General features: G+C 72.3%; 51 protein-coding genes and 1 tRNA gene (1 of these 52 cut by a window edge). 17 read left to right on the top strand and 35 right to left on the bottom strand.

Annotated elements, in window-relative coordinates; genetic code table 11:
• Window positions 1-825, bottom strand: the 5' portion of a protein-coding gene (locus AB0I52_RS01760; RefSeq protein ID WP_363067926.1) for an RNA polymerase sigma-70 factor. The gene continues 123 nt to the left of window position 1, outside the view; the window shows 825 of its 948 coding nt (coding positions 1-825); its start codon is at window positions 823-825; its stop codon lies beyond the left edge, outside the window.
• An 81-nt stretch (window positions 826-906) separates the two neighbouring features.
• On the opposite strand from AB0I52_RS01760, the gene AB0I52_RS01755 reads away from it, so the two are divergent.
• The 6 genes from AB0I52_RS01755 to AB0I52_RS01730 all read left to right on the top strand — a co-directional run bounded on the left by AB0I52_RS01755 (window position 907) and on the right by AB0I52_RS01730 (window position 8,810).
• Window positions 907-1,851: a DUF2797 domain-containing protein gene (locus AB0I52_RS01755; protein WP_363067925.1), complete on the top strand. Its 945-nt coding sequence runs from the start codon at window positions 907-909 to the stop codon at window positions 1,849-1,851.
• A gap of 81 nt (window positions 1,852-1,932) precedes the next feature.
• Window positions 1,933-2,817, top strand: coding sequence for an amidohydrolase family protein (locus tag AB0I52_RS01750; protein WP_363067923.1), 885 nt, complete (start codon window positions 1,933-1,935; stop codon window positions 2,815-2,817).
• A gap of 99 nt (window positions 2,818-2,916) precedes the next feature.
• Window positions 2,917-3,657 carry a response regulator transcription factor gene (locus tag AB0I52_RS01745; RefSeq protein WP_363067922.1) on the top strand — a complete coding sequence of 247 codons (741 nt, stop codon included), beginning with the start codon at window positions 2,917-2,919 and terminating at the stop codon, window positions 3,655-3,657.
• A 4-nt stretch (window positions 3,658-3,661) separates the two neighbouring features.
• A complete protein-coding gene (locus tag AB0I52_RS01740) occupies window positions 3,662-5,239 on the top strand; it encodes a HAMP domain-containing sensor histidine kinase (protein ID WP_363067920.1) in 1,578 nt (525 codons plus the stop codon).
• Between the two features lie 26 nt (window positions 5,240-5,265).
• Window positions 5,266-6,621, top strand: a complete 1,356-nt coding sequence (locus AB0I52_RS01735; protein ID WP_363067918.1) for a bifunctional glycosyltransferase family 2/GtrA family protein — start codon at window positions 5,266-5,268, stop codon at window positions 6,619-6,621.
• Window positions 6,618-8,810 (top strand): glycosyltransferase family 39 protein, encoded by a 2,193-nt coding sequence (locus AB0I52_RS01730; protein WP_363067916.1) that lies wholly within the window; start codon window positions 6,618-6,620, stop codon window positions 8,808-8,810. Before AB0I52_RS01735 ends, AB0I52_RS01730 begins: the two co-directional genes overlap by 4 nt.
• 16 nt (window positions 8,811-8,826) lie before the next feature.
• Here AB0I52_RS01730 and AB0I52_RS01725 read toward each other — a convergent pair whose 3' ends face one another.
• Window positions 8,827-9,696 (bottom strand): endonuclease/exonuclease/phosphatase family protein, encoded by an 870-nt coding sequence (locus AB0I52_RS01725; RefSeq protein WP_363067914.1) that lies wholly within the window; start codon window positions 9,694-9,696, stop codon window positions 8,827-8,829.
• Window positions 9,697-9,837: 141 nt separating this feature from the next.
• Between AB0I52_RS01725 and AB0I52_RS01720 the strand changes: the two genes are divergently transcribed.
• Window positions 9,838-11,361: an MFS transporter gene (locus AB0I52_RS01720; RefSeq protein ID WP_363068301.1), complete on the top strand. Its 1,524-nt coding sequence runs from the start codon at window positions 9,838-9,840 to the stop codon at window positions 11,359-11,361.
• A gap of 92 nt (window positions 11,362-11,453) precedes the next feature.
• Window positions 11,454-12,215: a TetR/AcrR family transcriptional regulator gene (locus AB0I52_RS01715; protein ID WP_363067912.1), complete on the top strand. Its 762-nt coding sequence runs from the start codon at window positions 11,454-11,456 to the stop codon at window positions 12,213-12,215.
• 37 nt (window positions 12,216-12,252) lie between these two features.
• Here AB0I52_RS01715 and AB0I52_RS01710 read toward each other — a convergent pair whose 3' ends face one another.
• The 5 genes from AB0I52_RS01710 to AB0I52_RS01690 all read right to left on the bottom strand — a co-directional run bounded on the left by AB0I52_RS01710 (window position 12,253) and on the right by AB0I52_RS01690 (window position 17,761).
• A complete protein-coding gene (locus tag AB0I52_RS01710) occupies window positions 12,253-13,194 on the bottom strand; it encodes an NAD(P)-dependent oxidoreductase (RefSeq protein WP_363068299.1) in 942 nt (313 codons plus the stop codon).
• Window positions 13,195-13,222: 28 nt separating this feature from the next.
• Window positions 13,223-13,693, bottom strand: a complete 471-nt coding sequence (locus tag AB0I52_RS01705; RefSeq protein WP_363067910.1) for a PPOX class F420-dependent oxidoreductase — start codon at window positions 13,691-13,693, stop codon at window positions 13,223-13,225.
• Window positions 13,694-13,719: 26 nt separating this feature from the next.
• Window positions 13,720-14,538: a YceI family protein gene (locus AB0I52_RS01700; RefSeq protein WP_363067908.1), complete on the bottom strand. Its 819-nt coding sequence runs from the start codon at window positions 14,536-14,538 to the stop codon at window positions 13,720-13,722.
• 176 nt (window positions 14,539-14,714) lie between these two features.
• On the bottom strand, window positions 14,715-17,216 hold the full coding sequence (locus AB0I52_RS01695) for an MFS transporter (protein WP_363067906.1): 2,502 nt from the start codon (window positions 17,214-17,216) through the stop codon (window positions 14,715-14,717).
• Window positions 17,217-17,239: 23 nt separating this feature from the next.
• The gene (locus tag AB0I52_RS01690) at window positions 17,240-17,761 is read right to left on the bottom strand and encodes a MarR family winged helix-turn-helix transcriptional regulator (RefSeq protein ID WP_363067904.1); all 522 of its coding nucleotides are present in this window, start codon (window positions 17,759-17,761) and stop codon (window positions 17,240-17,242) included.
• 575 nt (window positions 17,762-18,336) lie between these two features.
• Here AB0I52_RS01690 and AB0I52_RS01685 point away from each other — a divergent pair.
• Window positions 18,337-18,549, top strand: a complete 213-nt coding sequence (locus tag AB0I52_RS01685) for a hypothetical protein (protein WP_362961489.1) — start codon at window positions 18,337-18,339, stop codon at window positions 18,547-18,549.
• A 30-nt stretch (window positions 18,550-18,579) separates the two neighbouring features.
• Here AB0I52_RS01685 and AB0I52_RS01680 read toward each other — a convergent pair whose 3' ends face one another.
• The 9 genes from AB0I52_RS01680 to AB0I52_RS01640 form a co-directional block, all read right to left on the bottom strand.
• Window positions 18,580-19,440, bottom strand: coding sequence for a hypothetical protein (locus tag AB0I52_RS01680; RefSeq protein ID WP_363067902.1), 861 nt, complete (start codon window positions 19,438-19,440; stop codon window positions 18,580-18,582).
• A 57-nt stretch (window positions 19,441-19,497) separates the two neighbouring features.
• Window positions 19,498-20,364, bottom strand: coding sequence for an RNA polymerase sigma factor SigF (locus AB0I52_RS01675; protein WP_123460544.1), 867 nt, complete (start codon window positions 20,362-20,364; stop codon window positions 19,498-19,500).
• 234 nt (window positions 20,365-20,598) lie between these two features.
• Complete coding sequence (locus AB0I52_RS01670) at window positions 20,599-21,414, bottom strand: RNA polymerase sigma factor SigF (protein ID WP_363068297.1); 816 nt, start codon at window positions 21,412-21,414, stop codon at window positions 20,599-20,601.
• A gap of 377 nt (window positions 21,415-21,791) precedes the next feature.
• Window positions 21,792-22,085: a Dabb family protein gene (locus AB0I52_RS01665; protein WP_363067900.1), complete on the bottom strand. Its 294-nt coding sequence runs from the start codon at window positions 22,083-22,085 to the stop codon at window positions 21,792-21,794.
• Between the two features lie 10 nt (window positions 22,086-22,095).
• On the bottom strand, window positions 22,096-22,260 hold the full coding sequence (locus tag AB0I52_RS01660; protein ID WP_363067898.1) for a hypothetical protein: 165 nt from the start codon (window positions 22,258-22,260) through the stop codon (window positions 22,096-22,098).
• Window positions 22,261-22,709: 449 nt separating this feature from the next.
• Window positions 22,710-22,794, bottom strand: a tRNA-Ser gene (locus tag AB0I52_RS01655).
• Window positions 22,795-22,872: 78 nt separating this feature from the next.
• On the bottom strand, window positions 22,873-23,373 hold the full coding sequence (gene tadA, locus AB0I52_RS01650; protein ID WP_363067896.1) for a tRNA adenosine(34) deaminase TadA: 501 nt from the start codon (window positions 23,371-23,373) through the stop codon (window positions 22,873-22,875).
• A 9-nt stretch (window positions 23,374-23,382) separates the two neighbouring features.
• Window positions 23,383-23,949 carry a hypothetical protein gene (locus AB0I52_RS01645; RefSeq protein WP_363067894.1) on the bottom strand — a complete coding sequence of 189 codons (567 nt, stop codon included), beginning with the start codon at window positions 23,947-23,949 and terminating at the stop codon, window positions 23,383-23,385.
• A gap of 292 nt (window positions 23,950-24,241) precedes the next feature.
• Window positions 24,242-24,541, bottom strand: a complete 300-nt coding sequence (locus AB0I52_RS01640) for a hypothetical protein (protein WP_363067892.1) — start codon at window positions 24,539-24,541, stop codon at window positions 24,242-24,244.
• A 102-nt stretch (window positions 24,542-24,643) separates the two neighbouring features.
• Here AB0I52_RS01640 and upp point away from each other — a divergent pair, with 102 nt between their 5' ends.
• Entirely contained in the window at window positions 24,644-25,279 is a 636-nt protein-coding gene (gene upp, locus AB0I52_RS01635; RefSeq protein ID WP_311304301.1) for a uracil phosphoribosyltransferase, read from the top strand.
• Between the two features lie 31 nt (window positions 25,280-25,310).
• On the opposite strand, the gene AB0I52_RS01630 is transcribed toward upp, so the two are convergent.
• From AB0I52_RS01630 to AB0I52_RS01555, 16 genes are all read right to left on the bottom strand, one after another.
• On the bottom strand, window positions 25,311-25,907 hold the full coding sequence (locus AB0I52_RS01630) for a LytR C-terminal domain-containing protein (RefSeq protein ID WP_363068295.1): 597 nt from the start codon (window positions 25,905-25,907) through the stop codon (window positions 25,311-25,313).
• A 143-nt stretch (window positions 25,908-26,050) separates the two neighbouring features.
• Complete coding sequence (locus AB0I52_RS01625) at window positions 26,051-26,347, bottom strand: type II toxin-antitoxin system VapB family antitoxin (RefSeq protein WP_018101777.1); 297 nt, start codon at window positions 26,345-26,347, stop codon at window positions 26,051-26,053.
• 116 nt (window positions 26,348-26,463) lie between these two features.
• Entirely contained in the window at window positions 26,464-27,096 is a 633-nt protein-coding gene (locus AB0I52_RS01620) for an HhH-GPD-type base excision DNA repair protein (protein ID WP_363067889.1), read from the bottom strand.
• A gap of 161 nt (window positions 27,097-27,257) precedes the next feature.
• Window positions 27,258-28,499: a DUF6596 domain-containing protein gene (locus AB0I52_RS01615; protein ID WP_363067887.1), complete on the bottom strand. Its 1,242-nt coding sequence runs from the start codon at window positions 28,497-28,499 to the stop codon at window positions 27,258-27,260.
• Window positions 28,496-28,909: a YciI family protein gene (locus AB0I52_RS01610; RefSeq protein WP_363067885.1), complete on the bottom strand. Its 414-nt coding sequence runs from the start codon at window positions 28,907-28,909 to the stop codon at window positions 28,496-28,498. The genes AB0I52_RS01615 and AB0I52_RS01610 overlap by 4 nt, the downstream gene beginning before the upstream one ends.
• 289 nt (window positions 28,910-29,198) lie before the next feature.
• Entirely contained in the window at window positions 29,199-31,259 is a 2,061-nt protein-coding gene (locus tag AB0I52_RS01605; RefSeq protein ID WP_363067883.1) for a hypothetical protein, read from the bottom strand.
• Window positions 31,256-33,361 carry a hypothetical protein gene (locus tag AB0I52_RS01600; RefSeq protein WP_363067881.1) on the bottom strand — a complete coding sequence of 702 codons (2,106 nt, stop codon included), beginning with the start codon at window positions 33,359-33,361 and terminating at the stop codon, window positions 31,256-31,258. The genes AB0I52_RS01605 and AB0I52_RS01600 overlap by 4 nt, the downstream gene beginning before the upstream one ends.
• Window positions 33,358-35,949, bottom strand: a complete 2,592-nt coding sequence (locus tag AB0I52_RS01595) for a hypothetical protein (RefSeq protein ID WP_363067879.1) — start codon at window positions 35,947-35,949, stop codon at window positions 33,358-33,360. Before AB0I52_RS01595 ends, AB0I52_RS01600 begins: the two co-directional genes overlap by 4 nt.
• On the bottom strand, window positions 35,946-39,620 hold the full coding sequence (locus tag AB0I52_RS01590) for a tubulin-like doman-containing protein (protein WP_363067877.1): 3,675 nt from the start codon (window positions 39,618-39,620) through the stop codon (window positions 35,946-35,948). The genes AB0I52_RS01595 and AB0I52_RS01590 overlap by 4 nt, the downstream gene beginning before the upstream one ends.
• Window positions 39,621-39,750: 130 nt before the next feature.
• Window positions 39,751-41,997: a VWA domain-containing protein gene (locus AB0I52_RS01585; RefSeq protein ID WP_363067875.1), complete on the bottom strand. Its 2,247-nt coding sequence runs from the start codon at window positions 41,995-41,997 to the stop codon at window positions 39,751-39,753.
• A 107-nt stretch (window positions 41,998-42,104) separates the two neighbouring features.
• Complete coding sequence (locus AB0I52_RS01580; protein WP_363067873.1) at window positions 42,105-42,656, bottom strand: Pycsar system effector family protein; 552 nt, start codon at window positions 42,654-42,656, stop codon at window positions 42,105-42,107.
• Window positions 42,656-43,702, bottom strand: a complete 1,047-nt coding sequence (locus AB0I52_RS01575; protein ID WP_363067871.1) for a hypothetical protein — start codon at window positions 43,700-43,702, stop codon at window positions 42,656-42,658. Before AB0I52_RS01575 ends, AB0I52_RS01580 begins: the two co-directional genes overlap by 1 nt.
• A complete protein-coding gene (locus AB0I52_RS01570) occupies window positions 43,695-46,232 on the bottom strand; it encodes a hypothetical protein (protein ID WP_363067869.1) in 2,538 nt (845 codons plus the stop codon). The genes AB0I52_RS01575 and AB0I52_RS01570 overlap by 8 nt, the downstream gene beginning before the upstream one ends.
• Window positions 46,233-46,237: 5 nt before the next feature.
• Window positions 46,238-47,110, bottom strand: coding sequence for a hypothetical protein (locus AB0I52_RS01565; protein ID WP_363067867.1), 873 nt, complete (start codon window positions 47,108-47,110; stop codon window positions 46,238-46,240).
• A 96-nt stretch (window positions 47,111-47,206) separates the two neighbouring features.
• Window positions 47,207-47,917 (bottom strand): Crp/Fnr family transcriptional regulator, encoded by a 711-nt coding sequence (locus AB0I52_RS01560; RefSeq protein ID WP_363067865.1) that lies wholly within the window; start codon window positions 47,915-47,917, stop codon window positions 47,207-47,209.
• A 436-nt stretch (window positions 47,918-48,353) separates the two neighbouring features.
• Window positions 48,354-48,764 (bottom strand): MerR family transcriptional regulator, encoded by a 411-nt coding sequence (locus tag AB0I52_RS01555; protein WP_362961530.1) that lies wholly within the window; start codon window positions 48,762-48,764, stop codon window positions 48,354-48,356.
• A 479-nt stretch (window positions 48,765-49,243) separates the two neighbouring features.
• Between AB0I52_RS01555 and AB0I52_RS01550 the strand changes: the two genes are divergently transcribed.
• From AB0I52_RS01550 to AB0I52_RS01520, 7 genes are all read left to right on the top strand, one after another.
• The gene (locus AB0I52_RS01550) at window positions 49,244-50,749 is read left to right on the top strand and encodes a SulP family inorganic anion transporter (RefSeq protein ID WP_363067863.1); all 1,506 of its coding nucleotides are present in this window, start codon (window positions 49,244-49,246) and stop codon (window positions 50,747-50,749) included.
• 178 nt (window positions 50,750-50,927) lie between these two features.
• On the top strand, window positions 50,928-51,269 hold the full coding sequence (locus AB0I52_RS01545) for a metalloregulator ArsR/SmtB family transcription factor (RefSeq protein ID WP_363067861.1): 342 nt from the start codon (window positions 50,928-50,930) through the stop codon (window positions 51,267-51,269).
• On the top strand, window positions 51,266-52,981 hold the full coding sequence (locus AB0I52_RS01540; RefSeq protein WP_363067859.1) for a SulP family inorganic anion transporter: 1,716 nt from the start codon (window positions 51,266-51,268) through the stop codon (window positions 52,979-52,981). The genes AB0I52_RS01545 and AB0I52_RS01540 overlap by 4 nt, the downstream gene beginning before the upstream one ends.
• The gene (locus AB0I52_RS01535; RefSeq protein WP_363067857.1) at window positions 52,978-53,394 is read left to right on the top strand and encodes a pyridoxamine 5'-phosphate oxidase family protein; all 417 of its coding nucleotides are present in this window, start codon (window positions 52,978-52,980) and stop codon (window positions 53,392-53,394) included. The genes AB0I52_RS01540 and AB0I52_RS01535 overlap by 4 nt, the downstream gene beginning before the upstream one ends.
• Window positions 53,391-53,819 carry an ATP-binding protein gene (locus tag AB0I52_RS01530; RefSeq protein ID WP_363067855.1) on the top strand — a complete coding sequence of 143 codons (429 nt, stop codon included), beginning with the start codon at window positions 53,391-53,393 and terminating at the stop codon, window positions 53,817-53,819. The genes AB0I52_RS01535 and AB0I52_RS01530 overlap by 4 nt, the downstream gene beginning before the upstream one ends.
• A gap of 79 nt (window positions 53,820-53,898) precedes the next feature.
• Window positions 53,899-54,279, top strand: a complete 381-nt coding sequence (locus AB0I52_RS01525) for a zinc ribbon domain-containing protein YjdM (RefSeq protein WP_363068293.1) — start codon at window positions 53,899-53,901, stop codon at window positions 54,277-54,279.
• 274 nt (window positions 54,280-54,553) lie between these two features.
• The gene (locus AB0I52_RS01520; RefSeq protein ID WP_363067853.1) at window positions 54,554-54,922 is read left to right on the top strand and encodes a metalloregulator ArsR/SmtB family transcription factor; all 369 of its coding nucleotides are present in this window, start codon (window positions 54,554-54,556) and stop codon (window positions 54,920-54,922) included.
• 296 nt (window positions 54,923-55,218) lie between these two features.
• On the opposite strand, the gene AB0I52_RS01515 is transcribed toward AB0I52_RS01520, so the two are convergent.
• The 3 genes from AB0I52_RS01515 to AB0I52_RS01505 all read right to left on the bottom strand — a co-directional run.
• A complete protein-coding gene (locus AB0I52_RS01515) occupies window positions 55,219-55,644 on the bottom strand; it encodes a PIN domain-containing protein (protein WP_363067851.1) in 426 nt (141 codons plus the stop codon).
• Window positions 55,641-55,919, bottom strand: coding sequence for a CopG family transcriptional regulator (locus tag AB0I52_RS01510; RefSeq protein ID WP_363067849.1), 279 nt, complete (start codon window positions 55,917-55,919; stop codon window positions 55,641-55,643). The genes AB0I52_RS01515 and AB0I52_RS01510 overlap by 4 nt, the downstream gene beginning before the upstream one ends.
• 66 nt (window positions 55,920-55,985) lie before the next feature.
• On the bottom strand, window positions 55,986-56,437 hold a 452-nt coding region (locus AB0I52_RS01505), incomplete at its 5' end, for an HNH endonuclease (protein ID WP_363067847.1).

Here is a 56,437-nt window from a genome sequence, read left to right as displayed (position 1 = left end):
CAGGCACATGATCCCGATGACCCGGCCCTCGAAGACCGCCACGATGGCCGGGGCGCCGTTGGCGGTCGTGACGTAGACCCCGGGTGAGCCGCCGACCAGGGCGCGCTTGGCCTTGCCGGGTTTGAACAGGCCTCGCATGAACGTCGCGACCGCGAGGGCGCCCTCGAACGCCTTGGCACGGGCCGGGACCTTTCCGCCGCCGTCGCCGATGGAGACCGCGTCCTCGGTGAGCAGCCGTACGAGCGGTTCGGTCCGGCCGCTGGTGGCGGCCGTGAGGAACTCCTCGACGATCCGCCGGGTGGCGGCCTCGTCGACCTCCGTGCGGGGCTTGCCTTCCGCGATGTGCTTCTTGGCGCGGTGGAAGATCTGCTGGCCGGCGGACTCGGTGATGTCGAGGATCTCGGCGATCTCCCGGTGCGAATGGCCGAACGCCTCGCGCAGCACGTACACCGCCCGCTCGTTGGGCGAGAGGCGTTCCATGAGGGTGAGCACCGCGTACGACACCGACTCGCGCTGTTCGGCGGTCTCGGCCGGGCCGAGCATCGAGTCCCCGGCGAGCAGCGGTTCGGGCAGCCACTGGCCCACATAGGTCTCGCGCCGGGCGCGGGCCGATGTCAGCTGGTTGAGGCAGATGTTGGTGAGGACCTTCGTCAGCCAGGCCTCGGGGACCTCGATCCGGTCGACGTCGGCGGCCTGCCAGCGCAGGAACGTGTCCTGCACGGTGTCCTCGGCCTCGCTCGCCGAGCCGAGGAGACGGTAGGCGATGGCCTCCAGGCGGGGCCTGGAGGCCTCGAACCGGTCCACGTCCTGCACGGTCAGGTCCATGGCCGGAATCCTAGTCACGTCCGTTGCGCGTCCTCCAGGTCCCCCGCGCCCGTTGTCAGTGTCCGGTCGTACGGTTCACGTATGGAATGGCAGTGCACCGGGCTTCGGTGGCCCGAGGAACGGGGCGGTCCCGTGCTCGGGTGGCGGAAGGGGCGCGAGGTCCGGGGGAGCGCGCTGGCGTACGGGGCCGGGTTCGGGTTCCGCGCCGAGGGGGTGCGGGGCTGCGCCGGGGCCCGGGGGAACGCGTGTCCGGTGGGGGCCGTGGTGGCGGCGCGGAGCACCGGGGGCCGGTGTCCGGAGTGCGGGCGGCTGGACCGGGCCCATTCGGTGGCGGCCGACACGATTCCCGACGACCCGCGTACCTACCGCGTGTACCTGGCCTGGTTCGGGCCCGAGATGGTGAAGGTGGGGATCACGGCCGAGGCGCGCGGGGCGGCCCGGCTGCGGGAGCAGGGGGCGGTGGTCTTCAGCTGGCTGGGGCGGGGTCCGTTGATGGCGGCACGGCGGGCGGAGGAGTTGCTCCGGGCCGCGCTCGGGGTGCCGGACCGGATTCCGTACGCGCGAAAGCGGGTGGTGCGGGCGGAGCTCCCGGGGGCGGCCGAGCGGGCCGGTGAGGTGGGCGAGCTGTACGGGCGTGCCGTGGCGCTCGACGGGGGCGGCTGGCCCGAGGCGCTGGAGCGGCTGCCGTTCGAGGCCGTCGACCACGCGGGGATCTTCGGGCTCGGTGAGGCCGGTGAGGCCGGTGAGGCCGGTGAGGTCGGTGAGGCCGGTGAGGTCGGTGGGGGCAGTGGGAGTGGTGGGGTGGTGCGGGCGGTGACCGGGCTGGTGGGCGGGGGTGCGGTCGCGGGGCGGCTGGTCGCGGCGGCCGGGCCCGATCTGCATCTGGAGACCGGTGCGGACGGCATCGTCGTGGTGGACACCCGGCTGATGACCGGCTGGGCGCTGGCGGCGGCCGGCCCGGAGGCCGGGGTGAGCGTGCCGACCGTCGGCGTCGGGGGCGGCGTGTCGCAGGACGGGCTGTTCTGAGATCGTCGGACGGACGGGGCCAAGCGAAGAGCGGGCCGGCGGGCCGGCGGGCGATCGGATCATCGGAGAAGAGGGTGCCGGATGAGTGAGGGTCTTGCGGGCCGCGACGACGTGGTGCGGTTCTGGGAGCGGCTCGGGCTGCCGGGGCTCATCGACGTCCACACGCACTTCATGCCGGAGCAGGTGCTGCGCAAGGTCTGGGCCTACTTCGACTCCGCCGGTCCGCTCACCGGGATGGAGTGGCCGATCGCCTACCGGCACGACGAGGACGAACGGCTCGCGCTGCTCCGTTCGTTCGGCGTCCGCCGGTTCACCTCGATGCTCTACCCGCACAAGGCGGGCATGGCGGCCTGGCTGAACGGCTGGGCGGCCGGGTTCGCCGGCCGGGTGCCCGACTGTCTGCACACCGCCACCCTCTTCCCGGAGGAGGGCGTGGAGCGGTACGTGGCGGAGGCGGTCGGGGGCGGGGCGCGGGTCTTCAAGTCGCACCTCCAGGTCGGGGCGTACGACCCGAACGATCCGCTGCTGGAACCCGTGTGGGGGCTGCTCGCCGAGGCCGGGGTCCCGGTCGTGATGCACTGCGGGTCCGGGCCGGCCCCCGGGAAGCACACCGGGCCGGAACCGATCGGCCGGCTGCTCGCCCGGCATCCCCGGCTGCGGCTGGTCGTGGCCCACATGGGGATGCCGGAGTACGCGGAGTTCCTGGCGCTCGCGGAGGCGTACCCGCAGGTGCGGCTCGACACGACGATGGCGTTCACCGACTTCACGGAGGGCTTCACCCCCTTCCCGACGGCGGAGCGGGGGCGGCTCGCGGCGCTCGGGGACCGGATCCTGCTGGGGACGGACTTCCCGAACATCCCGTACCCGTACGCCCATCAGCTGCACGCCCTGGAGCGGCTGGAGCTCGGGGACGACTGGCTGCGGGCGGTCTGCCACGACAACGCGAAGGCGTTGTTCGACTGTTGAGAGGGGCCGGTACCGCTGAGCCGGGCCGGTACCGCCTTTCTCAGGGAATTCACAGAATCGGGAAAGAACTCTCTCAGGGGCGTCTCACAGGGTGGGGGCATGATGACGACGACCTCGCCCCAGGGGCGCACCGAACTGCTCAGGCCGGACCGCAGCCCCGTCCGGGTCCTGGTCGTGGACGACGAGGCCCCGCTGGCCGAGCTGCTCTCCATGGCGCTGCGCTACGAGGGCTGGGAGGTGCGCAGCGCAGGGGACGGTGCCGGTGCCGTCCGTACCGCCCGTGACTTCCGGCCCGACGCGGTGGTCCTCGATGTGATGCTGCCCGACATGGACGGGCTCGCCGTCCTCGGCAGGCTGCGCCGGGAACTCTCCGACGTACCGGTGCTGTTCCTGACCGCGCGGGACTCCGTCGAGGACCGGATCGCCGGGCTCACCGCGGGCGGCGACGACTACGTCACGAAGCCGTTCAGCCTGGAGGAGGTCGTGGCCCGGCTGCGCGGGCTGATCAGGCGGTCGGGCACGGCGACGGTGCGCAGCGAGTCGACGCTCGCCGTGGGCGACCTGATGCTGGACGAGGACAGTCACGAGGTGAGCCGGGGCGGTGCCGGCATCCACCTCACCGCGACCGAGTTCGAGCTGCTGCGCTTCCTGATGCGCAATCCGCGCCGGGTGCTGAGCAAGGCGCAGATCCTGGACCGGGTCTGGAACTACGACTTCGGCGGCCAGGCCAATGTCGTCGAGCTGTACATCTCGTACCTGCGCAAGAAGATCGACGCCGGCCGGACGCCGATGATCCACACCCGGCGCGGGGCGGGATATCTCATCAAGCCCGGTGAGTAACCGCATGCGACGGCTGCGGAAGGGGCCGTGGACGCTGCGGACCCGGCTCGTCGTCTCCGCGGTGACGCTGATCGCGGTCGTCGCGGCCGTGATCGGCTCGGTCACCGCCATCGCCTTCCACAGCTACATGTACGGGAAGCTCGACGACCAGCTGCGCGACATCGTGGTCCGGGCCGAGCGGCTGCCGGGCGCGCCCGTACCCGGTGGGCTCAAGAACAAGGAGCCGCTCGGGTTCATAGGCGGGGGAGGCCAGCCGTTCAATACGTTCGGCGTCGTCCTCGCGGACGGTGCGGTCACCGACTCGGTGGTCGTGAAGGCCGGCGGGCCCGGCGTGCAGCCGAGCAACGAGCCGCTGACCGGCGCCCAGCAGCATGTGCTGGAGGCGGCCGGTGTCGGCGCGGACCGGCACGCGCACGATGTCGAGCTGCCCGGACTCGGCGGCTACCGGGTGGAGGCCGTCTCCATGCGCGACGGCACGACCGTCCTCATCGGGATTCCCACCGCCGAGGTGAGCAAGGCCCTCAGCACCCTGATCCTCGTCGAGGTCTGCGTGACCGGGGCCGGGCTCATCGCCGCGGGGATCGCGGGCGCCGCCATGGTCACTGTCGCCCTGCGGCCGCTGCGCCGGGTGGCCGCCACCGCGACGCGGGTCTCCGAGATGCCGCTGCACAGCGGCGAGGTCGCCCTGTTCGAACGGGTCCCGGAGACCGAGGCCGATCCCCGTACCGAGGTCGGCCAGGTCGGCGCGGCCCTCAACCGGATGCTGGGACACGTCGGTTCGGCGCTGGACGCACGGCAGAAGAGCGAGATGCGGGTCCGTCAGTTCGTCGCCGACGCCAGCCACGAGCTGCGCACCCCGCTCGCCTCGATCCGCGGATACGCCGAACTGACCCGGCGCGGACGGGAGAACACCGGCCCCGACACCCGGCACGCGCTGGGACGGATCGAGTCCGAGGCCGAACGCATGACGGGCATGGTGGAGGATCTGCTGCTGCTCGCCCGGCTGGACGCCGGACGGCCGCTCTCGTACGAGAGCACCGATCTGTCACCGCTCGTCATAGACGCGGTGAGCGACGCCCGCGTCGCGGGCCGGACGGCCTCCCCGGACGGGCCGGGGCTCACGCACCACTGGCGGCTTGAGCTGCCCGAGGTGCCCGCGACCGTACGGGCCGATCCGACCAGGATCCAGCAGGTGCTGGTCAACCTGCTGGCCAACGCCCGTACGCACACCCCTCCCGGGACCACGGTCACGGCCCGGGTGCGCGCCGCAGACGGGTGTCCCTGGGTCACCCTGGAGGTCCAGGACAACGGGCCCGGTGTCCCGGCGGAGCTGCTGCCGCACGTCTTCGAACGGTTCGCCCGCGGGGACGCCTCGCGCTCCCGGCACGCCGGGTCGACGGGGCTCGGCCTCGCGATCGTGCAGGCCGTCACCGCCGCGCACGGCGGTCTCGCCGAGGTGCGGTCGGTGCCGGGGGACACGGTGTTCGCCGTCCATCTCCCGGCGGATCCCGGGTACCCGGGATCCACGCCCAACGCCCCCGCGCACTCACAGGCCGGCCACAGGCTCAGCACACGGGTGTGACAGCGCGGTTGGCGAGTGTCGATGTCATGCGAACCGACACTCCTTGGGGCACCCTGCCGGCCCGGGAACACCTCCTGGCCGGCGCGGGCGACACGGCAGGTGCCCCCGTACTCGATGTGGTGGTACCCGTCTACAACGAGGAGAAGGACCTCGAACCGTGTGTGCTGCGGCTGCACGACCATCTGGCGCGCACCTTCCCGTACGCCTTCCGGATCACCGTCGCGGACAACGCGAGCACCGACCGGACCCCGCAGGTGGCGCGGCGGCTCGCGGCGGCGCTCCCCCGGGTGCGGTCCTTCCGGCTGGAGGAGAAGGGCCGGGGGCGGGCGCTTCGTACGGTCTGGTCGCACTCGGACGCCCCGGTCCTCGCCTACATGGACGTGGATCTGTCCACCGATCTCAACGCGCTGCTCCCGCTGGTCGCCCCGCTGATCTCCGGCCACTCCGACCTGGCCATCGGCTCGCGCCTCGCCCGCAGTTCGCGGGTGGTGCGGGGGACGAAGCGGGAGTTCATCTCGCGGGCGTACAACATCATCCTGCGCTCGTCGCTGGCCGCCCGGTTCAGCGACGCGCAGTGCGGGTTCAAGGCGATCCGCCGCGATGTGGCGCAGCGGCTGCTGCCGATGGTCGAGGACACCGGCTGGTTCTTCGACACCGAGCTGCTGGTGCTCGCGGAGCGGGCCGGGCTGCGCATCCACGAGGTGCCGGTCGACTGGGTCGACGACCCCGACTCGACGGTCCACATCGTGCGGACCGCGACCGAGGACCTGAAGGGCGTCTGGCGGGTGGGGCGCGCGCTGGCCGTCGGCGCGCTGCCGCTGGACCGGCTGGCCCGGCCCTTCGGCGACGACCCGCGCGACCGGGGGATCGGCGGGGTGCCGCGCGGACTGGCCCGGCAGCTCGTCGGGTTCTGTGTCGTGGGCGCCCTCTCGACCCTCTTCTACCTGGCCCTGTACTCGCTGTTCCGGCTGGGCGCCGGCCCGCAGATCGCCAACGGGGGCGCGCTGCTGGTGTCGGCCGTCGCCAATACGTCGGCCAACCGGAGGCTCACGTTCGGGGTGCGCGGCCGGGGCGGAGCCGTCCGCCACCAGGCGCAGGGCCTGGTGGTCTTCGCCATCGGCCTCGCGCTGACCAGCGGTTCGCTCGCCGCGCTGGGGGCGGCGACCGGAGCGCCCTCGCACTCCACCGAGCTCGCCGTGCTGATCGCGGCCAACCTCGCGGCGACGGTGCTGCGCTTCCTGCTCTTCCGCGCCTGGGTCTTCCCGGACCGCGAGGCTCCGCTTCCAGCCTCCGGCCCGGTCCCCGTCCCCGCCTCCCCGGCCCCGGCCGCCTCCCCCGCCCCGGCCGATGACACCCGCAACGACCTGAGGAACGTCCGATGACCACGCTCCATCCCGATCACCTCCCGTCCTCGCCGGACGCGCCCCCGCCCGCCGCTCCCGTGGACCACGGGCGCCCCGGCCGGTCGTTGCCGCACCGCGGGTGGCGGGGCCGGCCCGAGGACCCCCGCTGGGCGCGTCCGGCCTTCCTCGGCATGCTGCTGGTCATCACGGTGGCCTACCTGTGGAACCTCAGCGCCTCCGGCTACGCCAACTCCTTCTACTCCGCGGCCGCGCAGGCCGGCAGCCAGAGCTGGAAGGCCTTCTTCTTCGGCTCGCTGGACTCGGCCAACGCCATCACCGTCGACAAGCCCCCGGCCACCCTGTGGCCGATGGCCCTGTCGGTGCGCGTCCTCGGCCTCAGCTCCTGGGCGATCCTGCTCCCGCAGGTGCTGATGGGCGTGGCCACGGCAGGGGTGCTCTACGCCGCCGTGCGGCGCCGGTTCAGCGCCGCCGCCGGGCTGATCACCATGGCGGTGTTCGCGCTGACGCCCGTCGCCGCGCTGATGTTCCGCTTCAACAACCCGGACGCGCTGCTCGCGCTGCTGATGACCGTCACGGTCTACTGCGTGCTGCGCGCGATGGAGGACGGCCGCACCAAGTGGCTGGTGTGGGCGGGCGTCGCGGTCGGTCTGGCATTCCTGTCCAAGACCCTCCAGGCGTTCCTGATCCTGCCGCCGCTGGCGGTGCTCTACGCGGTGTTCGCACCGGTCTCCGTAGGGAAGCGGTTCGGCCAGCTGGGGCTCTCGGCCCTCGCGATGGTCGTCGCGGGCGGCTGGTGGGTGGCGATCGTCGAGCTGTGGCCCGCCTCCTCACGCCCGTACATCGGCGGCTCGCAGAACAACTCGTTCCTTGAGCTGACCTTCGGCTACAACGGGCTCGGCCGGATCAACGGCGAGGAGACCGGCAGCGTCGGCGGCGGGGGCGGTCGCGGCGGCGGGTCCGGCGGTCAGTGGGGCGAGACCGGCCTCGGCCGGATGTTCAACTCCGAGATCGGCGGCCAGATCTCCTGGCTGCTGCCCGCCGCACTGATCCTGCTGGTCGCGGGCGTCTGGCTGACCTGGCGGGCCAGGAGGACGGACACGGTCCGGGCGGCCTTCCTCGCCTGGGGCAGCTCGCTGCTGATGACCGCGGGCGTGTTCAGCTTCATGGCCGGCATCTTCCACCAGTACTACACGGTCGCCCTGGTCCCCTACATCGCGGCGCTGATCGGCATGGGCGTCACGGTCCTGTGGGAGGAGCGGTCCCGCTGGTGGGCGGGGGCCACGCTCGCGCTCACCGTCGCCGCGACGGCGCTCTGGTCGTACGTGCTGCTGGGGCGGACCCCGGACTACCTGCCGTGGCTGCGGCTGACCGTACTGGTCGCCGGGCTCGTGGGCGCGGTCGGCCTGCTGCTCGCGGCCCGGCTGGGGCGCCAACTGGCCCTCGCCGCCGTGGGGCTGGGCTTCGCCGCCTCGCTGGCCGGGCCGGTCGCGTACACGCTGAACACGCTGAACACCGGACACCAGGGCTCGATCGTGACGGCCGGCCCGTCCGCCGGCGGGATGGGCGGATTCGGCGGCGGTGGCGGTGGCGGTGGCGGGCGCGGCGGCCCCGGCGGTGGCATGAAGCCCCCGACGGGCGGCCAGGGCGGACAGCCCCCGACCGGCAACCAGCAGGGCCAGGCCCAGGGCCGGCCCGGCACGGCGCAGCAAGGCGGGCAGCAGGGACAGCAGCCGGGACAGCAGCCGGGACAGCAGCAAGGCCGGCAGCCCGGTGCCGTGCCCGGCACGGGCGAAGGCTTCGGTGGCGGTGGCCGTGGTGGCGGCATGGGCGGGCTGCTCAACGGCGCGTCCGTCGACGCCGCGGCCAAGAAGCTCCTGGCCGAGAACGCCGACGACTACACCTGGAGCGCCGCGGCCATCGGCTCGCAGAACGCCGCCAGTTACCAGCTCGCCACCGGTGACCCGGTGATGGCGATCGGCGGCTTCAACGGCAGCGACCCGTCCCCGACGCTCTCCCAGTTCAAGAAGTACGTCGAGGACGGCCGCATCCACTACTTCGTCTCCGGCGGAGAAGGCGGCGGTGGCGGTATGGGCGGCGACAGCGGTACCTCGTCGAAGATCTCCGCCTGGGTGGAGGCGAACTTCGAGAAGGTCACGGCGGGCAGCGCCACGTTCTACGACCTGACCCGGCCGGCGAAGAGCGGCTGAGGGGGGCAGGAAGGTCTCAGCGCCGCAGCAACAGGTCGGCGACGACGGGGCGGTGGTCCGAGGCGAGTGTCTCGGCCACCGCCGCGCCGCGTACCCGCACGGTGTCCTTGGACACGGCCACGTAGTCGATCCGCTGCACCGGGTCCTGCGCCGGGAAGGTCGGGCCGCCCGGCTCGACGTCCGTCAGGTTCTCCCACAGCGGGGCCAGCTCCGGGGCGGTCGGCGCCGCGTTGAAGTCGCCGAGCAGGATCTGGCGCACCGGCCCCCGTTCCTCCTTCCGGTCCTCGGCCATGATCCGGCGGGTGTCGGCCACCTGGGCGGTCCGTACGGACGGGTCGCCGCGGTAGTCGAGGTGCGTCGCGTACACGTGCACGGGCAGCCCCTTCACCCGCAGCACCACCTCGCCGAAGCCGGGTCCGGGGGCCGGCGCCGGGTTCGGGTCCTGGGTCGAGAGCCGGGTGATGTCGTGGTTCTCGGCGCTCACGATCCGGTACCGGGACAGCACCGCGACCCCGAACTCGCGCCGCGGCGCACCCGCGGTCGCCGGGTCGAGGCTGTAGATCGGGGCGAACGACACCCGCATGCCGAGCCGCCGGCCCAGCTCGCCCGCCAGGTCCCGCCACTCGCTGCGGGCGTCCCAGTGGACGTCGACCTCCTGGAGCCCGATGACGTCCGCGTCCAGCGAGCGGAGCTCGGCCACCTGCCGGTCGAGATCGAAGACGTTGTCCATGCCCGCACCCGCATGGATGTTGTACGTGGCGACCCGCAGGGGCACCAGCCGCTCCTGCCCGTGGCCGTGCCCGGCAGCCGTCGCGGGAGGTGCGAGCACCGTCCCCAACAGGCCTGCGGCAAGCAGGACTTCCACCGTACGACGACGCAGTGACATACCACTCCAGCCCTTGTCGGATCAGCGACCGGCACCGTACCCCGGGAAAGCCGGTCGTACGCCGGACGGGAGCCCCTATACGGTGTATAACTACTTTCCTGTACACCGTACAGGTCCATGACCGAACGTCCGGGAGTCCGTATGACGGCGACCGCCGCCGAGCAGAACCACCTCGCTCCGACGAGCCATCCGCAGCGCTGGCTGATCCTCGGTGTCATCTGCCTCGCACAGCTCACCGTGGTGCTCGACAACACCGTCCTCAACATCGCGATCCCCTCCCTCACCCGCGAACTGAACGCCACCACCGCCGATGTGCAGTGGATGATCAACGCCTACTCGCTCGTGCAGTCGGGTCTGCTGCTGACCGCCGGCAGTTCCGCCGACCGCTACGGCCGCAAGAAGATGCTGATCGCCGGGCTCGCCCTCTTCGGGATCGGCTCGCTGGTGGCCGGGCTCGCCCAGACCTCCGCGCAACTGATCGCCGCGCGCGCCGGTATGGGCATCGGCGGTGCCCTGCTGATGACCACGACGCTGGCCGTCGTCGTCCAGATCTTCGACGACACCGAGCGGGTGAAGGCGATCGGGATCTGGTCGACCGTCGGTTCGCTCGGCTTCGCGGTCGGCCCGCTGATCGGCGGGGTCATGCTCGACCACTTCTGGTGGGGAGCGATCTTCCTCGTCAACATCCCGGTCGCCGTGCTCGGCCTGGTGGCCGTGGCGCGGTTGGTGCCGGAGTCCAGGAGCGGGACCGGGGACCGCCCCGATCTCCTCGGCGCGCTGCTTTCCACCGTCGGCATGACCGCGCTCGTGTACGCGATCATCTCCGGACCGGGGCACGGCTGGACCTCCGGCCAGGTGCTGCTGACCGCGTTCACCGGGGTGGCCGTCCTCACCGGATTCGTGTTGTGGGAGCTGCGCATCCCATATCCGATGCTCGACATGCACTTCTTCCGGAACCAGCGGTTCGTCGGCGCGGTCGCGGGCGCGATCCTGGTCGCGTTCGGGATGGGCGGCTCGCTGTTCCTGCTCACCCAGCAGCTCCAGTTCGTCCTCGGCTACGGTCCGCTGGAGGCCGGTCTGCGGACGGCTCCGCTGGCCGTGAGCGTCATCGTGCTCAACCTCGCCGGGCTGGGCGCACGGTTGCTGCCCAGGCTGGGCACGCCCGTGACCATCGCCTCCGGGATGGGGCTGCTCGCCGCCGGTCTGGCCTCGATCGCGCTGCTCGGCCGGGGCGGCTACGGGGGCATGCTGCTCGGCCTGGTCGTGATGGGTGCGGGCATCTCGCTCGCCGCTCCCGCCATGGCCAACGCGATCATGAGCGCGATCCCGCCGGAGAAGGCGGGCGTCGGCGCCGGGGTCAACGGCACCCTCGCCGAATGCGGCAACGGCCTCGGGGTCGCGGTGCTCGGCGCGGTCCTGAACTCCCGCTTCGCCGCGCTCGTCCCGACGGCCGTGGGAGCCGCCTCGCTGCCCGCCGCACTGGCCGCCGCGAGCGGTGCGGGGGAGCGACAGCGCATCACGGACGCCTTCGCCTCGGGTCTGGAGACGAGCCAGCTGGTGGGGGCGGTGGCGGTGCTGGTGGGCGGAGTGCTGGCCGCCGTGCTGCTGCGCCGTGCCGAGCGGGGAGAATCAGCTCAGGCTGACCCGGCCGCGGTAGCGGCATAGCATCGGGCGGGACGTTCCGGACCGTACGACTCCGGTTTTGGGCATGGAGTACGTACCCGGTTCGTCCCGCCGGCGAGACAAGGGAGTGCGCCATGGTGTCCGCGGCCGATCGCGTGAAGAACCCTGCCAGGACCAGTGTGTGGCTCGACGGCAGGGCACCGACGCGCAGCCGGAAATCCGACCAGCCGGCCGGTCTCGACCGGGAGAGGATCACGGCGGCTTCGGTCCGGCTGCTGGACGCCGAGGGCCTCGCCAAGTTCTCCATGCGCCGCCTCGCCGCCGAGCTGAACGTCACGGCGATGTCCCTCTACTGGTACGTCGACACCAAGGACGACCTGCTGGAGCTGGCCCTGGACTCGGTCTTCGCCGAGATCGCGCCCCCGCGCACGGACGCCGACTGGCGCGAACGGCTGCGCGAACTGGCGACCAGCTACCGGAGCATGCTCGTCCGGCACACCTGGGCGTCGGCGCTGGCCGGGAACTTCCTGAACATCGGCCCGCACTCGCTGCTCTTCTCGTACGCCATGCAGGACGTCATCCGGGCCACCGGACTGCCGCTGCGGCACCGGACGGGCGCGATGTCCGCGGTCTTCCAGTTCGTGTACGGGTTCGGCACCATCGAGGGCCACGTCGTGCAGCGCTCCGCGGACGCGGGACTCAGCCAGGACGAGTTCTACCGGCAGGCGCTGGGCACGATCCGCGCCCAGCCGCAGCTGAAGGACCTGATGGCGGCCTCGCAGCGCCTGATCGAGGCGCGCGGCGGGGACACCGTCGAGGAGATGCGCGAGCGGGACTTCACCTTCGCCCTCGACCTGCTGATCGCGGGCATCGAGGCGATGCGCGGACGGGGATAGGCCGGGTTCCAGGAGTCCCGCCGGGGCGCGCCCGCCGTCAGTAGCCGCGTGCCGGGTCCACGGCGAGTGCCGGGACGCGGCCCGCGACGAGCTCCCGCAGGCACGCCGCGAAGTCCGTGACGATGTCGTCGTCCGCGGTGATGCCCGCGGAGTGCGAGGTGACCACCGTCCGGGGCAGCCGCCAGCAGCGGTCACCGGGTCCCGCGGGCTCGTCCGCCAGCACGTCGAGCACCGCCCGCCCCACCGTCCCCGCGTGCAGCGCGGCCTCCAGCGCCACCAGGTCCACGGTCGCACCCCGGCCCACATTGATGAACGAGGCGCCGCCCATGGCCGCGAACCGGTCCGCCCCGAAGAGGCCCGCCGTCTCCCCGGTCAGCGGAAGCGCGGCGATCACCCAGCGGGCGTCCACCGGCTCGTCCGGGCCGGCCATCGCGTCGAAGCCGGGCGGGATCTCGCGCGGGGTGCGCGCCACGCCCACCGTCCGGATGCCGCAGGCCCGCAGCAGCCCCGCCACGGCCGAGCCGATCCGGCCGGTGCCGTGGATCAACGCGGTCTGCCCGGAAACGAGTTCGCCGGGGACGCGGCGCCACTCGGCCCGCGCGTGCTGCGCCGTGAACTCCGGGACGAACTGGCAGTCGGCCAGCACCCACGCCAGCACGTACTGCGCGATCCGCTCGCCCATCCGGCCGACGGTCCGGGTGAGCAGCGCCCCGGACGGCCACGGCCCGGCGTCCAGCAGGGCGTCGGTACCGGCGTTCACGCTGTGGAACCAGAGCAGCCCGTCCCCGCGCAGCGCCTCGGGCAGCGCCGCCCCCACGTACACGTAGGGACCGTCCGGAACGGCGGGGTCCGCGCCCGTCCGCTCCACCGGCCGCCCGGCGGTCCGCTCCAGCGAGCGGACCACGGACGCGGTGAGGCCGGGCGCGGCCAGCAGCCGCGCCCGCGCGAGGTGTTCGGCACTGACCGGCGGGACGGTCATCCGGTCCGTCACCCGGTCCGGTATCGGGTCAGTCATCGGACGCCGGCCGCGCCGGGAAGCCGCCCGTGGCGATGGGGCTCCAGCGCTCGGGCGTGATCCTGATGATCGACTTCCCCTGCTTCACCATCGCCGCCCGGTACTCGTCCCAGTCGGGGTGCTCCCCGGAGATGTTGCGGAAGTACTCGACGAGCGGCTCGACCGAGTCCGGTGAGTCGATCACCTCGGCCGAGCCGTCGATCTGCACCCACGGCCCGTTCCACTCGTCGGACAGGACGATCACGCTCACCCGGTCGTCCCGCTTGGCGTTGCGGGTCTTGGCGCGTTCGGGGTACGTCGAGACGACGATCCGGCCCGCGTCGTCGACGCCGCAGGTGAGCGGGGAGCCCTGGGGGCGGCCGTCGGACCGGGTGGTCAGCAGGATGGCCCGGTGCCTGGGCCGTACGAATGCCAGCAGTCCGTCGAGTTCCACGGCGGTGTTGGTCGCGATGTTGGATGCCATGGAACAGACCCTACGACCGCGGACGGTTACGCGGCCGGAAGGGAATCGCCCTGCACGGCCTGGATGTCGAGCTCCACCCGCAGCGTGGTGCCGATCGCCGAGATGCCCGCCTGGATCACCTGGTTGTAGTTCATGGCGAAGTCCTCGCGGCGCAGCTCGGCCGTCGCCCGGAACGCCGCGCGCACGCCGCCCCACGGGTCGGGGCCGGTGCCGAGGTAGCTCAGGTCGAGGTCGATGGGGCGCGCCACCCCGTGCAGCGACAGCTCACCGTGCACGGTCCACCGGTCGGGGCCGGCCGGGGTCAGCCCGCTGGAGTGGTACGTGATCTCCGGGAACCGGTCCGTGTCGAGGAAGTCCGGGGACCGCAGGTGCTTGTCCCGCATTCCGTTGCCGGTGTCGATGCTGGTCGCGCTGATGACCGCGTCCACCCGGGACCGCTGCACGTCCTGGGCGATCTCGATCCGGCCGCCGAACTCGGTGAACCGGCCGTGCACGCTGGAGATCCCCAGGTGCTGGGCGACCGCGCCCACCGAGGAGTGCGCCGGGTCCAGCGACCAGGCGCCCGGCGGCGGCAGCTCCACCCCGCCCTGGCGGGCCAGTACCACCGTGCCGGCCTCGATCCGGCCGCTGGCCGTCACGAGGGCGGTCGAGGCGGCGGGGGCGTACCCGACCGCCGTCACGATCACGGTGTACGCGCCCGCGGACAGCGGGGCGTCGGCCCGTACCGCCCCGTCCTCGTCGGCGGCGGCCCGCAGCACCTGCGTACCGGTCATGTCGGTGACCGTCACGACCGCGTGCTGGACGGCCCAGCCGTCCCGCGTCCGTACCTGTGCGCGAAGTCCCATCCCGTTCTCTCTCCTTGCTCATGACCCGCCCGCTCACGGAACGGGTCACTCTATGAGTCGGGCCCCGGGGCGGGGACGGCAGGCCGTCCCCTGCCTGCCGTTCCCGCCACCGGGGCCCATTTCCACCGGCGGGGACAGCCTCTCCGCTCGAAGTGCTGTCCCGCCAGGGGTCTTGACTACTCGCCGGGGTGGGCGAGCTCGATGTCGTGGCCGTCGATCCCGCGACCGGCCACGGTCAGGGCGCCCGCCACCGGCGGGTATCCGGTCGCGATGACCGAGTACTCGCCCGCGTCCAGGTCGGCGAAGGCGTATGCCCCGTCCTCCCCGGTCGTGGAGTTGGCGATCACGTTGCCCGCCGCGTCGATCAGCGTGACGCGGGCGTCCGGCAGCGGCCGCAGACCGGAACCGGCCCGCACGACACCCTGCACCAGCGCACCGGACCGCAGTGCGGCGTCGACCCGGGTGACACCCTGGCCGCCGACCTCCACGGGCAGCGCCATCGGGCGGAACCCGGCCGCGTTCACCGCGACGGTCACCGAACCGGGGACCAGCTCACCGAAGGCGAACTCGCCCGCCTCACCGGACTTGCCGGTGGCCAGCACGTCGCCGCGCACATCGGTCACGATGATCATGGCGCCCTCGACCGGCGCACCGCCCTCGGCGGCCCGCACGGTTCCGGCCAGCCCGCTCGTACCGGCGAGCAGGATGTCGTACGTGAGCGGCTCCTCGCCGACGACCACGGTGGACGCCTGCGGCTGGAAGCCGTCGGCGGACGCGATCAGTACGTACGAACCTGCGCCCGGGGCGTCCAGGGCGTAGCCGCCGTCGGCCTGCGCGGCCGAGAGGCCGAGCTGCCGGCCGCCCAGCGAGATCAGCGTGACGGCGGCGTGCCCGACGGGTGCGCCCTCGGCGCCGCGCACCACACCGCGTACCGCGGTGCCCCGCAGGGTCGCCACCGGAGCGGCCTGAAGGGTGTCGACCGCGGTGACGCCGGCCGTTCCCTCGGAGACCAGTGCCGCGGTACCGGACGGGACCTCGGCGAGGACCGCCGCGTCGGCCGGCGTCTCTGCCGCGGCCGCTGCCTCCGGCCGGGCCGGGGCGTCGTTCGCGGCGTTCGTCCTCAGCGCGACCTCCTTGATGAAGATCGTGATCACGAAGGCGAGCAGTGCGGCCGGAGCCGCGTAGAGGAAGACGTCACCGACGCCGTGTCCGTAGGCGGCCTCGACGACCGTACGGACCGGTCCCGGCAGCTTGTCCAGGTCGGGGATGCCCCCGCCGCCGGTGTCCATGGACGCGCCCTGGGGACCGAGGTCCGTCAGGCCGTCCTTGACGTAGTGGGTGACGCGGTTCGCCATGACGGCGCCCAGTGCCGAGACACCGATCGCGCCACCGAGCGAACGGAAGAAGGTGACGACGGAGCTGGCCGAACCGAGGTCCTTGGGGTCGACCTGGTTCTGGGTGGCGAGCACCAGGTTCTGCATCATCATGCCGATGCCGAGACCCATCACGAACATGTAGACCGCGATGTGCCAGTACGTGGTGTCGTACCGGATGGTGCCGAGCATCCCGAGACCGGCCGTGAGCAGGAAGCCGCCGCTGACCAGCCAGGCCTTCCAGCGGCCCGTCTTGGTGATGATCTGGCCCGAGAGGGTCGAGGAGATGAACAGGCCCGTGATCATCGGGATCGTCATCACACCGGACATCGTCGGCGACTTGCCGCGCGCCAGCTGGAAGTACTGGCTGAAGAAGACGGTGCCCGCGAACATCGCGATACCGACGAACAGCGAGGCCAGCGAGGCCAGCGTGATGGTGCGGTTGCGGAACAGCCGCAGCGGGATGATCGGCTCGCGGGCCCGGGACTCGGTGAAGACGAAGAGCAGGGTGAGGAGCAGGGAGCCGGCCAGCATCACGCCGGTCTGCCAGGACATCCAGTCGTACTTGTCGCCCGCGAAGGTCACCCAGAGGAGCAGCAGCGAGACCGCGGCGCTGATGAAGAAGGCACCGGTCCAGTCGACCTTGACCTCGCGCTTGACGACCGGGAGCTTCAGGGTCTTCTGGAGCACGATGAGGGCGATGACCGCGAACGGCACGCCGACGTAGAAGCACCAGCGCCAGCCCATCCAGCTGGTGTCGGTGATGACACCGCCGAGCAGCGGGCCGCCGACGGTGGCGACGGCGAAGACCGCGCCGAGGTAGCCGCTGTAACGACCGCGCTCGCGCGGGGCGATCATCGCGGCCATCACGATCTGGGCGAGGGCGGAGAGACCGCCGACGCCGACGCCCTGCACCACACGGCAGGCGATCAGCATGCCGCTGCTGGTCGACAGACCGGCGACGACCGAGCCGAGCACGTAGATGATCAGTGCTATCTGGACCAGCAGCTTCTTGCTGAACAGGTCGGAGAGCTTGCCCCACAGGGGGGTCGTCGCCGTCATGGCCAGCAGCGAGGCCGTGACGACCCAGGTGTAGGCGCTCTGACCGCCGCCGAGGTCGGAGATGATCTCCGGCAGGGCGTTGGAGACGACGGTGGACGACAGGATCGCGACGAACATGCCGAGCAGCAGCCCGGTGAGTGCTTCCATGATCTGCCGGTGTGTCATCGGCGTGCCGGCGGAGGAATCGTTCCCTCCGTGCTTGGCGTGGCCGCCCCGCACACCGGTTGGTGTGGTCGTAGCCATTTAATTCCTTGTCTTTGCTTCTGTTACACGGGTGTACGGGTGTACGAGCCGTCGTTGCCGTCGGCCGGCCGGGAGCGGCAGTCGCCGCTGTGTCTTCCGGGGGCGCACCCGCCGGAACCGCGACAGGAGAAGCTGTCGCGCAGCCGGGCCAACAGCGTGTTGAGCTGCCCGACCTCTTCGTCGGACCAATCCTGGAGATGGTGGACAAACATTTCGGTGGTCCGGCGGTTCAGGTCGCCGAGCACGTCATCGCCCGCGGGGGTCAGCCGCAGGATCCGGGAACGCTTGTCCGCCGGGTCCGGGCACCGTTCGATCCAGCCGCGTTCTGCCACGTGGGCGACGTGTCGGCTGGTCACCGACATGTTGACGTCGAGCAGTTCGGCCAGTCTGCTGATGCGTATTTCGCCGTGCCGGCTCAGCAGAGCCAGTACGGCCGCGGAGCCAGCGGGGCATTCGGCCGGCAGGGTTCGGGCGAGTCCTCGTTTCACGGCGCCGATGGCGCTCAGCTGCCGGGCCAGTTCTTCGTACTGACTCCGTGCAGCCACGGGACCCCCAGACACATCTTCATACCGATCATCTTGTTGCTTAGGGCAACGATAGAAGCCGTTGGTTGCTGCAGGCAAATGAAAAAGGGCTTGCATAAGTAAAGGAACGCAAAAGGCTCCGTAGAGCTGAAGTCAAAGCCCCAGCGTGTGCGGTGTGCGAGTGGCGGATGTGTCTCGTGCCACACAGGAGGCGCGGGCGGTACGGTCCGGAGCCCGGTCCCCGGGCGGACCGGACCGCCCGAGGAGCGATGCCGCCCCGCCCGCGAGCGGTGCGCGACCGCCCCTCGCGTGTATATACGGGAGGGGCGGCAGGCGCGGGTGGCCGTGATCCCCAAGTGGCCCGGGGCGCACGGGTGTTGTGCGGGAGACGCGGTGCGCGGCGCGGCCCCGGTCACGGCTCGGGGGCCGGCGGGCCCGGAGGGCTTCCCGCCGCGCACCCGCGCCTTCCCCGCCGGACATCCGAGGCTTCCGCACGCCTCGCCCGCGCCTTCCGCGCCGGTTCCCCGGCCGCGGCCTCGCGCCTTCACCGCCCCGGGGGTTGGGCGCCCGCGCCGAGTTCGCTAGGGTCCTGCGACATGGCACACAACCCCCACGCCCCGCAGGGTCCCGAGGGCACAAGCGACCCGGCAGGCAACACGCAGATGTTCCGCGCCTTCGTCGACGAGGGCGAGCCGCAGCGCCGGCAGCAGCCCGCGGCCGTGTCGTCCGGCCCGAGGACCGGACTGATCGCCATCGTCGTCGCGGTGATCGTCGTCCTCGGCGCGGTCGCCTGGCTCGCGCTCGGCTGACCGGCCCTCCGGTCACCCCGTCCCCATCCGTCACTTCCAGACGGCGGTGACGTCCCGGGTCTCGACATGCATGCCCAGGGGCACCCGCCAGGCGTCCACACAGACGGTGTACGTCTTCTTCCGCGCCGCTCCCGCGCCGATCGGTGCGGGCAGCGGCGCTGTCGATTCCCGGGTCGCCCAGTCGATCCCCAGCCCGCCGATGATGTGCGTGGCGAAGGTGACGGTGCCCGAACGTGCCGGTGATCCACCGGTGTTGCGGAACTCCACGGTGACCTTCTCGCACCAGCGCTCGTCCGCCGCCGCCCGCTCGGGAGCTCCCACCTTCAGCACGGCCGCCCCCGCGGGGGCGGTGGAGCCCGGCGGGGACGGGGTCGCGGGAGCGGTGGAGCCGGAGCTGCCGGAGCCATCGGGGCCGGAGCCGCCCGTGGGGCTCGCGCCGCCCGTGCCGGAGCCGCCCGTGCCGCTGCCGCCCGCGGTGCCGGAGCCGTCCGCTGTACGGCCCGGCGTACCCGGACGCCCTGCAGCACCGCCGGAACCACCCGCACCGCCCGTACCATCGGAACCACCCGCATCGCCCGCCTCGCGGGACGCGGCCGAGGAGCCCGGTGAGGGCGAGGCGCCGCGTCTGCCGTCGCCGTCACCCTTGGCGCCTCCGCGCTCGTCCCCGCGCTCGTCCCTGTCCAGCGGGACCAGCGTGACCTTCCCCGAGGGCGGCACCGCCCCCGAGGGGGCCTTCCCGGAGGCCGCCCGCGCGGCGCCGACGGCCGTGTAGCCGCCGCCGCCCGTCCCGTCGCCGCAGCCCGCCAGCGCCGCGCCCAGGCACAGCACGGCCGCCGAGGCGGCGATCACGGTGCCCCGGCGGCCGGGCGGGCCGAATGTCTGACGTCGCATCGCGCCAGTGTGGCTGACGACCCGTCAATTCGGAACCCTTGCGCGGCTGCGCGCGGGTCAGTCGGCGATGAGCCCCTCCCTGAGCTGGGCGAGCGTGCGGGTCAGCAGGCGCGAGACGTGCATCTGCGAGATGCCGACCTCCTCGCCGATCTGCGACTGGGTCATGTTGGCGAAGAACCGCAGCATGATGATCTGCCGCTCCCGGGGCGGGAGTTTGGCCAGCAGCGGCTTGAGGGACTCGCGGTACTCGACGCCCTCCAGCGCCGCGTCCTCGTATCCCAGCCGGTCGGCCAGCGAGCCCTCGCCGCCGTCGTCCTCGGGTGAGGGCGAGTCGAGCGAGGAGGCGGTGTAGGCGTTGCCGACGGCCAGGCCGTCGACGACGTCCTCCTCGGAGACCCCGAGCGCCTTGGCCAGCTCCGGCACGGTCGGCGAGCGGTCGAGCTTCTGGGCGAGCTCGTCGCTGGTCTTGGTGAGGGCGAGCCGGAGCTCCTGGAGCCGGCGGGGCACCCGTACCGACCACGAGGTGTCGCGGAAGAAGCGCTTGATCTCGCCGACGACGGTGGGCATCGCGAACGTGGGGAACTCCACGCCGCGTTCGCAGTCGAACCGGTCGATCGCCTTGATCAGGCCGATCGTGCCGACCTGGACGATGTCCTCCATGGGTTCGTTACGGCTGCGGAACCGTGCCGCGGCGTAACGCACCAGCGGCAGGTTGAGCTCGATGAGTGTGTCCCGCACATAGGCACGCTCGGGGCTGTCCGTTCCATCGGGACCCGGTGCGGGACCCAGTGCGGCGAGCCGCACGAACAGCGAGCGGGACAGCGTGCGGGTGTCGATGGCTTCCGACGAGCTGGTGAGCACAACGGGTGCGGGTGCGCTCTTGGTGAGCGTGAGCACCTTCGAGCTGCCCTGTTCTGCGGACATGCCACCCCCTTGAGGTCGCGGACGGTCGCGGCGGCCGCGACCATCGGAGGAACGCAGCCTCCACCTGAATACCGGAGGTGAGGCGGCGGCAAACGCGGTTCCCGCAGAATGTCACATGTCGGCAACGCGCTGTAGTGACTTGTCGACAAGTCTTGGGGGAGTCTGTGCAGTTAACAAGGGGTATGCGGCATGAGGTCCGGCCGGAATTCCCAACGAACGGATTACCCGTTCCGGTTACGCCTCGATCCTGTTTGCGGACCGGAGTCGGGCGAAACTTCTGGCGAGAAGCCTTGACACGTGCATCTGGGAGACACCCAGTTCCGCGCTGATCTGGGACTGCGTCAGGTTGCTGTAGTAGCGCAGGAGCAGGATCCGCTGTTCCCGCTCGGGCAGCTGGACGAGCAGGTGCCGGACCAGATCGCGGTGTTCGACCCCGGCCAGGGCCGGGTCCTCGTAGCCGAGCCGGTCCAGCAGGCCGGGCAGGCCGTCACCCTCCTGGGCGGCTTCCAGTGAGGTCGCGTGGTACGAGCGCCCCGCCTCGATGCAGGCCAGCACCTCGTCCTCGGAGATCTTCAGCCGCTCGGCGATCTCCGCGGTGGTGGGTGAGCGGCCGTGAGCGGTCGTCAGGTCCTCGGTGGCGCCGGTGACCTGGACCCAGAGCTCGTGCAGCCGGCGCGGCACGTGGACGGTCCGTACGTTGTCCCGGAAGTACCGCTTGATCTCGCCGACCACGGTCGGCATCGCGAAGGTCGGGAACTGGACGCCGCGTTCGGGGTCGAACCGGTCGATGGCGTTGATCAGACCGATCGTGCCGACCTGGACGACGTCCTCCATCGGCTCGTTGCGGCTCCGGAACCGCGCCGCGGCGTACCGCACCAGCGGGAGGTTCGCCTCGATCAGCGCCGTCCGGACCCGGCCGTGCTCCGCCGTCCCCGGCTCCAGCCCCTTCAGCTGCCCGAAGAGCACCTGGGTGAGCGCCCTGGTGTCCGCGCCCCTGGTCCGGGCGGGTGCGACGGTGTCGTCGGGCGTCTCGGTCTCGATCGTCTGCACCGCCGCCTGCGGCTGCTCCTGCGCCTGCTGCGCCTGCTGCGGCGGCTGGACGGCCTGTGACGGCTGGACGGTCTGCGGCTGCTGGACGGTCTGCTCCGTCCGGGCGGTCGGTGCCGTCTGGACGGCGGACGCCGTCTGGGTGGTCTGCCCCGTCTGGGCGGTCTGGGGAGGCACTTGAGGCGCTGTACTGGCCGGCACGGTGACGCCACCCCTTTGCGGTCAACTTCGATCAACTCATCCGTCAAAAGCGGTCATAGCATCACAAGACATGTCCACTATGCGCAAGCACCCTATTGCGCCGTGTTGGCCTCGAATCGGTTTAAACACAAAGAAAAGCCCCTCACCGCTGTGGTGAGGGGCTCGCAGGGCCGAAGGGGTCAGAACGGGTAGTCGGCGATCACCCAGGTGGCGAACTCACGCCACTGACCGGCGGCCGCCCGGTGGGCCGGATGCTCGATGTAGCTCTTCAGTGCGGCCTCGTCGGCGACGGCTGAGTTGATGGCGAAGTCGTACGCGATCGGCCGGTCGGTGATGTTCCAGGCGCACTCCCAGAACTCCAGCCCGGGGACCTTGTCCGCCAGTTCCTGGAAGGCCCTGGCCCCCGCGACGACCCGTGGGTCGTCCCGCTCGACGCCGTCGTTCAGCTTGAACAGGACCAGATGGCGGATCATGCGGGTACTCCTACTTCACGAGCTCGGACATGAAGTCACCGACGCTCTGCGCGGCACTCGCAACGCCCTCGAACCCTACTTGGACGAGATCGGCGGACCGTGCCGGGGCCGTGATGATCGTGTAGAGCACGAAGACGACTATCAAGTAGAGAGCGATCTTCTTCGCTTGCACCATCGGCCCCTGACTCCCCTTCGATCGCCTGCGCGGTCGGGCGAGTCTATCCGCACGAATGGCCGTATCCGCCTGCTGTTTCCGATCACTCATCCGGACTTTAGGGACCAAGGACCCGGAGATCGGGGCCGTTTGCCCGGCCGTGCGGCTTCTGCGGGCGGGCAAAATGGATGGCGAGCCCGGCGGATGTGGCAGGAAGTCCGCAGGGCGAGGAACAGGGTCCCTCTGTGGGGTCCTCGCCGCGGCATCCCCCCGATCGCGGCGAGGGCTGGTAGGGCCTGTTCTCATCGGGGGGAGCGGCTTGTCCCCCCGATGCCGCTCCCTCCGACCTGATCAGTGGCACAGCACGCAGGCCCCGGCTCGTTCCCGAGCCGGGGCCCGCGTCGTTCCGTGGGGCAGGCGGAACGCAGTGAAGGGACCGACCCCAACGGGTCGGTCCCTTCATTTACCTGCGGTAGCGGAGGGATTTGAACCCTCGGTGAGTTTCCCCACACTCGCTTTCGAGGCGAGCTCCTTCGGCCGCTCGGACACGCTACCGAGAGAGAGCTTAGACCATCCCGGCCGTCCTTCGAAATCCGATTCCCGAAGGCACCGCCCGGACACGGGGACGCCAGGTCAGCGGTGGCGGAAGAAGGCGGTGAGGCGGGCCGCGCAGTCGGCCTCCAGCACTCCGGGGATCACCTCGGGGCGGTGGTTGAGCCGGCGGTCGCGTACGACGTCCCAGAGGGAGCCGGCCGCTCCGGCCTTCTCGTCCCGGGCCCCGTAGACGACCCGGGCCACCCGGGACTGCACCAGCGCGCCCGCGCACATCGTGCAGGGCTCCAGCGTGACCACCAGGGTGCATCCGGACAGCCGCCATTCGCCGAGCGCGGCGGCGGCCCGGCGCAGGGCGAGGATCTCGGCGTGCGCGGTCGGGTCGCCGGTCGCCTCGCGTTCGTTGTGTCCCGCGGCGAGCGGTGTGCCGTCCGGGGCGAGGACGACGGCGCCGACCGGCACATCGCCGGCCGCCGCCGCCCGGTCGGCCTCGTCCAGGGCGCGGCGCATGGCCGCCCGCCACGGGTTCCGTACGGGATCGTGCGGTTGGGGCGGGTCGTGCGGGTGCGGTGCTTCGGTCACCCGCGGACCTTAACGGACGGTCTCCAGGACCTCGGCCGCTCCCAGCGCGTCCGCGATCTCCACCAGTGCGTCCGTCCGCAGCATCAGCAGCTCCGCCTCGGGGAGCCCGAGGTCGGACAGGACCCCGGATTCACCGAGCGGGCCAGCCGGTACGGCGTCGAGCCCGTCGTCATCGTCGTCGGTGGTGTCGTTGTCGTCGTTGTGGTTGTCGGGGGCGTTGTCCGGCTCGCCGTCCTCAGTACCGTCGAGTCCGACGAGCTCTTCGAGGGCGGCAATCGAGTCCTCGGCCCCGGGTTCGCGGCCGAGCAGTTCATCGGTGAGCAGGATCTCCCCGTACGAGGAGCGGGCGGCGGCGGAGGCGTTCGAGACGTAGATACGCGGGTCCTCCTCACCGTCCACCCGGATGACGCCGAACCAGGCGTCCTCCTGCTCGATGAATACGAGCACCGTGTCCTCGTCAACCGAGGCTTCACGGGCCAGATCCGTCAGATCGGACAGGGTCTCCACGTCGTCGAGATCCGTGTCGCTCGCTTCCCACCCGTCTTCGGTGCGCGCGAGCAGTGCGGCGAAGTACACCGTGACTCTCCCACTGGTCTAGGGGCCTCTCGTTCGGCTCAGGCCGGGCTCGCGGGGTCCGGCACGCGCATCTTGACCCCGCTCCCTGATCCGGCCTGATCCGGCCCGATCCAAACGAAAGACCCTAGGTGTGTCGGTCCGGCGGGAGGGCAGTCGGTGGTCCGGCTGCCCTGCGTCCCGCCCATCGGAATCGTGGCAGAAACGAGAGCCCGGCGAGAGCAGTTCGGACGTTGCGTCGGCCATCAGTTCTGTCCGGCGCGGCCACCAGGGGGTTCTTCCGCAGGCCGGACGGCTACCAGCGAAACGTCCGCATCCGCATGGCCTGGCGCATTCGGGCGGCCTTGACCCGCCGCGGCTGGACCCGGTCGCGCAGCGCCTTGGCCTCGTGAAGCTCGCGGAGGAACTGGGCGCGGCGCCTGCGGCGCTGCGCGTCGGTCTCCTGCGCGTCGGTCTCCTGCGCGTCGGTCTCCTGCGCGTCGGTCTCCTGCGCGTCGGTCTCCTGCGCGTCGGTCTCCTGTGCGTCGGTCTCCTGCGTGTCCCTGGGCTCGGGAGGGTCCGCCCCGTCCCGTTTCCGCTGTGCCCCGTCCGGCATCGGCTCATCACCCCAAGGCTGGGTCCGTATGCCCCCACCTTCCCCCCGAACGTGTGGTTGATGCCAGCGCACGGGTACGGGAGGCGCGACTACTGTGGGCCCATGCGGATCCACGTCGTCGACCACCCACTGGTCGCGCACAAACTCACCACCCTGCGCGACAAGCGCACCGACTCCCCGACCTTCCGGCGCCTCGCCGACGAGCTGGTGACCCTGCTCGCGTACGAGGCCACCCGCGATGTGCGCACCGAGCAGGTCGACATCGAGACCCCGGTGACACCCACCACCGGCGTGAAGCTCTCGTACCCGCGGCCCCTGGTCGTGCCCATCCTGCGGGCCGGCCTCGGCATGCTCGACGGCATGGTGCGGCTGCTGCCGACCGCCGAGGTGGGCTTCCTGGGCATGATCCGCGACGAGGAGACGCTGCAGGCGTCCACGTACGCGTCCCGTATGCCGGAGGACCTCTCGGGCCGCCAGGTGTACGTCCTGGACCCGATGCTGGCCACCGGCGGCACGCTGGTCGCGGCCATTCAGGAGCTGATCAAGCGCGGTGCGGACGACGTCACCGCCGTCGTGCTGCTCGCCGCCCCCGAGGGCGTCGAGGTGATGGAGCGCGAGCTGGCGGGGACGCCGGTCACCGTGGTCACCGCCTCGGTCGACGAGCGGCTCAACGAGCACGGCTACATCGTGCCGGGCCTCGGCGACGCGGGTGACCGGATGTACGGCACCGCCGACTAGAGCCTGTCCCGCCCGCCGCCCCCCGCGGTCCTCAGCAGGAGGACGGCGCGGGGGCCGGCTTGGTCAGGGCGGTCAGGGCGGTGGAGGCCGCCTGCGGCGTGCTGAACGCCTTGAACTTCGTACCGATGATCAGATCGACGTCCGCGGACTTGCGGGCGTCGGTCTTCGTCGCGGCCCCCGGCAGCTGCGTGCCGAGCACCGGGAAGGTGCCGTTGACCGCGGTCGGAGCGCCCAGCAGTATGCCGGTCCCGGCGACCTTCTTGTCGTACGCGGCGGTGGCGTTGCCGACCTTGCCGATCGTGAAACCGCGTTTCTTCAGCTCATCGGCCGCCGCCTTCGCGAGCCCGCCGCGCGGGGTCGCGTTGTAGACGTTGACCTTGATCTTCGCGGGCTTCGGCAGTGCCACGGCGGGCGCTGACGGCTCGGCGGACGGGCAGTCCGCCTTGCGGTCGGCGGCGCTGGCCGTTTTGTCGCCGCCCGTGAAGACGTCGATGAGCTGCAGTGTGCCCCATCCGGCCACCCCTAGGGCGACCACGGAGGCGGTGGTTGCGAGGACCAGTCTGCTGCGGCGGCGGGGGCGCCGCATGCGCGGGTACTTGGCACCCGTGATGCGGTATTTTCCGCCCATGCCGGGGGGAGTGAGCATGCTCATGGGCGCAGCGTAGTGCGACCCGGTGATGATGCCTACTAAATGATCAATGGATCGCACCCGTCCGAGTGGGAAAACACCCGAACGAACCCCGCGGGACGCGGTGCGGGGCGGTGTGTGTCTCAGCCGAGTTCGAGCACGCGGGCGTGCAGTACCTGGCGCTGCTGGAGCGCGGCACGGACCGCGCGGTGCAGTCCGTCCTCCAGGTAGAGGTCGCCCTGCCACTTCACGACGTGCGCGAACAGGTCGCCGTAGAACGTGGAGTCCTCGGCGAGGAGGGTTTCGAGATCCAGCTGTCCCTTGGTGGTCACGAGCTGGTCGAGGCGGACCGGGCGCGGCGCGACATCCGCCCACTGCCGGGTGCTTTCCCGGCCGTGGTCGGGATAAGGCTTCCCATTTCCGATGCGCTTGAAGATCACACGGAAAGCCTACCGGTCAAGAGCCACCGGGCGCAGCCACGGGACGGGACCGTGCTGCCGGCCGCGAGGGCATATAAGAGTCCATTCCGGAATTGAGGCGTCGGACGGCGCCCGACTCACCTGCCCCTGGCGCCGGCCTTCGCGGCTTTGGCCGCCTGCTTGGCCGCCGCCTTGGTCTCCTGCTTGTACGCGCGGACCTCGGCGAGCGACTCGGGGCTGGTGATGTCGGCGACCGAGCGGTGCGAGCCGTCCTCCCCGTACGAACCCGCCGCCTCGCGCCAGCCCGGCGGCCGGACGCCGAACTGCTTGCCCAGCAGCGCCAGGAAGATCTGCGACTTCTGGGTGCCGAAACCGGGCAGGGCGTTCAGCCGCTTCCGGAGCTCGGCGCCGGTGGCGGCGTCGCTCCACACCGCGCTCGCCACACCGTCGTACTGAGCCACCAGGTACTGGCACAGCTGCTGCACCCGCTTGGCCATGGAGCCCGGATAGCGGTGCAGCGCGGGTTTGGCGGTGAACAGCTCGGTGAACGCCTCGGGGTCGTACGTGGCGATCTCATGGGCGTCCAGATCCTCCCCGCCCATCCGCTGCGCCAGGGTGTACGGGCCGGAGAAGGCCCACTCCATCGGCACCTGCTGATCCAGCAGCATGCCCACCAGGGCGGCGAGCGGGCTGCGTGCGAGGAGCTCGTCCGCCTCCGGCTGCTGGGCGATGCGGAGGGTGATGTCCTGGCCTTTGTCGCTCTTGGTCATGGCCCGATCATTACGAGCGCGGGGTGCGACGGCCAGCACCATCACCGCCCGCGGAGCTGTTCGCGGCCGATTGCAGCCGTTTGCCGACCTTTGTGGCCTTGTGCGGCCGATTCCGGCCCTCACCGGCCGAGGCCGGCGGGTGTGGACAGAACCGCCGCGGCCTACCCGTCGAGCCGGTCCGCGCGCCCGCGCAGGTAGCGGGCCTCGGGAAGGCTCAGGGTGGCGGCGGCCGCCGAGCGGTAGGCGGCGCGGGCCCCGGCCGTGTCGCCGGCCCGTTCCAGCAGGTGGGCGCGGACCGCGTCCAGGCGGTGGTTGCCCGCCAGCCGGTCCGCGAGCGCATCGGCCTCGACGAGCCCGGCCCGCGGCCCGTGCACCATCGCGACGGCGACGGCCCGCCCCAGCTCGGCCATCGGCTCGGGGGCGAGGCACACGAGGACGTCGTACAGCGCGAGGATCTGCGGCCAGTCGGTGTCCTCGGTGCGGGGCGCCTCGTCGTGCAGCGCCGCGATGGCCGCCTGCACCTGGTACGGACCGGCCGGGCCCTCGCGCAGTGCCTCCTCGACCAGAGCGACGCCCTCGGCGACGGCCGCCCGGTCCCAGCGGGTGCGGTCCTGCTCGTCGAGCGGGGTCAGCTCGCCGTGCGGGCCGGTGCGCGCGGCGCTGCGGGCGTCGGTCAGCAGCATCAGCGCCAGGAGCCCGGTCACCGAGCCGTCCCGCGGCAGCAGCCGGCGCACCGAACGGGTCAGCCGGATCGCCTCCCGGGCCAGTTCGGCGCGGTGCAGAGCGGGTCCTGAGGTCGCCGTGTAGCCCTCGTTGAAGATCAGGTAGAGCACCTGGAGCACGGCACCGAGCCGTCCGGCGCGGTCGGCCGGACCCGGCTGGACGAAGGCCGCGCCCCGGACCTTCCGCTTCGCCCGGCTGATCCTCTGGGCCATCGTCGCCTCCGGCACCAGATGTGCCCGTGCGATCTCGGCGGTGGTCAGTCCGCCGACCGCCCGCAGCGTGAGCGCGATCTGCGCGGCCGGGGCCAGCTCCGGATGGCAGCACAGGAAGAGCAGGGTGAGGGTGTCGTCCTCGGAGGGCGCCCGGCTCCCGCCGGGCTCGTCGGGCGGCGGCGTGGTGAACGCGTCCCGAGGGGTGAGCGCCGCCACCGTCTCCTCACGCGCCCGCCGGGCGTCGTCGCTGCGCAGCCGGTCCACGAGCCGCCGGGAGGCCACCCTGATCAGCCACCCGCGCGGGTTGTCCGGCACCCCTTGCTCCGGCCACTGCCCGGCGGCGGCGAGCAGCGTCTCCTGGACCGCGTCCTCGGCCGGGTCGAAGTGCCCGTACCGGCGTACCAGCGCGCCGAGGACCTGCGGGGCGTGCAGCCGCAGCAGGTCCTCGACGTCACGCGTACGCCTCACACATCGCCTCCGCCGTCGTCGATGGGCCGGATGACCACCGGACTGGCGGGCGCTCCGGCGGGCGCCGGACACCGCGCGACGCGCGCGGCGATCTCCGTCACCCGTTCCAGGCTCTCGCAGTCGAGCACCCAGTACCCGGCGAGCAGCTCCTTCGTCTCCCCGTACGGGCCGTCGGTGATCACCGGACGGCCGTCCTCGCCCGCCTGGACGAACCGGGCCCTGGCCGGTTCGGTCAGGCCGTTGGCGTCGATGAGCTCACCGGTCTCGGCGAGATCGTCGTTGACCGCGCCCATGAACGCGAACATGGCCTGCACGTCCTTCTCGCTCCAGGCCGGATTCCCGGCGCTCGCGTTTCCGCGCATCGCCTCGTAGCCGGCCTGTGAGCCCTGCACCATCACCAGGTACTTCATGGTTCCGCTCCCTGTGTCCCCGCCGCCCCTCGTGGGCGGCCTTCACAGGGGACGTCGGATCCGGCGGACGGTCCTCGACACCGCGCCGGAGAATTCTCGCGGAAACCCGAAAAGTTCCCGGAACGGCCCACGGCGTGCGTGCCGGCCGGGACCGCTGTGAGCAACGGGCGAGTGACCGGGGAGTTCGCCTTCGCGCTCGTGGGCGACCGCTGACGCCGGGAAACGACGCGCGGGCGCCGGCGGCCGGACGGCCGTGGCCGTCGCTGCCACGGCCGTCCGCCTGCTGCCGTCACGCGAAGATGACCACGCCCGCGATCATCACGACGAGCAGTCCGAGGGTGCACCCCACCACACAGCCGGCCTCCGTCGTCCGTTCGGTGAGCCGGTCCCACAGGCCGGGGGGCCGCTGCGCTGCCACCGGCGAGACCGGCGCCGGGGCGGGAGCGAGCGGGGACAGGGGCGGCTGCGGGGTCCGGGGAGGCGGGTACGGCGCCGGGGCATGGGTGATCAGGTCCCGCAGGAGCTGTTGCCACAGGACGGGCGGCAGATCGGGTGCGCTGCCGCCCGGGGGGTCGGTGATGCTCAGCCGGATCCAGTTGCCCGCGGTGGGATGGCGGTCCCGGCTCATGCGGTGCAGCAGCTCCTGAAGATCGAGCAGATAGCGCCCGTCCCGGGCCAGCGGAGCGACGGCCCAGGTGAACAGTGCGGCAGCCCGTTCGGCCCGGACCGCCCGCGAGACGGACTCGGTGCCCGGCCTGTTCGGTGCGAAGTACAGCCCGTTGCGGAGCACTTCCGCACACAGCTCGTGGCGCATCGGCTCCGGCCGCGACGAGACCCGGGCGCGGCTCCCCAGTTCGTTCAGCAACAGCTCCACGGACTCCTGCGGCTGCCCCTCGGACCGCAGTTCGGCCAGCAGCAGTTCGTCGGGGACGCCGCGCATGCGCTCCGCGAGCACACCGCGACCGACGGCGTCATTGCGCCGGTGGCTGCGGAGAACCTCGCGGAGAGCCGTCTCGCGGGCGGCCGGGGGGACGGGCGGGGCGGGTGCGGTCAGGGGTTTCGACAGCGGGTCCGGGCGGCCGGCGAGTGCCTCCGAGGTCCTGGTGGGCACGGCCGGGTGGTCGGTGGGCACGGCCGGGCGTTCGGCCGGTGCGGTCGGGATCGCGGTGAGTACGTCCGGACTCTCGGCAGGCGGGGCAGGCGGGGCGAGGGAGGCAGGCGGGGCGGGCGGCGCAGGCGGGGCGGGCGCGGCCGGTCCGGGGGCCGGTTCCTCGCCCGGGGCGCGGTCCGCTTCCGGGTGGTGCGGTGGGGGAGCGACGGGGCGGGCGCCGCGCCGGTGCTCGGCGTCCAGGATCTCCTTGAGCAGGCCGCGCCGCCGCTGCCAGGCCAGTGCCGCGCCGTCCCTGAGCAGGCCGGCCAGCTGCGGTACACCGGGGACGGCGGCCGGGTGCGCGAGGAGGTGGTCCACCAGCCGGGCGGCCGCCAGGTGTTCGAACTTCGGCTCGCCCGCCATCCGCCCCGTGATCCGGGCCAGCGGACCGGAGCCGCCCGCGTCCGGCTCCCAGCGCGACACGCACATCAGGCGCAGCTGATGGTGGTCGGCCGTGTCGTAAGTGGCGAACGTCCAGTCCCGGCCCGGCCAGGAACCGAAGAGCCGGTACAGCCCCAGGTACACCAACGGCACGTCGTCCGGGCCGAGTCCGCCGTTCGGATCCATCTCGTCCGTGAGGAGCGACACCCGCTGCTCCGGGTCGCGCAGCCATTCCGCGGCGACCAGGATCAGCGCGCGCCGGACGCTCTCCAGCCGCTTCGTCATGCCGGGCAGCCGCTGGGACACCAGGGATTCGAGCCGCGCGTACTCCACCACCTTCAGCTCCCCGGACGCCCCCTCGGCGGACTCCCGGCTACTGCCCCAGCCGCCGTGCGCGAGCCCGAGGCACTCCTCGGTCCCCAGGGTCCGCGCGTCCCCGATCAGGACGTGGCTGACCGTGCTGGGCCGGCCGCCCCGGTCCGTGGTGGGCCAGCGCCGGACGAGCATGACCCGGCCGTTGCCCGACAGGGTGCGCACGACGCTCTGCCGCGGGGCGGCCGTACCCGACATCCACAGCAACGGACCTAGTTCCCGGCCCAGTTCGTCGGCGAGCTCGGCCGGGCAGGAGTGGGCGACGGCCTTCATGCCGGTGCCCTGGCGGCCCTGGTTGCCCTCCCAGCGGAAGACGGCCTGGTGCACCGGGCCTGGGGCGTCGGCGCGCCCCCGCGCCCACTGCCCGTCCCGTGCGCCCTGCCCGTCCCGTCCGCGCGGGCCGGCCGGATCCCGGTGAGCAGGCCTCCGGTCCTGGAAGTCGCTCACGTCGTTTCCTCTCCCGGGAATTCACTCGCTTCCGACAGCGGTACCGCTTCCATCGCGGGCGCCTTTCCCACGGCGAACGCCTCCGCGCCGCCGGGCACTTCGATCAGCCCGTGCATCGCCAGCACCGACAGCAGCGGCTCCAGCACCCGGCGGGGGCCCGCCCCCGCCGGGTAGCGCCCCTCGGCCTCCTGGCCGCCGGTGGCCGAGGAGACGTGCAGGGTGCACCGGCGGATCGTGTCGAACGGGCGCAGCCATGCCTGTCCGGCGTGCCGGCGCAGCAACGCGTAGACGTCCGTGCTCTCCTCGCGGGTCAGCGCGGGGTCGAGCGAGGTGGGCGCGGCCTCGCCCAGCCACCGGTCGACGGGGGGCTGGAACCGCAGGAGGTCGGCCTTGCCGAGCACCATCGCGGCCGCCACGTCCAGGTACGGGCCGTTCTTCGGCAGCCGGTCCAGGACGGTGGCGAAGGCGAGATCACCGTCCCGGTTCACCTCCAGGCCCCAGTGCCGCCTGGCGTGGTCGAGCTGGGGCAGCGGGAGCGCGAGCGCCGGGTCGACGACGAAGACCATGGCGTCGACCCCGAGCAGGAAGCGGAGCGCGGAGTCGGTCCGTACGAGGTCCTCGCCGCCCAGATCGAAGAAGGCGACCGGGCGCACCTGCCCCTGCGCGTCGGTGATCAGCAGGGATTCCACGAAGCGGGCGAAGCCGTCCAGGCCGACGCCGCTGGTGTGGTCGAGGACCCTGCCGTTGCGCAGCGGCTGCACCCGTTCCCGTACGAACCGTGCGTGCTGCTCCGGATTGACGGACTGCCACTTCAGGCCGAACGGCTCCAGGCCGCCGTCGGTGATCGCCGCGATCATCTGGGTCAGCAGGTGGCTCTTGCCGGTGGAGGACTGACCGACCATCGCGACGGTCAGTGGCCGTCCGTACGTCAGATAGGGCACCGGGATGAAGTGCTCGGGGAAGTCCGGGTCGGCCGTGCACTTCTGCACGGCGCCGCGCATCACGTCCTGGCGCCGCAAGGGGTTGGCGATGCCCGCGGGGTTCAGCGGCTGGTACTGCATCCTGCTGTCGGTGACGAACAGCGAGCCGAGGTCGAGCTGGATGTTCTCCAGGCAGTACGGGCAGACCACCTCGCCGGCGCCCTGCCCGTCCGGCTCGTCGCGGGGTTCGGGGACGGGTGCCTGCCGCTTGAGGCGCAGCGTCTGCTCGAACGCCTCCCGGTGCGGGCGCGTTTCGTCGGCGGGTACGTCGAGCGCGACGCGCCGGGAGCTGCCGGGGGCCAGCAGGTCGAGCAGCCGGGCGGGCGTCGGCCGGTCCTGGGCGAGCGGGGCGAAGGCGCCCCGCAGCGTCTCGGCGAGTACCCGGTGCGAGGCGAGATCGGCGGGCACCCGGTCGGCGGGGCCGGGCCGGCCGGTCACCAGCTGGTAGAGCACCTGGGCGGCGCTCCACACCCCGTCGCGGGGGTCGGTGACGCCCTCTCCGCGGCGCTGTTCGGGCGAGCAGTAGGGCGCCCGGCCCCACCGGGTGCGCGGCCGTCCGGTGCGGGCCACCGCCTCCAGTCCCCAGAGCTGGAGCGAGGTGCCGTCCCACAGCACGGTGCCCGGCGAGATGCCCCGCGGCACCAGGTCCTGGCTGTCCAGCAGGCACAGGGCCAGCATCAGATCGCGGGCGAGGACCCGCTGATCGGTCGCGGACATCACATGGGTGCGCGCGGCGGCGACACCGCGCGGTGCCGCGTACAGCAGGTACGGCTCGGCCGTGTCCAGCTCATGGCCGATGATCCTCGGGAAGAGCGGCGCGTACGGCGAACCGTCGAGCACCCGGTGCAGATGCAGGGCGGTGCCCGCCTCCGTGTCCAGCAGGGCGCGCGCCGCCGGATTCGCGGCGTCGGCGGCGGTCAGCCGGACCTGGACGCACTGCTGGCCCTCGTCGTCGAGGAGACCGTTGCGGATCACCTGGGGCAGCTGCGGATCGCGGCGGGACCCGCGGGCGCCGAAGCGGACCGGCGCGGTGCGGCGCCGGCCCGAGGGCGTGCTGAACGTGAGCGTGGCCCGCCGGGTGCTCTCCGGATCCGCCAGGTGCGAGTGAGAGGTGCTGGTCACCAGCGGTCGCCGTCCTTTTCCTCGTACTCCAGTGCTTCCTGCTCCAGCCAGTCCGACCCGGGGTTGCGGGGGCTCTGGTGGGGCCGGACGTTCTCCACCACGCCCATGCGCAGCGGGGTGAGCCGGATGAGTCCGGCGTACCGGCCCGACGAGGTCCACAGCACGTCCTCCGGCTGGAGCGAACCGCTCGCCAGCCAGGCCGTTTCGACCTCGCCCCGCACGGCCTGCGGTGCGAAGCGGATCCACACCGCCGCCTCGGGGTCGCGGCTGAGCAGCGTCCCCTGCTCGGGTGAGGACAGCTGGACGACGGCCCGGTGGTCGGCCTCGGCGCCGACCAGTTCGGCCACCCCGTGCGGGTCGGTGCCGAGCAGGTTCGCCGAGCCGGTGCGGGTGCGGGTGGCGTCGGCGAACGGTGGCGGGGCCAGTACCCCGTTGCGCTGGAGGTGGCGGCGGGCGGCGGACAGCAGATCGCGTACCCGCTCCTCGGTGCGGCGGACGGCGCGGGTGCCGGTCTGGCCGTGTTCGACGGCGCCCCAGTAGGAGGTCATCGCGACCAGGGCGGCGTCCATCAGATCGTCGGCCAGGGTGGCGACCAGTTCGGACCCGCCCTCGCCGCTCTCGCGGTCCAGCCAGCGCGGAGTGCCGGACGTGCGGTCCTCCCACGGGTCGGCGGGCAGGGCGGCGGCGCCGGGGCTGCCCGCCGGCTCGTCCCAGGACGGCTCGTCCTGCCAGGCGTACTCGCTCGCCCAGTCGGTGTCCTCGTCGTCGGACGCGGCGAAGGTGTCGGACTCCAGGGCCGAGGAACTGTCCAGCCAGTCGTCCATGGCCGGGGGTTCGGCGCCGGACCCCGCGTGGACCGCGGCCTGTTCGGGACCGGGTACCGCCTCGGCGTCCGCGGCGGCGGCCGTGGCCCGCAGCATCCCGGCGACGGACCGTGCCGCGTCGGCGCAGTACAGCCGCTCCTTCGCCGCCCAGTGCTCACGGACCACGTCGGCCAGCAGGCCGTCGAGCCCGTCCAGGGCCCGGCGGAGCGCCGTCGCCCCCTTGCCGGCGGCCCAGTAGGCGGCTGCCGCGTCCCAGAGCCTGCGTGCCGTCTCCACCGCGAGGACGAGCCCCACCAGCAGTCCGGCGGTGCTCAGCCAGAGCGGGGGGTCCGTCGCGTACGCGACGACCAGCCCGCCCGCGGCGGCGCAGAGTGCCGCGACCCGGGGGCCGACCGAACGGTGACCCGCCAACTCGTCGCGCAGCCGGGACGCGCTGAGCCCCGCCACGCCGAAGAACACCAGCGGGACGATGACCGCGAGCACCGCGAGGGGCCCCTGCCACAGTGCGCCGAGCAGTCCCGCCGAGGCGGCCAGGGCCGTCGCCGCCGGACCGGTGACGAAGTCCGGCAGCGGGCCGCCGCGCGTCCCGGCCCGCCGTGCCACGGCCTCGGCGGAGTGGCCGGCCAGCTTCGGCAGCAGCGCGGAGCCGGGGACCGGTTCCACCTGCCCGGCCAGCCCGGTGAAGCGCTGGGCCACCGCGCGCAGGGCCAGCTTCTGGCCCATCAGTTTCCGGGCGAACTCCCGCAGCCCCTCGCCGATCCGCTCGCCCACCCCCTCGGCCGAGGGCACTCGCAGCCCGAGGGCCGCGAGCCGGGCCGCCGCTTCGGCGGCGGAGGGCGCCGTGCCGGAGCCGCCGTCGCTGTGCAGGGCGGTGGTGACGAGCTCCCGGTACTCGCCCAGGGCCTCGCGGGCCTGGTCGAGGTCCGCCTCGAATGCCTCCCGGTGCGAGGCGCGCAGCAGCCCGGTCAGGGCCCGCAGCCCGCCCAGGGTGCTCCGGGCCTGGTCCAGGGCCCGCGCGCACGAGACGTACGCGCTGTCCGCCATCCCGCCCGGCTCCCGGTGCCGCTGGTCGCGGCCGGACCGGCCCGTGGCGAGCCCGCGCAGCGGCTCCGGCAGATCGGCGCCGGACCACGCGGTCACCGGCAGGTCCGGTGCGAGCTCGGCGTCCTCGCCCGCGAACCGGCGCAGCGCGTCGCGCCAGGCCCGGTCGCGTACCTCCGGCGGCAGGTCCTGCTCCAGCAGCCGGACCCCGGGCGTGCCGATGGCTTCCGGCAGCGACCCGAGGTCGTCGAGCACCCTCAGGAAGACGTCCGGAACCGACAGCAGGTCCACCAGGACGGCCAGTGCGTCCGGAGCGTCCGGAGCGGGCTGTTCCAGCGCGGTGCGGGCGGAGCGCAGGTCCCCGGCCCACAGCAGGGCGATGCCGGAGGCCCGCAGTACCGCGGGCCTCTCCAGCCGCCGGTCCGGCTGGAACGCCTCGTCCTCGCCGGCGTACGAACCGGGCGCACTGCCCACCAGCAGGACCAGCATCCTGATCTCGCCCACGGCGCGGTAGGTGGTGAGCAGCTCGTACTGCCGCTGGTGGTCCCGCAGCCCGGCCGGGGTGTCGACCACCAGGAACAGCGGGTGATCGGGCTCCGGCAGTCCGGCCAGGCCCAGTTGGCGGGCGACCCTGGCCCGCAGGGGCGCGGCGGCGTCGAGCTCCGCGGCTCCGCTGCGCAGGTCCAGGTGCACGACGTTGGCGACGTCCTCACGCGTGATCACTCCGCATCACCGTCCAGGGACCTGCGGCGGTGGCGGTCGTCGTTGTCGCCGTCGGCCCGGTACGGGCTCCGGTCGCCGGGATCGTGGTCCCAGGGCGCCGGCCCGCCGGTACGGGGCGCGTCGCCTTCGGAACGTTCCTCGGGCGCACGCCGGGGGCTGCCGCCGAACGGGTCGTCGTCGTCCGGGTCCGCCCTCAGGGGGTCGTACGCCTCGCGCTCGCGCCGGGTGTCGGGTTCGGGCTTGGCGTACGGGTCGCGTTCCCGCCGGGTGTCGGGTTCGGGCTTGGCGTACGTGTCGCGTTCCCGCCGGGTGTCGGGTTCGGGCTCGGCGTACGCGTCGCGCACACGACGGGTGTCGCGTTCGGGCTCCGCGTACGTGTCGCGGGAGCCGTACGCCGCGCCGCCGCCGTCACCTTCGCGGGAGGCCGTGTAGCCGCTGGAGGCGCCCGGTGCGGTGCCCCAGTCGTCGTCATCGGCCACGGGACGCCGGGGTTCCGGGAACTCCTTGCGGGCCCGGGGCTCCGGCGTCCCGCCGCGCACGTGCTCCAGGAGCGTGCGCAGGGTCGGCTGCACCGCGCGCTGGTCCCCGAACTCGGCGTCCAGCGCGGCCGGCAGCGTCTCCGCCCAGAACTCCCACAGCGGCCGGACCCATCCCTCGACCCGCTCGCCGCCCCGCTCCCTGCGGTCCGCCAGCAGTTCCAGCTGGCGCGGGGCGATCTTCTCGACCAGTTCGACGAAGAGCGGGTGCGGTTCGCTGCCGGTCCTGGCCAGGCCCAGCGGCTGGGCGCTCATCAGCCCCTGGCAGTAGTCCTCGACGGTCCGCTCGTCGTCCAGGACGGTCCAGCGCTCGTACGCCCGCAGCAGCTCCGCCCAGCTCGACACACCACCGGGGAAGTCGCCGAGCCGCAGCCGGACCCCGGGCACACTGCCGCCCGTCTCGGGGAACAGCCGCAGCCGCACCCGTTCCGGCGACGCGGGGTCACCGTCCACGACATCCACCTGGCCGTTCCACATGCAGCACAGCAGCCGGTGCAGGATCGTGCGGCGGTCCTCCTCGCTGCTCACCATCCAGCTGTCGCGGTAGCCGAGCCGCTGACGCCAGCGCAGCACGTCCTGGGACTGCTCGGACTCCTTAGCCCTGGCCCACTGGCGCAGCACCTTGCGGGCCTCGGGCACCTGGGTGAGGCTCATCTCGCTGCGGAAGAGGACGACGGTGATCGAGTCGCTCTCCACCCCGCGGAAGTCCACGGAGTTCTTCGCGTCGGCCGGCAGCCGCAGCGTCTTGCCGAGGTACTCCTTCACCTCGTCCACCGCCTGCACCCGCGGGTGGGTGACCAGGACCCGCAGCGGCCCGGTGCCCTCCGGGGTGAAGCCCACCGGCAGCAGCCCGGTGAGTTTCCGGCCGAACAGGTCCAGGGCCTCCTTGCTGACCTGGTCCGCGGCGTCCGCGTCGCCCGCCGCGGCGGCCAGCAGGATGCCCATGGGTGGCAACAGCGGCCGCTCCTCCAACTGTTCGCCGCTCTCCGCGAACAGCCGGGTGATGCGGCCCTCCAACTGCGCCTTGACGACGGCGACGGCGTTGTCCGGGCTGCGCCGGCTGAGCGAGTGGACGTGGCGCCAGGTGTCCCCGTCGATCATCTTGAGCAGCAGCGCGGCCTCTTCGTCGTGTTCCCGCAGCCCCTCCCGGCGGACCAGCCGGGTGACCAGGTCCTCGTAGAAGTGGTTGAGGGTGCGCTGGGGCGGCAGCAGGTACGAGATCCCGGTGCGGTCCTCGTACAGTTCGAGGCCCTTCTGCGCGGAGACCTTGCGCTCCTGGTCGGAGTGTTTGCGGAAGGCGTTCACCAGGCGGCTCAGATCGGTCCCGGCGGTGTCCGCGTGGGACTGCCACCGCTGCTGCTGCTCCCGCCAGGCCTCGTGCCAGACGGTGCGGCTCCGCCACTGGTACCAGGTGTCCTGCGCCCGGAGCGCGGCCTGTACGTCGTCGTCGCCCCAGCGGGCCGGGGACATACCCGCCAGCCGGCCCTTGATCCGCGGGTTCTTCGGCGGCTGCTCCGTCACTCCCGGCGGGCGCTGGGGGGAGCCGGCCCGGCTGTTGAGCATGCCGAGGAACCCGAGCCGGGCGATCTGCTCGTCGCTCTTGGGGACGCCCCGCACGACGCGCTCGGCGAGGAAGGGGTCCACGGTCTGGAGGAGCTTGTCGATGGCGGGGCGCGGCGAGAACCGGTCGGCCATCGAGGCGGCCTGGCGGTCGGCCTTGGACTGGAGGTCGGACAGCAGCCGCTGCATGTCCGCGCTCCGCTCGGCCAGCGCCTGCTCGATGGCCTTGCTGCCGCGCGGCAGCGGATCGGGCTCGGGGACGTCCAACTGCTTGCGTTCCCACAGCTCTTCGAGCTGGGAGTCGGTGAACAGCTGCCGGATCATCGGTACGGCGCTGTCCCGCAGCGCGGCGCGCGGCCGTTCCACCAGCTCCGTGACCGCCTTGCGCAGCAGCCGGCCCGCCACCAGGTCGGCCAGCTGGTCCATCGGTGCGGTCATGGAGGCCACCAGGCTGGTGGAGACGCCCTGCCTGCCGATCCCGGTCGGGGACACGGCGCTGCGCTGCACCCCGCGGTTGATGAAGCTCGCGGCGAACGTCTGGAAGTCGTCGTCGGCCGCCGTCGACCGGCCCCGGGAGCGTCCGTCGCCCAGCTCGGTGCCGATCAGCGACATCACCAGGGAGACGATGGAGCGGCGCAGGTCGTCCTGGCGGATGCCCGCGGTCGGGCTGAACAGGAACGCGGTGGGCAGAATGCCGGTCCGCAGCCGGATCGGCGTCATGCCCGGGTAGCGGATGCCGAGCCCGGGGCTGTGGTCCAGGTCGCCGATCTCCTCCCCTTCGGTCGGTGCGTTCTGCCCGTCCACCAGCCGGAACAGGTCGACCAGGGCGCGGGCCGCGTTGAGCTCCGCCTCCCGGCCGCCACCGCCGGACGAGGAGAACGAGGACGGCATCACGACCAGCGGGTAGATTTTCACGCCGTCGAAATGGCGCTGCTGGAACGCGTAGTTGATCAGGTGCAGGTAGTCCAGGAAGATCCCCGCGCCGGTGCCTCCGGCCACGGAGAAGGCGACGAACACATCGCAGCCGGTGGCCTTGCCGCCGCCGAGTTCGCTCAGCTCACCGACGGACCTGGCGATGGCGTCGATCGCCTGGAGCAGGGGTTCCAGGACCGGGGCGAGGCTGTGCCTGAGGGTCGCGAAGAGAGCGGCCCGGCCGACGGTGGGCAGCTGGCCGGCACCGTTGTGGAGCGGGGTGACCTTCGGTTCGTCGGTGCGCGGCGGCAGCCAGTCGGAGACCTCGTCGCGCAGGCTCGCCCGCAGCATCTTGGTCACTTCGGGCGAACTGTCGAAGTTGGGCAGCAGGTTGTGGGTGGCACGGGAGGTGCGGGAGTACGCGGCCCGCAGCGACGGGTCCACATTGAACTGCGGGAGCCGCTGGAGGTCGGACTCGCTGTAGTCCGCGTACACGAACTGCAGGCAGTCCGGCAGTTGGTAGGGCGCGTGGCCGCCCAGGTGGCTGAGCGCGACACCGTCGGGACCGCACAGTTCGGCGCGCAGCTTGCGCTCCAGTTCCGCGCCGACCAGACCACCGGTGCCGCCCAGTCCGACGAAGAGCATCGGCTGGAAGATTTTCATGGGTTCCTCCCGCTTACGGCCGTAACCACAGCCGGTTCGTCCTCGGTACGTCCATGGGGTTCCCGCGGCCCGTCGGCCCCGGGCCCGTGCGCGGGGGACGGGGTTCCGGCGCACCGGCCCGCCCCGCGCGTCACAGGTAGGTCTCGTCGTAGGTGCTCGCGCCCCCGTTCGCGGCCGGCGGCTCGGAGCCGTCCGCCGAGGCGCTCTCCGCCGGGGTGCCGAGGGCCAGGCTCAGCTCTTCCGTGAGCTGGACCCGGCCCTGGACGGGCAGCCTGGTCCGCCCGCCGCCGCGCTTGCGCAGCACGGCCCCGCCCTCGGGGCTGCGCTGGACGGCGTACGGGCCGTGGTCGCGCCGTTCGATGCGCGGGCTGCGATGGGGCTCCACGACGGTGAACTCGTACCACTGCTGCTTGTTCCCGTGCCTGGCCGGGTGGCCGTCGCCGAGGATGTCGCCCTCCTCGGAGACCAGTTGCAGCACGAGGCCGTACGGGTCCCGGCGCCGGATGCGCTGCTTGCGCCAGGCCAGCGCCGCCACGACGGCGAGCACGACGAGCACGGCGCCGGCCATGAACGCCCACCAGTACGCGTCCCAGATCCCGGGCTCCGGCGTCACCCGCACCGACAGCGGGGACTGCACCAGCGTGCGGTGGGAGTCCGTGGCGTCGACGACGGTCAGGGTGCCGCCCAACTGGAGCCCGTCGTCGCCGAGACGGGTCCCGAAGACGTCGGCGGGGGCGACCTCGACACTCACCTTCCGGGTCCCGGACTCGCCCGGCTTCAGCACGATCTCCGCCGGGGCGACCGTGAGCATGCCCCGGCCGATGTCGGCGACGGACAGCCGCAGGGTGTGCGGGGCGTCGCTGGTGTTGTGGACGGCCAGGGTGCCGCCGACCGAGGCGCCGGGATGGACCTCGGCGCCGGGCAGGGTGAGCGCGGCCACGACGTCCGGTTCGCCCGGCGGGACCGTGCCGGCCTCGCTGCGGACGTCGGCGGTGAGCCCCGAGGCCGTCAGGGTGCCGGTCACCTTCAGTGCCCCGTCCGCCTCCTCCGGGACCCGCACGGTCCCGGTGAAGGAGCCGTCGCCCTTCTCGGGGTCGGCTCCCGTGCCGTCGTCGGTGAGGTTCAGTTCCAGCGGCTCGAAGCCGTCCCCCGTCAGCTCGCTGCGGACCCGCAGACCCTCGTAGTCGCGCGGATCCTTGATCTCGTAGCCCTCGCGGGTCTGGAGCCGCATGGAGACCGTGGTCTTCTGACCGGCCTGCGGCGACGGCGGGTCCATCGTGATGGCCCCGCGCAGCTCGCCGTGCCAGAGCACGCTGACGCCGACGGGCAGCGAACGGTGCCCCTCGGGCGCCTCGACCTTCACCTTCCAGATGCCGGGCACCGGGTCGGTGATCTTCAGGGCCTCGACGGTGCCGCCGGAACCCGCCAGCTCGAACCCCGACTTGCGGTACGTCCCCGAGGTGGGCACCTTGTGGCCGCTCGGGTCGAAATAGGTCGCCGTCACCTCGGGATCGCCCTTGTCGACCACGATGCTGCCCACGGTCGCCAGGGGCGAGACGCCGATCTCCAGCGTGGTGGGCGGCCGGTCGCTGGGGCCCCGGCTGTAGCGCAGGCAGTGGGCCGCGGCGAAGATCTTCTCCAGCATCGGGCCGACGTCCTTCGCCCCGGAGACCTTGCCGGCCCCCGGCCGCGCGGAGGGCAGTTCGACGCAGCCCTTCTGGTAGCCGCCGGCCGCCATCCGGTCGAGCTGTGCCTTGTCCGGGGCGGACCCGAAGCCGAGCGGCCAGACCTGGACCTGCTGGGCGGCGGCCTCCTTGAGCGCCGCGGTCAGCTGCCGCTCGCCCTCGGCCGCGCGGTGCGCCTCGCCGCCGTACTTCTCGCTGTCCGTGACGTCCATCCGGCCGTCGGTGAGGAGGAACAGCACGCGGGGCACCGACGGGTCGGTACCGGTGCTCAGATCGTGCACCCCCTGACGTATCGCGCTCGGGAAGTCCGTACCGGTGCCCTCGCTCTTCTTGCGGCTGCGCAGCTTGCCGACGCACGCGCCGATCGACTCGCGTCCCGCCGCGTCCAGTTCGGTGCGCGGGCACACCGGGTCCACCGCCCGCTGGTCACCGGTCTCGGCGGCGGCGAAACCGAAGACGGTGACGTGCGAGGACGCGGAGACGTCACCGATCGCGATCCGCGACGCGGCGGCCTTCTCCGCCTTCATGTCCGCGGGAGCGAGGCTGGCGGACTCGTCCACGCCGACCGCGTAGTTGACGGCGGCGGAGGCCGGTTCGGACGCCGCCGCCACCACCGGATCATGACGGGCGGGCGACAACAGGGCCGCGAGCACGGCGGCGCCGCCCAGCGCGGAGACCGCCGCCCGGCGCAACCGGCCCCTTCCTGTCCGCCGCTCTGTCCTGAGTCTTCCCACGGCCGTCCCCTTATTGAGTCTCTGTGTTCGTGTGTGGTGCGGTGCGGCGCGCACGCGGCTGCCGCTCAGCGCGCGATCAGGCTCCAGCCCATGGCCAGCGCCGCCGCCGGGGCCAGCGTGCCGACGCCCCAGCGGATGGCCCGGTACTTGCCGGCCAGGATCGAGCTGACGTCCACGGCCTGGATGAGCAGCCATCGGGCCGGATCGCGCCCGGCGTCGGCGACCTCGGCGGACAGCCGCACCAGGTCGTACGGGGCGAGCAGATCGCCGAAGTACGTCACCCCGCGCCCGCTGCGGACGGTGCCGGTACGCGGCATGAGCGCCCGGACCAGCGCGGTCACCGCGACGATCCAGAGCACCCCGGCGGCGATCAGCGCGGCGTCGGCGGGCCCGCGCCAGTCGGGCGCCCCGTGCCGCCCGATCAGGAAGGCCGGCAGCGCCAGTGCCCCGGAGAGGAGCACCGCCGCCTTGGAGTCGGCCCGGCCGAGATCCTCCCTGACCGTGTTGAGCAGCCGTTCGGCGATGCGTTCCCCCGTCCGGTCGTCGCCGTGCGGCCCCCCGCCCTGCACGGTGACGACCGGATCGGGGGAGGTTCGTGCGCCGCCGTCGGCAGTCATCAGTCCTCCTCCGCCCAGGCCCATCCGTCGTCCGCGTCGCGGCGGCGGCGCGGACGCTCCGGCGCCTCGTCCTCGGGCTCCCTCGGGCCGGGCCGGCGACCCGGCGCGGCGGGCGGTTCCTCCGCCAGCCACTCGGGGGCGTACGGCTCCGGCGCCGCGGGCTCCGGCGCCGCGGGCTCCAGCTCCGGGGGCCTGCGGTGGGCGGGCAGCGAGCCGACGGGTCCCTGGACGGGCCGGCGGCCCCGGTTGAGGAGGGCGAGCGCCTGCGTCTCCAGGTCGTTGGACTGGATCTGGCCGCTGTCGACCATGTCGAAGAGCCGCTCGACGCGGTCCTTCTCGTCCTGCCTGCCCTCCTGGCGGATCTTCTCCAGGAAGTCCTTGGCCGCCTCGGGCTGGGCCGCGAGCATGTAGCTGAGCTGGTCCAGTTCCCCGCCCTGCAACATGGCGCGGAACCTCTCCTGGTGCACCCGGGTCACCTCGGCCGAGTCGCGCGCCTCCCGGATGTCGTCCATGTGCGTGATCGTCCGGTCGTCCACCCGCAGCCTGACGTACAGCCGTACCCGCAGGCCGACATCGCCGCCCAGGTCGTCCCAGCGCCCGCCGGCGCAGTGACCGGTGACGGCGCGGTTGGCCTGTTCGGCCTCGGCCACCGGGAAGTCCGACGACACCTCGCGCAGCCGCTCCAGGATCGGGGCGGTGAGCCGTTTGGCGACGTCGGTCACCACCTCGGTGGCGGCCAGATGCGGATCGGTCACGGACCAGTGGATGTCGACCTCGGCCTTGAAGAACGAGGCCCCGCCCCTGGCGGGCAGCTCCATCTGGAGCGTCGTCCCGTAGGTGCCGAGCGCGATCTCGCACACGGTGTGCGGCCGGGCCAGCGCCCGCTTGTCGTAGTGCTCGACCCCGGAGACGGTGGCCACGCTGTAGCCGCCGTTCCGGTAGAACAGCACCGATGCCGTCCGGGCACTCGTCTGCCGGAACGCCCCGGTGGGCGCGTACTCCCGCAGGAGCGGACCCGCGGGTGCCGGGCCGCTTTCCTCAGCCATTTCTCTCCTCCTCGCCCGTCCGGCCCCGCGCCGGTACGGCGAGCCACCACAGGGCGCGCGCCTGCGCGTCGGGCAGCCGGTTCTCGGGGTCGTTCATCATTCGGCGCAGCAGCCAGTCCAGCCGCCGCCTGTCCTGCTCCTCGGCCATGAGCACGGGCAGCAGCGCCGCCAGGCCCGGCCGCGCCCCCTCGGAGCCGTCCTTGCGCACGGCCGAACGCAGCAGGGACTCCAGGGCGTCCATGGCCACGTCCCTCGACCGGGCGGTGTTCAGGGCCGTCCACATCAAGTCGGCCATCGGGCCCACCAGTTCGGGCCGCGAGGCGGCGAGGGCGAGCGCCAGCGGCCGGTCGCCGCGTTCCCCGAGCGGGGAGACGGAGGCGTCGAACAGCACCTCGTCGACCGAGGTGAGCATCAGCCGGACGGCGGTCACCAGGCCGAGGTCCTGGTACGTCACGTACTTGTGGCGCGTCCAGTCGTTCATCCGCCGCAGCACCCGGGCCCCGTCCGGGAGGGCCAGCAGCCGTACGACGTTGAGCGAGGCGACCGCCATCTGCTCGCCCTCGTCCCGGACCCCGATCCGGGCCAGGGCGTCCAGGGCGGCGTCCGTGGTGGCCGCGGCGTTCCCGTACCCGAGGGCCATCGCCGCGGACCAGCGCAGCGAGTTCGTCCCGTGCCTGCCCCAGTCGTCGACCAGCTTGCGCACGGCCTTGCGGTGCGAGGCGTGGCCGGCCGCCTGGTCCATCATGGTGGCCGCGAAGAACCTGCGGCGCGGAGTGGATGCCTCGGCCAGCGGCCGGACCAGCTCCGCGTAACCGTGGTCGAAGTCCTGTACGCACAGCTCCCCGGCGGCGACCGCCGCGCGCATCCACACCTGGGGCCGGGGGTCGTCCGCCAGCAGCCGCAGCCAGCGCACGACCGGCGCGCGGGCGGGGAAGTGCCGGTCCCAGACCTCGGTCAGCACCGCGGCGGGCAGGGCGGAGCCCCGGTACCAGATCAGCCGGGCAGCCACCTCGGCCCCGGCCACCTCCACCAGTCCGTCCTTCAATTCGGCGCGGGAGAGCGCCAGATCGGAGTCCGGGTCGTCGCAGAACAGCGGCCGTGCCGGGGCGTTGTCCGGGTCGCACTGTACGGACAGCTCCCACGTCAGCAGATGGGCCGCGGACGCCACGGCGCTGTGCGAGGCGCCGCCCAGCACGGCGAGTGCGATACGGAACGCCACCGGGTGGAACAGCACCGCGGCCTGCCCCGTGCTCCCCTCCGTGCCGGCCTGGAGCGCGGCGAGCGCCCGGTCCACCCCGGCGAACCACTCCTGGGCCTGGCCGGCGGCCAGACTCCGGCAGCCGGTCAGCAACTCCTCGTAGGAGACGGTCTCCAGCACGTGCCCGGCCAGCAGCGAGGCGAACAACTCGGCCTCGACGGGGCGCAGATCAGCGAGCCCGACCGCGTCCCGGACCTCCTCGCGCTCCGCCAGCTCCTCCGCACGCGCCAGCAGTTCCGCGGTCGCCGGGCCGCCGGCGTCGGCCGCGTCGGCCCGGTCCTCCAGCCGCTCCCGGAGCCGGGTGGTGAGGAGTTCCTGGGTGGGCGCGGGCGGGCAGAGCATCCCGTACCGCCCGGCCAGCAGGGGGTTCGCCGCCGACCCGACCGTCACCACGATCACCGCGAAGGCCCGGCAGCCGGCCAGGGCCGCGGCCAGCCGGTCCAGGCCGATCTCGTCCGGCGGCAGCTCACCGGGCCCGGTGAGGGAGAGCTCCAGCAGATACCCGGTGCCGGGGAGCACCTCCTCGCCGCCCAGGGAGTCGGCCAGCTGCCGTACCCCGTCGTCGGGGTCGACCCGCCACACCCGGGAGTCCGCCGGGGGCTCCGTGGCCGTACCCGTATCCGTGTTCCGGTTCGCCTCCGCCACCGCGAAGCCGGTGACGTCGTCGAGCAGCGAGAGCGCCGTGCTGGTACGGCCCGTGCCGGGTGCGGCGCCGAGGACCAGCAGCCGCCGTGCGCCGAGCGCGTTGCGCAGGCGTACGTACCCCTCGGGTGCCACGTGGGCCCGGCGGAGCTCGCGCAGCTCGTCGGCGGGCACGGGGCCGCTGCGGATGCCCGCACCCGACCGGCGCGCGTCCATCTGCATGTAGGTGTCGCCGATGTAGACACGGCCGATGCGCGGACGGTCGAAGGTGTGCAGGTCCCGGCCGGTGTTGAACAGCATCCGGGCGTCGCCGTGGGCCCGGGAGGCGGCGGCGAGATCGGTGGGGCCGTCCTCGCTCTCCTCCTCGGCGAGCGGGTTGCGGGTGTGCTCCCTGAACCGCCCGGCGGCGCGCTCCCGTTCCGACTCCTTGTCGTCCGCCTCGCTGTCGGCGGACTCCCCGTCGCTGTCGGCCTTCCCCTCGTCGGACGGGGGCTTGCCGTCCTTGCCCTTCTCCCCGGCCTTCTCCTTCTCCTTCTCCCTGTCCTGGCCGCCGTCCTTCTCCTTGTTCTTGTCGACGGCCTCGGGGGGAGCGTCGTCCGGGGGACCGCCCGCGTGCTCCTCGTCGCTCATGGGGATCAGCCCTTCCGACGGCCGGCGTCGCCGGTGCTGCGGCCGATGTGCACGGGCTGCTGGTAGACGTTGCCCGTGTGCTGGGACATGTCGCCCCGCACGTAGTACCGGGCGTCGTCGGGAGCGTCGGAGCTGTCGGGAGCGTCGGAGCCGTCGGTGTCACCGTGGACATCCGGGCGGGAGTCCTCGGCGCCGGTGGGTGTGAGGCCACCGGCGCCGGACTCGCCCGCCCCCGTCACGGGCGTATGTGTGCCGGTGGCCCGCTGCGGATCGTCGGCCGCGATGGCCGGTGCGGGCCTTCCGGGAAGGTGGAACCAGGCGGTCACGTCGCCCTCCTTGAGCTCCAGACGGGCGGCGGAGTAGCGGGCGGGCTCGATGAACTTGCCGCCGCCGCTGACCACGTCCTCGTACAGCGACCCGGAGACCACCAGCACGAGGTCGGCCTGCTCGGCGTCCAGCAGTTGCCGTGCGACGGTGGAATCGGCGAGCCGGCAGGCGAGGTCCACCGCGCGCCCCGCGATGCCCCGGTCGTCGTGCCGGACCGGCCCGACGTGCATGCCCACCCGCAGCCCCAGCGGTACGCGCAGGGCGCGGTTCTCGTCCCGCAGCTTCTCGTGCACCTCCACCATCCAGAGGCCGAGCAGCCTGGCGACGGGGACCTGGCCGGACACCGAGACGAGCACGCCGTCGCCGCGGTCCTCCATGTGGAGGGAGTCCCGCGCGACCTTGGTGTGGGTGAACGCCGTCTCCAGGACCCGGTAGATCCGGGCACGCATACGGGTCTTCCCGATGTCGTCGTACTCGCCGGAACGTCTGGCGTCGACGCTGATCACCAGCTCGTAGCGCGCTTCGGCGACATCCGTCACGTCGTGGTCCACCTCGTGCCCCTGTCCTGTTCGCTGTGCCGTCCCTCATCAGCCTCGGGCCCGGGACGAAGGCCGTCTGTAGTCGTTTACACACGACAGGCGGGGGATTCACTCCTGATGACCGTCCGAGAGGAGTGCGAGCAGCTCGGGATCGAGGATCTCCACCAGCCGGGTACCGGTCCGCACGATGCGCTGGTCCCGCAGCAGCCGCAGCGCCTTGGCGACGGCCTCCCGGGTGGCTCCGACGGTGGCGGCCAGCTCGTCCTGGGCCAGGTGGACGACGGTGCCGGCGGGCAGGGGCCGCGGCGCGGACGGTGTGTAGGGGCCGGCGGGTTCGGCCCGGGAGAGTTCGGTGAGCCGCCCGGCCAGGCGCTGCAGAACGGTGAGCGAGGCAAGCGCGGACCGTTCCTGGTCGGCGCTGCGGAGCCGGAAGGTGAGCTGCCGTATCACCAGCCCGCTGACCCGGGGGTGCTGGGCGAGGAAGCGGCGGAACGCGTCTCCCGGGATGACCTGGGCCGCTACGGGCCCCAGCGCCCGCACGGTGGCGCTACGGGGGTGGCTGTCCAACGCCGCCATTTCGCCCAGGAGTTCGCCGCGGCCGCGCAGGCCGAGTATCAGCCGGGTGGCGCCACGGTCCGTCGCCACGGAAATGGTCACCCACCCCTGAAGTATGATCATGACGTGACCGGACCGGTCCCCCTCCGACAGGAGGTGGGCATCGGCCGCATAGACCTTCCGGTTCCCGAGAGCCATCACGTTCTCGTGCTCGTGTGCTGTCAGAGCGCGCGCGAACGCCAGGTCATTGCCGAGCAGCCCCATGGCCACTCCCCCCGCGGCAGGTCCGGACGGCTGATTTTGATAGGCGTTGATGGTCGCAGAGGGCCACTCTCAAGGGTGTGCTTCACGCCACATCGCACGTACCGATCGGTAACAACAGAAACGCCAGTTGGACGGCCTGAGCGCCGCCACCCCCTTGTCGCGTCCTCATCGCCCGCCCGTCCGGCCACACGCGCGGCGTTCCCCTCGCGCCCCGTCGCTCACCGTTGACCGTGAGGTCAGGGCCCGCATACGGGCGGGGCGGGGCTCATTGGCGCACGGAGGGGCGCGAGAGACGGACTTGGCGAAAACTCGGGTTTCCGCCAGGAGCGGGGCCTTGGACCCGGTACGAAGGGATGTCGTGGGAAGTGCGTGAGTGGTCCGCGTCGGGGCGTGCGGGCGTGCCACGCGTCCGCGGGATCCCGTGCGGCCGGGGCTGTCAGGGCCGGGTGGGCGCGGCTTCGCCCAGTCGTTCGCGCAGGGTGCCGGCGAACTCCTCGGCCCGTCCCAGCTGCTTGCGCAGGTCGGCGACGCGCTCGGCGGCGGCCTGCTCGAAGTGGCTCACGCGCTCCAGGAGTTCATCGCGCTCGGCGCCCGCCGGGGGCGGGACCGCGTCGAGGCGGTCGGTGGCGTCGAGGAGGTCCCGCATCTGGTCCAGGGTGAAGCCGAGCGGCTTCATGCGACGGATCACCATCAGGCGGGCGACGTCGGTCTCGGTGTAGAGGCGGAAACCGCCCTGGGAGCGGGCCGAGGGGATGACCAGGCCGGTCTCCTCGTAGTGCCGGATGGTGCGCAGCGACAGCTCGGTCCGCGCGGCGACCTCGCCGATCTGCATGTGCTCGCTGCTCACGCGGGTGCCTCTCCTCGTCTGCGGCCGGGGGCCCGGTCCAGCGGCGGTCTGCGTCAATCTCTACCGTAACGTTAGAGTAGAGTGGCTGGCTGTCAGGGTTGACCGACCGCCGTTGCGTGTTCATGGTGCGGGACGGGTCGGCCCGTCACCAAAAGCCGTGCCGGGACCGATGACGCCCTCGGCGAAGCCCGATGCCGCAGGGGAGCGCGTGCGCATGCCCGTACAGCCCGGCGCCGCCGCCTTCCCGCCGTGACCCCTCGCCCCTGAGCAGTGGCATCCGGACCGTCGCGCGGGCTGTCCACGGGCCCGTGCCGCTGCTCCCTGTGACTTCGGCCCGCCGCTCGCGGGCTTCGCGTACGGCCGTCCCGCTTTCCGCTTACGCCCCCCGGACTCGGCGTACGGCCGCCCCGGTCTCCGCACTGTTCCGCACGCCCCTCGGTGACGCCGGGTGGGCCCGAGCACGACAGGTTCCGCTTCTCTTGACTACCTCCGCACTGTCCCCGGCCACGCGGCTGCGCGGTCTGCGTCCCGACTGGCTGTCCGACCCGAAGGTGTGGCGCACCGAGATCCTGGCCGGCCTGGTGGTCGCGCTCGCCCTGATCCCCGAGGCGATCTCGTTCTCGGTCATCGCCGGGGTCGACCCCGCGATCGGCCTGTTCGCGTCCTTCACCATGGCCGTGACCATCTCGGTCGTCGGCGGACGCCGCGCGATGATCTCCGCCGCGACGGGCGCCGTCGCCCTGGTCATCGCCCCGCTCAACCGCGAGCACGGCCTGGGCTACCTGATCGCCGCGGTGATCCTGGCCGGCGTCTTCCAGATCATCCTCGGCGCGCTGGGCATCGCGAAGCTGATGCGGTTCGTGCCCCGCAGCGTGATGGTCGGCTTCGTCAACTCCCTCGCCGTCCTCATCTTCATGGCCCAGGTCCCGGAGATGCACGACGTGCCCTGGCCCGTCTATCCGCTGATCGCCGCCGGGCTCGCTCTGATGGTGTTCTTCCCGAGGGTCACCCGGGTGATCCCGGCCCCGCTCGTGTCCATCGTCATCCTCACCGTGATCACGGTCGCCGCGGGGATCGCGGTGCCGACCGTGGGGGACAAGGGCGAGCTGCCGTCCGCCCTGCCCGTACCGGGCCTGCCCGACGTGCCCTTCACCCTGGACACGCTGACCACCGTCGCCCCTTACGCGCTCGCGATGGCGCTGGTCGGCCTGATGGAATCGCTGATGACGGCCAAGCTCGTGGACGACATCACCGACACTCACTCCTCCAAGACGCGCGAGTCCATCGGCCAGGGCATCGCCAACATCGTCACCGGCTTCCTCGGCGGCATGGGCGGCTGCGCCATGATCGGCCAGACGATGATCAACGTGAAGGTGTCCGGCGCCCGCACCCGCCTGTCGACGTTCCTGGCGGGTTCGTTCCTGATGGTGCTGTGCATCGTCTTCGGCCCGGTCGTCTCCGACATCCCCATGGCCGCTCTGGTCGCCGTCATGGTCATGGTGTCCTTCGCGACCTTCGACTGGCACTCCATCGCCCCGAAGACCCTGAAGCGGATGCCCGCCGGGGAGATCGCCGTCATGGCCGTCACCGTGGCCTGCGTCGTCGCCACCCACAACCTCGCGATCGGTGTCGTCGTCGGCACCGTCACCGCCATGGTCGTCTTCGCCAGGCGCGTCGCCCACCTGGCCGACGTCACCGCCGTCGTCGACCCCGACGGCACCCAGGTCGTCTACGCGGTCACCGGTGAGCTCTTCTTCGCCTCCTCCAACGACCTGGTCACGCGGTTCGACTACGCCGGCGACCCCGACAAGGTCGTCATCGACCTGACGGCCACCCACATCTGGGACGCCTCCTCGGTCGCGGCGCTGGACGCGATCGAGACCAAGTACGCCCAGCGCGGCAAGTCCGTCGAGATCATCGGCCTCAACCAGCCCAGCGCCCGCATCCACGACAGGCTCAGCGGCGAACTCACCGGCGGCCACTAAGGGCTGTCCCGTAGGTGGTTCCCCAAGCCTGCGAGCACCCGGGGCCCTTTCAATGAATCAACGAATTGCGAAATTATGCAATTCACTACATGCTGTGTTTGCTGTGCCGACAGGTAGCCGTGGGCGCGGTGCCGAGCGAAGCCCCGGGCTGTCGGGGTGATGAAGGGGGTCCGTGACCGTGGCGATTCCGCTGTATCAGGCCAAGGCCGAGCTCTTCCGGATGCTCGGGCACCCCGTGCGGATACGGGTTCTGGAGCTGTTGCAGGACGGGCCGATGCCGGTCCGTGAACTGCGTGCGGCGATCGAGGTGGAGCCCTCGGCGCTGTCTCAGCAGCTGGCGGTGCTGCGCCGCTCGGGCATCGTCTCCTCCGTGCGGGAGGGCTCGACGGTGGTCTACGAGCTGGCGGGCGGTGACGTGGCAGAGCTGCTGCGGGCGGCGCGGCGGATTCTGACCGAGATGCTGGCCGGGCAGAACGAGCTTCTCGCGGAACTGCGGGAAGCCGAGGTCTCGGCGCGATGAACGTGGTGCTTGCCCGGTCGTGGGACCGGGTGCGGTCGCTGCTGCCCGCCCGTGCGGACTTCGCTGTCATGGCCCGCAATCCGCGCCGTGACCTGCTCGCCGGTCTCACCGTGGCGATCGTGGCGTTGCCGCTCGCGCTCGGCTTCGGGGTCTCCTCCGGCCTGGGCGCCGAGGCCGGACTGGCCACCGCCGTCGTCGCGGGTGCGCTCGCGGCGCTGTTCGGCGGCTCCAACCTCCAGGTATCAGGGCCGACCGGTGCGATGACGGTGGTGCTGGTGCCGATCGTTGCCCAGTACGGGCCGGGCGGGGTGCTGACGGTCGGGCTGATGGCCGGCGTGCTGCTGATCGCGCTGGCCCTGCTGAAGGCCGGCCGCTACATGCGGTACATCCCCGCGCCGGTGGTGGAGGGCTTCACCCTCGGCATCGCGTGCGTGATCGGCCTGCAACAGGTCCCGAACGCCCTCGGGGTCGCCGCACCCGACGGCGACACGGTCCTGGTGGTGGCCTGGCGGGCCGTCGGGGAGTTCGTACGCACCCCGAACTGGACCGCGGCCACCCTGGCCCTCGCCGTGGCGGCCGTGATGCTGCTCGGCGCCCGGTGGCGGCCCACCATCCCTTTCTCGATCGTCGGCGTCGTCGCCGCGACGCTGGCCGCCCAGCTCTTCCACCTGGACGCGGCGGCCCCGATCGGCGACCTGCCGTCCGGGCTGCCCGCGCCGTCGCTCGCCTTCCTCGACGTGTCCGCACTGGGCTCGCTGCTCACCCCGGCCATAGCGGTCGCCGCGCTCGCGGCGCTGGAGTCGCTGCTGTCGGCCACCGTCGCGGACGGCATGACCGTGGGCCAGAAGCACGACCCGGACAAGGAACTCTTCGGGCAGGGCATCGCGAACCTGGCCGCCCCGCTCTTCGGCGGCGTGCCCGCCACCGCGGCGATCGCCCGTACCGCCGTCAACGTCCGTAGCGGCGCCGGCTCCCGTCTCGCCGCCCTGACCCACGCCGCCGTCCTCGCGGTGATCGTGTTCGCTGCCGCCCCGCTCGTGTCCAGGATCCCGCTGGCCGCGCTCGCCGGGGTGCTGCTGGCCACCGCGATCCGCATGGTCGAGGTCGGCGCACTGCGGGCGATGGTCCGGGCGACGCGCTCGGACGCGATCGTGCTGGTGCTGACCGCCGTGGCCACCCTCGCCCTCGACCTGGTCTACGCGGTCATCATCGGCCTGGTCGTCGCGGGCGCCCTGGCGCTGAGGGCGGTCGCCAACCAGGCCCGGATGGACCAGGTCGACTTCACGGCCGATCTGCCGGGCGAGCACAGCGAGGAGGAACACGCGCTGCTGGCCGAGCACATCGTCGCCTACCGCATCGACGGGCCGGTGTTCTTCGCCGGTGCCCACCGCTTCCTCCTGGAGCTCTCCGAGGTCGCCGACGTCCGCGTGGTGATCCTGCGGATGTCGCGGATCACGACGATGGACGCCACCGGGGCCCTGGTCCTCAAGGACGCGGTGGAGAAGCTGAACCGGCGAGGCATCGCCGTACTGACCTCCGGCATACGCCCCGGCCAGCGACGCGCCCTCGAATCGGTCGGGGCGCTGGACCTGCTGCGGCTGGAGGGCCGCGAGTACGCCACCACACCGGAGGCGATCGCCGGAGCCCGCGCCCACCTGCACCGGGCCGGACTCCTGCCCGCCGCACCCGTCACCGAAGAGGCTCCCCGATGACCACCCCCGTCTCCCGCCGCATGATCGAGCTCCCCGGTACAGAGGCGCTGTGGCTGCTCGAAAGCGCGGCCCAGGGACAGCTGGTGTACGTCCGGGACGAAGTTCCCGTGCTCCGCCCGGCCGTCCACGTCCTCGAGTACGGGCGACTGATCGTCCGTACGCCCGCGCAGGCCGCGGCCCTGGCCTCCCGTTCGTCGCTCACCTATCACGCACAGGAGATCAAGGCGGCAGGCGGCATCGGCTGGACGGTGACCGTGACCGGTCCGGCCGAGGCCATCAGCGATCCGGACGAGGCCGGCCACTACCGCCGCACCCTCCAGGGCTGGGCGCACGGGCCGCACGACACCCTGGTACGCATCCGCCCGCAGACCGTCACGGGGTTTCGCCTGGCCCACGCCGGGGCCACCCGGTGAGCGGTCGACTCGAAGCCCTCCCGCTGCGGCACGTACTGACCCTGCCCGCGATGGGCTCCGCGGTGCGGATCGCGCGTGAGACCACCGAACAGGTGCTGACCGAATGGGGCGTCAGCAGACGTCACCCCACGGTCGATCCGGCACTGCTGATCCTCTCCGAGCTGGTCACCAACAGCGTCCAGCACGCCGCGGTGCTGTCCCCGACCGTCACCGTGATCTACGCGGCCGGCCCGGACACGTTCGCGTTCGCCGTGCACGACCGCCACCCGTACCAGCCCCATCTCTTCTCGGTGGTCACCGGCACGAGCGGCAGCGGCGGGCTGGGCACCGTCATGGAACTCACCCTCGGCCTCGGCGGCACCGCCGTCATCAGGAGCGACGCGGACGGCAGGGGAAAGAGCATCTGGATCACCCTCCCCCTGTGAAAGGACCCCGCGTCCAGGGGCCCGGCGCAAGAGATGTACATGTACAGGAACGATCAGGCAAGGAATCACCATGAGCGATATGACCGAGACGCTGCCGCCGTGCCCCCAGTGCTCCGGCGTGTACACCTACGAGATGGGCGCGCTTCTGGTCTGTCCCGAATGCGGCCATGAGTGGTCACCCGCGTCCGCCGAACCCACGGGCGGCACCGGGGGCGACGGGACGATCGACGGAGCGATCGACGGGACGGTCAGGGATGCGGTCGGCAACGTACTCGCCGACGGCGACACGGTCACGGTGACCAAGACCCTGAAGGTCAAGGGCAGCCAGGGCGGAATCAAGGCCGGCACCAAGGTGCGCAATATCCGCCTGGTGGACGGTGTGGACGGCCACGACATCGATTGCAGGATCGACGGGTTCGGCCCCATGCAGCTCAAGTCCAGTGTGGTGAAGAAGGCCTGACCGGACTCCGCGGCACGCGGCGGCGGGACGAGCGATGCGCCACGCGCCGGTCCACGGCCTCCGGGCGGCCCGGAGCCGGGCACCGAACGCCCCTTTGGTGCCGTTCGGCATTGCTAATCTTGGCAATTCCCGAGGTCACGACCTCGGCGTGGGGGCGCGATGATGTCCCCATGGCGAAGAGTTCTGAGGTGGATGCGATGCACGGTACGCGCACGACAGCGGCCACCCGGCCGTCCGGCGGTCCGTCGGTCCGGCGTGCAGCGGGGCCCGGTCGGTGAGCGCGCCGCTGTACCAGCTGAAGGCGGAGTTCTTCAAAACCCTCGGGCACCCGGTGCGCATCCGCGTGCTGGAACTCCTCAGCCGACGCGAGTACGCGGTCTCCGAGATGCTGTCCGAGATCGGCATCGAAGCGGCCCACCTCTCCCAGCAACTGGCCGTGCTGCGCCGGTCCAACCTCGTCGTCCCCCGCCGCGAGGGCTCCGCGGTCTATTACTCGCTGACCAACCCACAGGTGGCGGAGCTGCTGCGGGTGGCCCGAACCATCCTGTCCGGCGTGCTGACGGGCCAGGCCGAACTGCTGGCCGACCTCCGGGCCGCCGAACCTGACACCACGCCCCAGCGGCGCGGGCCGGGGCCTCGGTGAAGGGCGGCCGCAACCCTCGTACCGGCTAATGCGGCCAACGATGGATCCGCGTTCCGTGGATCGGCCCTGAGCGTGGCCACTGCCCAGGCAGCGCTGTACGCCTGCGCCCGTCCACCCGGGGACGATAGGGGATTCGAACCCCTGAGGAGTTGCCCCCAACACGCTTTCCACCTGTTCGTCCGACGGTTCGGAGCGGGGCGGGGCTGTTCTGACCTGGGGCGGAGCCGGGCACCGGACGGATGGTGACGGCACTGGACGGGCGTGAATGAGACCAGAACTGGGACCGGAGCGCCCGGTCATACCTTCTTGACGACGATCGACTCCGGGACCAGCCTCTCCAAGTCGTCCACGTCCGAGGTGAAGACGGTGACCTGCCCCTTCTGCCGGCGCGCGATGACGGCGAGTACTGCGTCGATCGCGTACTTGTGGCCGTGCAGCTCAGCGTCCGCCAGCAGGCGGCGGGCCCGGCGGGCCTCGTCCTTCCCGATGTCGGCGACTTCGAGCCGGGAAAGTACCCAGTCCCAGCGCTTCTCGGTGGTTCTGCCGTCGTACGCCTCGACCAGCGTCATCGGAGACGTGACCACCTCGGCTTCACCCCGGGCCGCGAGGTCGAGCCACGCGATCATCTTGCGGTCGCCGCGCACGGCCAGGGACAGGGCTTCGCAGTCGAGGACGAAGACGCGCAGCGGTCGCTGGACGGGCTCACCGGAGCGCTTCTTCACGCGGCTTCTCCGGCGCCGTGCGTTCCGGTGGCGCGCCGGCGCTCGTGCTCGGCATCGAGGTCCTCCAACTCCTCGAACGCAGTGGTGCGCTCTTCTCCGGTGAGGGGACCGTGTTCCTCCTGCAGCCAGTCCGACAGTTCCCGCAGTCGATCCCGGTCGCGCTTGAAGCGCAGCGCCTCGGCGACGTACGCCGACATGCCCCGTTCCGTCGCCTCCGCACGGATCTCGTCCAGGAGATCCTCGGGAATCGTCACCGTTACCTTCTTCGTCGCCATACAAAAGACCATACTCTTGGTATCACGCTCCATACCAGCGCATTCTCGTGACCGCCAGGTCGGCGGTCAGGCAGTCGTGGCGGGACGTGGGCTGCCGTGGAAGACCTGGCTGGTGTGCCAGGAACGGTGGGCGGCGGCGATGGGGCGGACGCCCGGCCGGGGGCCGATGAGCGGTCGGCCGGCGAGCGTGATGACGTGCTCGCGGGCGGCGGTGCTGTGGCCGACGAAGCTTTGCGAGACCAGGATGCGGCGGCCCTCGCCGAGCCCGAGTACGCCCTTGTCGAACAGCTTGTGGTGCAGCGAGCACAGGCACAGCCCGTTCTCGACGTCGTCCGGTCCGTCGAACGCCCACCAGCGCACATGGGCGGCCTCAAGCCCCACCGGCACCGCGCCGATCCTGCCGTCGTACCCGCAGAAGGCGCACTGAGAGTGCGGTAAGCGAGGTAATGCCCTTTTCGGACTTGGAGTTGGGTGAGGTTCCCTGGTCGGCGGATCGGGTCGCTGGTCAGGCGCGGGGC

Source organism: Streptomyces sp. NPDC050423 (assembly GCF_040655445.1).
Taxonomy (GTDB): domain Bacteria; phylum Actinomycetota; class Actinomycetes; order Streptomycetales; family Streptomycetaceae; genus Streptomyces.
This window is presented reverse-complemented; position numbering and strand designations above follow the sequence as displayed.

Coding starts and splice junctions, on each gene's coding strand:
- AB0I52_RS01755 (WP_363067925.1), top strand. CDS start 907: ATGGAATGGCAGTGCACCGGGCTTCGGTGGCCCGAGGAACGGGGCGGT.
- AB0I52_RS01750 (WP_363067923.1), top strand. CDS start 1,933: ATGAGTGAGGGTCTTGCGGGCCGCGACGACGTGGTGCGGTTCTGGGAG.
- AB0I52_RS01745 (WP_363067922.1), top strand. CDS start 2,917: ATGATGACGACGACCTCGCCCCAGGGGCGCACCGAACTGCTCAGGCCG.
- AB0I52_RS01740 (WP_363067920.1), top strand. CDS start 3,662: ATGCGACGGCTGCGGAAGGGGCCGTGGACGCTGCGGACCCGGCTCGTC.
- AB0I52_RS01735 (WP_363067918.1), top strand. CDS start 5,266: ATGCGAACCGACACTCCTTGGGGCACCCTGCCGGCCCGGGAACACCTC.
- AB0I52_RS01730 (WP_363067916.1), top strand. CDS start 6,618: ATGACCACGCTCCATCCCGATCACCTCCCGTCCTCGCCGGACGCGCCC.
- AB0I52_RS01725 (WP_363067914.1), bottom strand. CDS start 9,696: ATGTCACTGCGTCGTCGTACGGTGGAAGTCCTGCTTGCCGCAGGCCTG.
- AB0I52_RS01720 (WP_363068301.1), top strand. CDS start 9,838: ATGACGGCGACCGCCGCCGAGCAGAACCACCTCGCTCCGACGAGCCAT.
- AB0I52_RS01715 (WP_363067912.1), top strand. CDS start 11,454: ATGGTGTCCGCGGCCGATCGCGTGAAGAACCCTGCCAGGACCAGTGTG.
- AB0I52_RS01710 (WP_363068299.1), bottom strand. CDS start 13,194: ATGACCGTCCCGCCGGTCAGTGCCGAACACCTCGCGCGGGCGCGGCTG.
- AB0I52_RS01705 (WP_363067910.1), bottom strand. CDS start 13,693: ATGGCATCCAACATCGCGACCAACACCGCCGTGGAACTCGACGGACTG.
- AB0I52_RS01700 (WP_363067908.1), bottom strand. CDS start 14,538: ATGGGACTTCGCGCACAGGTACGGACGCGGGACGGCTGGGCCGTCCAG.
- AB0I52_RS01695 (WP_363067906.1), bottom strand. CDS start 17,216: ATGGCTACGACCACACCAACCGGTGTGCGGGGCGGCCACGCCAAGCAC.
- AB0I52_RS01685 (WP_362961489.1), top strand. CDS start 18,337: ATGGCACACAACCCCCACGCCCCGCAGGGTCCCGAGGGCACAAGCGAC.
- AB0I52_RS01680 (WP_363067902.1), bottom strand. CDS start 19,440: ATGCGACGTCAGACATTCGGCCCGCCCGGCCGCCGGGGCACCGTGATC.
- AB0I52_RS01675 (WP_123460544.1), bottom strand. CDS start 20,364: ATGTCCGCAGAACAGGGCAGCTCGAAGGTGCTCACGCTCACCAAGAGC.
- AB0I52_RS01665 (WP_363067900.1), bottom strand. CDS start 22,085: ATGATCCGCCATCTGGTCCTGTTCAAGCTGAACGACGGCGTCGAGCGG.
- AB0I52_RS01660 (WP_363067898.1), bottom strand. CDS start 22,260: ATGGTGCAAGCGAAGAAGATCGCTCTCTACTTGATAGTCGTCTTCGTG.
- AB0I52_RS01640 (WP_363067892.1), bottom strand. CDS start 24,541: ATGCCGGACGGGGCACAGCGGAAACGGGACGGGGCGGACCCTCCCGAG.
- upp (WP_311304301.1), top strand. CDS start 24,644: ATGCGGATCCACGTCGTCGACCACCCACTGGTCGCGCACAAACTCACC.
- AB0I52_RS01630 (WP_363068295.1), bottom strand. CDS start 25,907: ATGGGCGGAAAATACCGCATCACGGGTGCCAAGTACCCGCGCATGCGG.
- AB0I52_RS01620 (WP_363067889.1), bottom strand. CDS start 27,096: ATGACCAAGAGCGACAAAGGCCAGGACATCACCCTCCGCATCGCCCAG.
- AB0I52_RS01610 (WP_363067885.1), bottom strand. CDS start 28,909: ATGAAGTACCTGGTGATGGTGCAGGGCTCACAGGCCGGCTACGAGGCG.
- AB0I52_RS01590 (WP_363067877.1), bottom strand. CDS start 39,620: ATGAAAATCTTCCAGCCGATGCTCTTCGTCGGACTGGGCGGCACCGGT.
- AB0I52_RS01580 (WP_363067873.1), bottom strand. CDS start 42,656: ATGACTGCCGACGGCGGCGCACGAACCTCCCCCGATCCGGTCGTCACC.
- AB0I52_RS01575 (WP_363067871.1), bottom strand. CDS start 43,702: ATGGCTGAGGAAAGCGGCCCGGCACCCGCGGGTCCGCTCCTGCGGGAG.
- AB0I52_RS01570 (WP_363067869.1), bottom strand. CDS start 46,232: ATGAGCGACGAGGAGCACGCGGGCGGTCCCCCGGACGACGCTCCCCCC.
- AB0I52_RS01560 (WP_363067865.1), bottom strand. CDS start 47,917: ATGGGGCTGCTCGGCAATGACCTGGCGTTCGCGCGCGCTCTGACAGCA.
- AB0I52_RS01540 (WP_363067859.1), top strand. CDS start 51,266: ATGAACGTGGTGCTTGCCCGGTCGTGGGACCGGGTGCGGTCGCTGCTG.
- AB0I52_RS01535 (WP_363067857.1), top strand. CDS start 52,978: ATGACCACCCCCGTCTCCCGCCGCATGATCGAGCTCCCCGGTACAGAG.
- AB0I52_RS01525 (WP_363068293.1), top strand. CDS start 53,899: ATGACCGAGACGCTGCCGCCGTGCCCCCAGTGCTCCGGCGTGTACACC.
- AB0I52_RS01510 (WP_363067849.1), bottom strand. CDS start 55,919: ATGGCGACGAAGAAGGTAACGGTGACGATTCCCGAGGATCTCCTGGAC.